General features: G+C 68.9%; 58 protein-coding genes and 1 pseudogene (2 of these 59 cut by a window edge). 43 read left to right on the forward strand and 16 right to left on the reverse strand.

The features are described from left to right. The 6 genes from leuC to AS96_RS02445 all read left to right on the forward strand — a co-directional run. On the forward strand, positions 1 to 667 hold the 3' portion of the coding sequence (leuC, locus tag AS96_RS02420; RefSeq protein ID WP_036285283.1) for a 3-isopropylmalate dehydratase large subunit. It extends 779 nt beyond the left edge of the window; the window shows 667 of its 1,446 coding nt (coding positions 780-1,446); its start codon lies off the left edge, out of view; its stop codon occupies positions 665 to 667. Position 668: 1 nt separating this feature from the next. Then, positions 669 to 1,265, forward strand: a complete 597-nt coding sequence (leuD, locus tag AS96_RS02425; protein ID WP_005050185.1) for a 3-isopropylmalate dehydratase small subunit — start codon at positions 669 to 671, stop codon at positions 1,263 to 1,265. Between the two features lie 78 nt (positions 1,266 to 1,343). Next, positions 1,344 to 2,702: a UDP-N-acetylglucosamine 1-carboxyvinyltransferase gene (murA, locus tag AS96_RS02430; protein WP_036285287.1), complete on the forward strand. Its 1,359-nt coding sequence runs from the start codon at positions 1,344 to 1,346 to the stop codon at positions 2,700 to 2,702. After that, positions 2,699 to 3,484, forward strand: coding sequence for a lysophospholipid acyltransferase family protein (locus AS96_RS02435; RefSeq protein ID WP_036285289.1), 786 nt, complete (start codon positions 2,699 to 2,701; stop codon positions 3,482 to 3,484). The genes murA and AS96_RS02435 overlap by 4 nt, the downstream gene beginning before the upstream one ends. Before the next feature lie 10 nt (positions 3,485 to 3,494). Beyond that, complete coding sequence (locus tag AS96_RS02440; RefSeq protein WP_231477055.1) at positions 3,495 to 4,610, forward strand: NAD(P)H-dependent glycerol-3-phosphate dehydrogenase; 1,116 nt, start codon at positions 3,495 to 3,497, stop codon at positions 4,608 to 4,610. Beyond that, on the forward strand, positions 4,510 to 5,592 hold the full coding sequence (locus AS96_RS02445; protein ID WP_081767953.1) for a D-alanine--D-alanine ligase family protein: 1,083 nt from the start codon (positions 4,510 to 4,512) through the stop codon (positions 5,590 to 5,592). Before AS96_RS02440 ends, AS96_RS02445 begins: the two co-directional genes overlap by 101 nt. An 18-nt stretch (positions 5,593 to 5,610) precedes the next feature. Here the strand turns inward: AS96_RS02445 and AS96_RS02450 are convergent, their stop codons facing one another. Then, the gene (locus tag AS96_RS02450; protein WP_036285294.1) at positions 5,611 to 6,090 is read right to left on the reverse strand and encodes a DUF3515 family protein; all 480 of its coding nucleotides are present in this window, start codon (positions 6,088 to 6,090) and stop codon (positions 5,611 to 5,613) included. 22 nt (positions 6,091 to 6,112) lie between these two features. Here AS96_RS02450 and thiL point away from each other — a divergent pair, with 22 nt between their 5' ends. Then, entirely contained in the window at positions 6,113 to 7,096 is a 984-nt protein-coding gene (thiL, locus tag AS96_RS02455; protein WP_036285296.1) for a thiamine-phosphate kinase, read from the forward strand. A 52-nt stretch (positions 7,097 to 7,148) separates the two neighbouring features. Here thiL and rsmD read toward each other — a convergent pair whose 3' ends face one another. Together rsmD and AS96_RS02465 are read right to left on the reverse strand one after the other, a co-directional pair. After that, positions 7,149 to 7,709, reverse strand: coding sequence for a 16S rRNA (guanine(966)-N(2))-methyltransferase RsmD (gene rsmD / locus AS96_RS02460; RefSeq protein WP_081767955.1), 561 nt, complete (start codon positions 7,707 to 7,709; stop codon positions 7,149 to 7,151). Between the two features lie 9 nt (positions 7,710 to 7,718). Next, positions 7,719 to 8,117: pseudogene (locus tag AS96_RS02465) on the reverse strand (acyl-phosphate glycerol 3-phosphate acyltransferase); the annotation flags it as partial. A gap of 142 nt (positions 8,118 to 8,259) precedes the next feature. Between AS96_RS02465 and AS96_RS02470 the strand changes: the two are divergent. The 6 genes from AS96_RS02470 (at position 8,260) to mutM (ending at position 13,389) form a co-directional block, all read left to right on the forward strand. Continuing rightward, positions 8,260 to 10,437 (forward strand): ATP-dependent DNA helicase RecG, encoded by a 2,178-nt coding sequence (locus AS96_RS02470; RefSeq protein WP_036285299.1) that lies wholly within the window; start codon positions 8,260 to 8,262, stop codon positions 10,435 to 10,437. Positions 10,438 to 10,471: 34 nt separating this feature from the next. Continuing rightward, positions 10,472 to 10,969, forward strand: a complete 498-nt coding sequence (gene coaD, locus AS96_RS02475; RefSeq protein ID WP_036285302.1) for a pantetheine-phosphate adenylyltransferase — start codon at positions 10,472 to 10,474, stop codon at positions 10,967 to 10,969. A gap of 106 nt (positions 10,970 to 11,075) precedes the next feature. Further along, positions 11,076 to 11,570: a YceD family protein gene (locus AS96_RS02480; RefSeq protein WP_231477057.1), complete on the forward strand. Its 495-nt coding sequence runs from the start codon at positions 11,076 to 11,078 to the stop codon at positions 11,568 to 11,570. Positions 11,571 to 11,572: 2 nt separating this feature from the next. Continuing rightward, positions 11,573 to 11,782 carry a 50S ribosomal protein L32 gene (gene rpmF, locus AS96_RS02485; protein WP_005050211.1) on the forward strand — a complete coding sequence of 70 codons (210 nt, stop codon included), beginning with the start codon at positions 11,573 to 11,575 and terminating at the stop codon, positions 11,780 to 11,782. A 16-nt stretch (positions 11,783 to 11,798) separates the two neighbouring features. Next, positions 11,799 to 12,491 (forward strand): ribonuclease III, encoded by a 693-nt coding sequence (gene rnc / locus AS96_RS02490; protein ID WP_036285308.1) that lies wholly within the window; start codon positions 11,799 to 11,801, stop codon positions 12,489 to 12,491. Further along, positions 12,484 to 13,389: a bifunctional DNA-formamidopyrimidine glycosylase/DNA-(apurinic or apyrimidinic site) lyase gene (gene mutM / locus AS96_RS02495; protein WP_036285311.1), complete on the forward strand. Its 906-nt coding sequence runs from the start codon at positions 12,484 to 12,486 to the stop codon at positions 13,387 to 13,389. The genes rnc and mutM overlap by 8 nt, the downstream gene beginning before the upstream one ends. On the opposite strand, the gene AS96_RS02500 is transcribed toward mutM, so the two are convergent. The 3 genes from AS96_RS02500 to AS96_RS15885 form a co-directional block, all read right to left on the reverse strand. After that, positions 13,382 to 14,347: a GNAT family N-acetyltransferase gene (locus AS96_RS02500; RefSeq protein ID WP_231477059.1), complete on the reverse strand. Its 966-nt coding sequence runs from the start codon at positions 14,345 to 14,347 to the stop codon at positions 13,382 to 13,384. The two genes, mutM and AS96_RS02500, sit on opposite strands and share 8 nt — an antisense overlap. A gap of 67 nt (positions 14,348 to 14,414) precedes the next feature. Continuing rightward, positions 14,415 to 15,500 (reverse strand): GNAT family N-acetyltransferase, encoded by a 1,086-nt coding sequence (locus AS96_RS02505; RefSeq protein ID WP_036285314.1) that lies wholly within the window; start codon positions 15,498 to 15,500, stop codon positions 14,415 to 14,417. A 58-nt stretch (positions 15,501 to 15,558) separates the two neighbouring features. Beyond that, entirely contained in the window at positions 15,559 to 15,690 is a 132-nt protein-coding gene (locus tag AS96_RS15885; RefSeq protein ID WP_255266054.1) for a hypothetical protein, read from the reverse strand. A gap of 399 nt (positions 15,691 to 16,089) precedes the next feature. On the opposite strand from AS96_RS15885, the gene smc reads away from it, so the two are divergent. The 3 genes from smc (at position 16,090) to AS96_RS02520 (ending at position 21,083) form a co-directional block, all read left to right on the forward strand. After that, positions 16,090 to 19,596: a chromosome segregation protein SMC gene (smc, locus tag AS96_RS02510; protein ID WP_036285315.1), complete on the forward strand. Its 3,507-nt coding sequence runs from the start codon at positions 16,090 to 16,092 to the stop codon at positions 19,594 to 19,596. A 65-nt stretch (positions 19,597 to 19,661) separates the two neighbouring features. Then, positions 19,662 to 20,534 carry a signal recognition particle-docking protein FtsY gene (gene ftsY, locus AS96_RS02515; protein ID WP_036285318.1) on the forward strand — a complete coding sequence of 291 codons (873 nt, stop codon included), beginning with the start codon at positions 19,662 to 19,664 and terminating at the stop codon, positions 20,532 to 20,534. A 48-nt stretch (positions 20,535 to 20,582) separates the two neighbouring features. Continuing rightward, complete coding sequence (locus AS96_RS02520) at positions 20,583 to 21,083, forward strand: DUF2004 domain-containing protein (protein WP_036285320.1); 501 nt, start codon at positions 20,583 to 20,585, stop codon at positions 21,081 to 21,083. A gap of 24 nt (positions 21,084 to 21,107) precedes the next feature. Here the strand turns inward: AS96_RS02520 and lipA are convergent, their stop codons facing one another. Continuing rightward, positions 21,108 to 22,136 (reverse strand): lipoyl synthase, encoded by a 1,029-nt coding sequence (lipA, locus tag AS96_RS02525; RefSeq protein ID WP_051498726.1) that lies wholly within the window; start codon positions 22,134 to 22,136, stop codon positions 21,108 to 21,110. Next, the gene (gene lipB / locus AS96_RS02530) at positions 22,133 to 22,780 is read right to left on the reverse strand and encodes a lipoyl(octanoyl) transferase LipB (RefSeq protein WP_036285323.1); all 648 of its coding nucleotides are present in this window, start codon (positions 22,778 to 22,780) and stop codon (positions 22,133 to 22,135) included. Before lipB ends, lipA begins: the two co-directional genes overlap by 4 nt. Before the next feature lie 72 nt (positions 22,781 to 22,852). On the opposite strand from lipB, the gene AS96_RS02535 reads away from it, so the two are divergent. Next, positions 22,853 to 23,401: a TetR/AcrR family transcriptional regulator gene (locus tag AS96_RS02535; protein WP_036285326.1), complete on the forward strand. Its 549-nt coding sequence runs from the start codon at positions 22,853 to 22,855 to the stop codon at positions 23,399 to 23,401. Positions 23,402 to 23,468: 67 nt separating this feature from the next. Next, positions 23,469 to 25,022 carry a signal recognition particle protein gene (ffh, locus tag AS96_RS02540; protein WP_036285329.1) on the forward strand — a complete coding sequence of 518 codons (1,554 nt, stop codon included), beginning with the start codon at positions 23,469 to 23,471 and terminating at the stop codon, positions 25,020 to 25,022. A gap of 4 nt (positions 25,023 to 25,026) precedes the next feature. Here the strand turns inward: ffh and AS96_RS02545 are convergent, their stop codons facing one another. Both AS96_RS02545 and AS96_RS02550 read right to left on the reverse strand, forming a co-directional pair. After that, a complete protein-coding gene (locus AS96_RS02545) occupies positions 25,027 to 25,737 on the reverse strand; it encodes an SGNH/GDSL hydrolase family protein (protein ID WP_036285332.1) in 711 nt (236 codons plus the stop codon). Between the two features lie 123 nt (positions 25,738 to 25,860). Beyond that, positions 25,861 to 27,024, reverse strand: coding sequence for a glutamate--cysteine ligase (locus AS96_RS02550; RefSeq protein ID WP_036285335.1), 1,164 nt, complete (start codon positions 27,022 to 27,024; stop codon positions 25,861 to 25,863). 183 nt (positions 27,025 to 27,207) lie between these two features. Here AS96_RS02550 and rpsP point away from each other — a divergent pair, with 183 nt between their 5' ends. Genes rpsP through trmD form a run of 4 tightly spaced genes read left to right on the forward strand, consistent with a single transcriptional unit; the run spans position 27,208 to position 29,200 of the window. Continuing rightward, on the forward strand, positions 27,208 to 27,636 hold the full coding sequence (gene rpsP, locus AS96_RS02555) for a 30S ribosomal protein S16 (protein ID WP_036285337.1): 429 nt from the start codon (positions 27,208 to 27,210) through the stop codon (positions 27,634 to 27,636). 5 nt (positions 27,637 to 27,641) lie between these two features. After that, positions 27,642 to 27,872 carry an RNA-binding protein gene (locus AS96_RS02560; protein WP_036283489.1) on the forward strand — a complete coding sequence of 77 codons (231 nt, stop codon included), beginning with the start codon at positions 27,642 to 27,644 and terminating at the stop codon, positions 27,870 to 27,872. Position 27,873: 1 nt separating this feature from the next. After that, a complete protein-coding gene (rimM, locus tag AS96_RS02565) occupies positions 27,874 to 28,506 on the forward strand; it encodes a ribosome maturation factor RimM (protein ID WP_005050236.1) in 633 nt (210 codons plus the stop codon). A gap of 1 nt (position 28,507) precedes the next feature. Further along, complete coding sequence (trmD, locus tag AS96_RS02570; protein ID WP_005050237.1) at positions 28,508 to 29,200, forward strand: tRNA (guanosine(37)-N1)-methyltransferase TrmD; 693 nt, start codon at positions 28,508 to 28,510, stop codon at positions 29,198 to 29,200. Between the two features lie 38 nt (positions 29,201 to 29,238). On the opposite strand, the gene map is transcribed toward trmD, so the two are convergent. After that, positions 29,239 to 30,021, reverse strand: coding sequence for a type I methionyl aminopeptidase (map, locus tag AS96_RS02575; protein WP_005050238.1), 783 nt, complete (start codon positions 30,019 to 30,021; stop codon positions 29,239 to 29,241). Positions 30,022 to 30,073: 52 nt separating this feature from the next. Between map and AS96_RS02580 the strand changes: the two genes are divergently transcribed. The 9 genes from AS96_RS02580 (at position 30,074) to AS96_RS02620 (ending at position 37,223) form a co-directional block, all read left to right on the forward strand. After that, positions 30,074 to 30,568 carry a hypothetical protein gene (locus tag AS96_RS02580; RefSeq protein ID WP_036285339.1) on the forward strand — a complete coding sequence of 165 codons (495 nt, stop codon included), beginning with the start codon at positions 30,074 to 30,076 and terminating at the stop codon, positions 30,566 to 30,568. 168 nt (positions 30,569 to 30,736) lie between these two features. Continuing rightward, positions 30,737 to 31,084, forward strand: coding sequence for a 50S ribosomal protein L19 (rplS, locus tag AS96_RS02585; RefSeq protein WP_005050240.1), 348 nt, complete (start codon positions 30,737 to 30,739; stop codon positions 31,082 to 31,084). A gap of 157 nt (positions 31,085 to 31,241) precedes the next feature. Then, entirely contained in the window at positions 31,242 to 31,994 is a 753-nt protein-coding gene (lepB, locus tag AS96_RS02590; RefSeq protein ID WP_016465037.1) for a signal peptidase I, read from the forward strand. Then, positions 31,991 to 32,650 (forward strand): ribonuclease HII, encoded by a 660-nt coding sequence (locus tag AS96_RS02595; RefSeq protein WP_036285341.1) that lies wholly within the window; start codon positions 31,991 to 31,993, stop codon positions 32,648 to 32,650. Before lepB ends, AS96_RS02595 begins: the two co-directional genes overlap by 4 nt. A 53-nt stretch (positions 32,651 to 32,703) precedes the next feature. Beyond that, a complete protein-coding gene (locus AS96_RS02600; protein ID WP_005050243.1) occupies positions 32,704 to 33,027 on the forward strand; it encodes a DUF2469 family protein in 324 nt (107 codons plus the stop codon). 112 nt (positions 33,028 to 33,139) lie between these two features. Further along, entirely contained in the window at positions 33,140 to 33,502 is a 363-nt protein-coding gene (locus tag AS96_RS02605) for a YraN family protein (protein ID WP_036285343.1), read from the forward strand. After that, positions 33,499 to 35,031, forward strand: a complete 1,533-nt coding sequence (locus tag AS96_RS02610) for a YifB family Mg chelatase-like AAA ATPase (RefSeq protein WP_005050245.1) — start codon at positions 33,499 to 33,501, stop codon at positions 35,029 to 35,031. The genes AS96_RS02605 and AS96_RS02610 overlap by 4 nt, the downstream gene beginning before the upstream one ends. Further along, the gene (gene dprA, locus AS96_RS02615) at positions 35,028 to 36,239 is read left to right on the forward strand and encodes a DNA-processing protein DprA (RefSeq protein ID WP_036285345.1); all 1,212 of its coding nucleotides are present in this window, start codon (positions 35,028 to 35,030) and stop codon (positions 36,237 to 36,239) included. Before AS96_RS02610 ends, dprA begins: the two co-directional genes overlap by 4 nt. Positions 36,240 to 36,326: 87 nt before the next feature. After that, a complete protein-coding gene (locus AS96_RS02620; RefSeq protein ID WP_036285347.1) occupies positions 36,327 to 37,223 on the forward strand; it encodes a tyrosine recombinase XerC in 897 nt (298 codons plus the stop codon). A gap of 116 nt (positions 37,224 to 37,339) precedes the next feature. Here AS96_RS02620 and AS96_RS02625 read toward each other — a convergent pair whose 3' ends face one another. After that, positions 37,340 to 37,924 (reverse strand): peptidoglycan DD-metalloendopeptidase family protein, encoded by a 585-nt coding sequence (locus AS96_RS02625; protein WP_231477062.1) that lies wholly within the window; start codon positions 37,922 to 37,924, stop codon positions 37,340 to 37,342. A gap of 287 nt (positions 37,925 to 38,211) precedes the next feature. On the opposite strand from AS96_RS02625, the gene rpsB reads away from it, so the two are divergent. The 9 genes from rpsB to AS96_RS02670 all read left to right on the forward strand — a co-directional run bounded on the left by rpsB (position 38,212) and on the right by AS96_RS02670 (position 44,797). After that, positions 38,212 to 39,081, forward strand: coding sequence for a 30S ribosomal protein S2 (gene rpsB, locus AS96_RS02630; RefSeq protein ID WP_005050249.1), 870 nt, complete (start codon positions 38,212 to 38,214; stop codon positions 39,079 to 39,081). An 89-nt stretch (positions 39,082 to 39,170) separates the two neighbouring features. After that, positions 39,171 to 39,998 (forward strand): translation elongation factor Ts, encoded by an 828-nt coding sequence (gene tsf, locus AS96_RS02635; protein WP_005050250.1) that lies wholly within the window; start codon positions 39,171 to 39,173, stop codon positions 39,996 to 39,998. 90 nt (positions 39,999 to 40,088) lie between these two features. Further along, a complete protein-coding gene (pyrH, locus tag AS96_RS02640; RefSeq protein WP_005050252.1) occupies positions 40,089 to 40,808 on the forward strand; it encodes a UMP kinase in 720 nt (239 codons plus the stop codon). A 57-nt stretch (positions 40,809 to 40,865) separates the two neighbouring features. Then, a complete protein-coding gene (gene frr / locus AS96_RS02645; RefSeq protein ID WP_005050254.1) occupies positions 40,866 to 41,420 on the forward strand; it encodes a ribosome recycling factor in 555 nt (184 codons plus the stop codon). A 4-nt stretch (positions 41,421 to 41,424) separates the two neighbouring features. Next, a complete protein-coding gene (locus tag AS96_RS02650) occupies positions 41,425 to 42,447 on the forward strand; it encodes a phosphatidate cytidylyltransferase (RefSeq protein ID WP_036285350.1) in 1,023 nt (340 codons plus the stop codon). After that, positions 42,444 to 43,010: a DivIVA domain-containing protein gene (locus tag AS96_RS02655; RefSeq protein WP_005050256.1), complete on the forward strand. Its 567-nt coding sequence runs from the start codon at positions 42,444 to 42,446 to the stop codon at positions 43,008 to 43,010. The genes AS96_RS02650 and AS96_RS02655 overlap by 4 nt, the downstream gene beginning before the upstream one ends. 183 nt (positions 43,011 to 43,193) lie before the next feature. Further along, positions 43,194 to 43,796: a hypothetical protein gene (locus AS96_RS02660; RefSeq protein WP_005050257.1), complete on the forward strand. Its 603-nt coding sequence runs from the start codon at positions 43,194 to 43,196 to the stop codon at positions 43,794 to 43,796. A gap of 4 nt (positions 43,797 to 43,800) precedes the next feature. Further along, positions 43,801 to 44,082, forward strand: coding sequence for a hypothetical protein (locus tag AS96_RS15595; protein ID WP_005050258.1), 282 nt, complete (start codon positions 43,801 to 43,803; stop codon positions 44,080 to 44,082). A 1-nt stretch (position 44,083) separates the two neighbouring features. Continuing rightward, the gene (locus tag AS96_RS02670; protein ID WP_005050260.1) at positions 44,084 to 44,797 is read left to right on the forward strand and encodes an alpha/beta hydrolase; all 714 of its coding nucleotides are present in this window, start codon (positions 44,084 to 44,086) and stop codon (positions 44,795 to 44,797) included. 3 nt (positions 44,798 to 44,800) lie between these two features. Here the strand turns inward: AS96_RS02670 and AS96_RS02675 are convergent, their stop codons facing one another. Beyond that, a complete protein-coding gene (locus AS96_RS02675; protein WP_036283736.1) occupies positions 44,801 to 45,880 on the reverse strand; it encodes an AI-2E family transporter in 1,080 nt (359 codons plus the stop codon). 167 nt (positions 45,881 to 46,047) lie between these two features. Between AS96_RS02675 and AS96_RS02680 the strand changes: the two genes are divergently transcribed. Next, positions 46,048 to 47,805: a hypothetical protein gene (locus tag AS96_RS02680; RefSeq protein ID WP_016465047.1), complete on the forward strand. Its 1,758-nt coding sequence runs from the start codon at positions 46,048 to 46,050 to the stop codon at positions 47,803 to 47,805. Further along, positions 47,806 to 48,735 carry a tetratricopeptide repeat protein gene (locus tag AS96_RS02685; protein WP_016465048.1) on the forward strand — a complete coding sequence of 310 codons (930 nt, stop codon included), beginning with the start codon at positions 47,806 to 47,808 and terminating at the stop codon, positions 48,733 to 48,735. Positions 48,736 to 48,766: 31 nt separating this feature from the next. Here AS96_RS02685 and glgB read toward each other — a convergent pair whose 3' ends face one another. The 3 genes from glgB to glgX all read right to left on the reverse strand — a co-directional run bounded on the left by glgB (position 48,767) and on the right by glgX (position 55,157). After that, positions 48,767 to 50,905, reverse strand: coding sequence for a 1,4-alpha-glucan branching protein GlgB (gene glgB, locus AS96_RS02690; protein ID WP_036285354.1), 2,139 nt, complete (start codon positions 50,903 to 50,905; stop codon positions 48,767 to 48,769). Next, positions 50,902 to 52,869 (reverse strand): alpha-1,4-glucan--maltose-1-phosphate maltosyltransferase, encoded by a 1,968-nt coding sequence (locus AS96_RS02695; RefSeq protein ID WP_036285357.1) that lies wholly within the window; start codon positions 52,867 to 52,869, stop codon positions 50,902 to 50,904. Before AS96_RS02695 ends, glgB begins: the two co-directional genes overlap by 4 nt. 188 nt (positions 52,870 to 53,057) lie before the next feature. Next, positions 53,058 to 55,157, reverse strand: a complete 2,100-nt coding sequence (gene glgX, locus AS96_RS02700) for a glycogen debranching protein GlgX (RefSeq protein WP_036285359.1) — start codon at positions 55,155 to 55,157, stop codon at positions 53,058 to 53,060. 54 nt (positions 55,158 to 55,211) lie between these two features. Here glgX and AS96_RS02705 point away from each other — a divergent pair, with 54 nt between their 5' ends. Continuing rightward, positions 55,212 to 55,737: the start of a cysteine desulfurase family protein gene (locus AS96_RS02705; protein WP_036285362.1), read on the forward strand. The gene runs 683 nt beyond the window's last position; the window shows 526 of its 1,209 coding nt (coding positions 1-526); the start codon lies at positions 55,212 to 55,214; its stop codon lies beyond the right edge, outside the window.

Consider the following 55,737-nt stretch of genomic DNA (forward strand, 5'->3'; position numbering starts at 1 on the left):
TCAGGACTGGGACGACGCCGTCGCCTACTGGCGGACTCTCCCGAGCGACGAGGGCGCGGTCTACGACGCCGAGGTCTTCCTCGACGCGAACGAGCTCGAGCCCTTCGTCACGTGGGGCACCAACCCCGGCCAGGGCGTCTCACTGAGTGACGTCGTGCCCGACCCGGCATCCTTCGCGGACGCCAATGAGCGCGCGGCCGCCGAGCGCGCCCTCGCGTACATGGACCTTGCCGCCGGGACACCGCTGAAGGACGTGACGGTGGATGCCGTCTTCATGGGTTCCTGCACGAACAGCCGCATCGAAGATCTGCGCGCCTTCGCCTCGGTCATCGAGGGCCGCCACAAGGCCGACGGCGTCCGCGTCATGGTCGTCCCCGGCTCGGCGCGGGTACGTCTGGAAGCGGAGGCGGAGGGGCTCGACAAGGTCTTCACCGCGTTCGGTGCGGAGTGGCGTTTCGCGGGTTGTTCGATGTGTCTCGGGATGAACCCCGACCAGTTGGCCCCCGGGGAGCGGTGCGCATCCACGAGCAACCGCAACTTCGAAGGACGTCAGGGCAAGGGCGGCCGCACTCACCTCGTCTCGCCGCTGGTGGCCGCCGCGACGGCGGTGCTGGGGCGGCTCGCCAGCCCGTCCGATCTGCCCGCCGTCGAGAAGGTCGAGGCCTGACATGGAGAAGTTCACGACGCACACCGGTATCGCCGCCGCGCTGACGCGGTCCGCGGTCGACACCGACCAGATCATCCCCGCCGTCTATCTCAAGCGCGTCACCAAGACGGGCTTCGAAGACGCACTGTTCGCCAACTGGCGTCAGGACCCTGATTTCGTCCTCAACCAGCCGGCGTTCGCGCGCGCCTCGATCCTCGTGGCGGGGCCGGACTTCGGTACCGGCTCGAGCCGCGAACACGCCGTCTGGGCCCTGCGCGACTACGGCTTCCAGGTCGTGCTGAGCCCGAAGTTCGCCGACATCTTCCGGGGCAATGCGGGCAAGCAAGGCCTGGTCACCGGCGTGATCTCCGAGGCCGACGTGGAGGCCATCTGGGCCCAGATCGAGGCGCAGCCGGGGATCGAGATGACGGTCGACCTTCTCGAGCGCACGGCGGTGATCGGCGAGCTCCGGGTCTCGTTCGAGATCGACGATTACACTAGGTGGAGGCTCCTCGAAGGTCTGGACGACATCGGGCTGACTCTGCGCAATGAGGACAAGATCGCGCAGTTCGAGGCGCGCCGCGAGGCGTGGCGCCCGCGGACGCTCCCCGTTCGCTAGGACGGATCGCGCCTTCACCGGCGCCGATCATCTGTCTTTCGCTTCCCCGTCCTCGACACACACTGTGAGGTCCGATCCATGAACACCCTTCTGAGCGCTTCGGCGTCGACACCCGCCGGAGGCGAGGTTTCGGTCCTCGAGATCCGCGGAGGACGGCCGCTGAAGGGGCGCGTCGAGGTGAAGGGCGCGAAGAACCTCGCGACCAAGGCGATGGTGGCGGCGCTGCTCGGGGAGTCCGAGAGCGTGCTGCGCGATGTCCCCGACATCAGCGATGTGAAGGTCGTGCGCTCTCTGCTGGAGGTGCACGGGGTCACCGTCACCGATGAGGGCGAAGGGGTCCTGCGTCTCGACCCGCGCGGTGCGGTCTCCGCGCACATGGAAGAGATCGACGCACACGCCGGCGCGTCCCGCATCCCGATCCTCTTCTGCGGCCCGCTGCTGCATCTGCTCGGGCAGGCGTTCATTCCGGATCTCGGCGGATGTCGCATCGGCGACCGTCCGATCGACTTCCACCTCGACGCTCTGCGCGCGTTCGGTGCCACCATCGACAAGCTGCCCAGCGGCATCCGGCTTTCCGCGCCGAACGGACTCAAAGGCGCGAACATCGCCCTGCCGTACCCCAGCGTGGGCGCCACCGAGCAGGTCCTGCTGACCGCGGTGCGCGCGAAGGGCACGACCGAGCTGCGAAACGCCGCGATCGAGCCCGAGATCATGGATCTGATCGCCGTGCTGCAGAAGATGGGCGCGATCATCTCCTACGAGCCCAACCGCGTCATCTTCATCGAAGGCGTCGACACCCTTCGCGGCTACGACCACCGGAGCATCTTCGACCGCAACGAAGCCGCATCGTGGGCGTGCGCGGCCCTAGCCACCGACGGCGACATCTTCGTCGGTGGAGCCAAGCAGCAGGAGATGCTCACCTTCCTCAACGTCTTCCGCAAGGTGGGAGGCGACTTCGACATCCACGAGGACGGCATCCGCTTCCGCCGCGGGGGAGCCCTGAAGCCCGTCGTCGTCGAGACGGACGTCCACCCGGGATTCATGACCGACTGGCAGCAGCCGCTCATCGTGGCCCTGACGCAGGCCGAGGGCGTCTCGACGGTGCACGAGACCGTCTATGAGAACCGGCTCGGCTTCACGCAGGCTCTGAACAAGATGGGTGCCGACATCGTCGTGCACCCCGAGGGCATCGCCAGCCCCGACCGGCGCGTGGCGCGCCGCGCGCTGGAGCAGGCCGCGGTGATCACCGGTCCGACGCCGCTGCACGGCGCCGACGTGGTCGTCCCGGACCTCCGCGGAGGCTACAGCTATGTGATCGCGGCGCTGGCTGCGCAGGGGCGCTCGCGCGTGGCGGGCGTCGACATCATTCGTCGCGGATACGAGAAGTTCCTCGAGAAGCTCACGATCCTCGGCGCCGACTTCGACGTCGTCGGATGACGGGCGCCGTCCGCCCGGCACGCCGCCGGGCTTCCGCTGAGAAGACGCGTCCTTCCGTCTTCTGGCCGCTCGCGGCGATCATCGTGCCTGCCGTCGGATGGTTCGCGAAGATCGAGATCACCGGCGCGGAGCACCTCCCGGCGGAGGGCCCCTACGTGCTCGCTCCGAACCACTACAGCGAGTTCGACCCGCTGATCATCGCCGTCGGCACGTGGCGAATGGGGCGCGCGCCGCGGTTCATGGCGAAGGAGAGCCTCTTCCGCGTGCCCGTGCTCGGAGCCGCCTTGCGCGCAACCGGTATGGTCCCGGTGGCACGCGCGTCGTCGTCGGCCGCAGCGAAGCAGACCCTTCAGCAGTCACAAGACCTCGTGACCCATGGCCGCGGCGTCATCGTCTACCCGGAGGGCTCGCTCACGCGCGATCCCGACATGTGGCCGATGCGCGGCAAGACCGGTGCGGTGCGTCTCGCCCTCGCTGCCGGCGAGCCGATCCCCGTGATTCCGGCGGCGACCTGGGGTGTCCAGCAGATCCTCCCGCGCTACGGCAAGCTCCGCCTCTGGCCGCCGCGCCGCCGCGTTCGTCTCGCCCTCGGACCGGCGACAGACCTGTCGGCGTTCACCGGACCGGGTGCGACGGGATCGGCTAACCTCATCGCCGCCACCGATGCCGTGATGGCCGACATCTCGGCCCTGTTGGGCACGTTGCGCGACGAACAGCCGCCGACCGAACGGTGGAACCCCTCCGCCCACGGGCAGAACGAAACGGGTCGCCTTGACGCGTAGGGGCGAGTCGGTGTTGCCGCGGGTCGCGGTGATCGGCTCGGGCAGCTGGGGAACCACGTTCGGCAAGGTGCTCGCCGACGGCGGCGCCCACGTGGTGATGTGGGCTCGCCGCGCCGAGCTCGCGCAGGAGATTCAGGAAGGGCACCGCAACAGCGAGTATCTGCCCGGGATCAACCTGCCGCGCACGATGTCGGCGACGACGCACCTCTCGGAGGCGCTCGAGGGTGCCTCGCAGATCTATCTCGCGATCTCGAGCCAGGCGCTGCGACAGAACCTGAAGGCGGTGCGTCCTCTCGTGCGCGACAGTGACGCGCCGATCGTGTCGCTGATGAAGGGCGTCGAGAAGCGCAGCGGGCGGCGGATGAGCGAAGTGATCGCCGAGGAGCTGCACTGCGACCCGGCCCGCATCGCCGTCGCGTCCGGCCCGAACCTTGCGCTCGAGATCGCCCGGGAGCAGCCCACGGCAGCCGTCATCTCCTCCACCAGCCGTGACACGGCCGAGGCGGTCGCACGGCGCGCTCGCAACGACTACTTCCGGACTTTCGTGAACACGGATGTGATCGGCACCGAGTTCGGTGGTGTGCTGAAGAACCTCATCGCCGTCGCGATCGGCATCGTCGACGGCGTCGGTTACGGCGAGAACACGAAGGCCTCCATCATCACGCGCGGTCTCGTGGAGATGACCGATTTCGCCGTGGCCCAGGGCGCGCAGCCGGAGACGCTGCAGGGGCTGGCCGGTCTCGGCGACCTCATCGCGACGTGTCAGTCTCCGCTGAGCCGCAACAACACCGCCGGGCGACTCCTCGGTCAGGGCTACAGCTTCCAGGACGTCGTGAAGCAGATGAACCAGACCGCCGAGGGACTCGCGTCCGTGGCACCGGTGCTGCAGCTGGCCCGCGCCTGCGGCGTCCAGATGCCCATCGTGGAACAGGTCAAGATGGTTCTGGACGGCACGATGAATCCTCGCGACATCGCGCCGCATCTGACCACCGACGACGACAAGCCCACGGGCGAGAGGACCCAGCATGGACAAAGCGGTAGTGGCGGTGCTCTTCGGAGGGCGTTCCAGCGAGCACGCGATCAGCTCCGCGACGGCGGGCGGCGTGCTTCGGGCGATCGACCGTGATCGCTTCGACGTCATCCCGGTAGGGATCACGCGCGACGGCGCCTTCGTGCTCGAAGACGACGACCCCGACAAGTTCGCGCTCGACCCGGAACGTCTGCCGGAAGTGGTCGACAACGGCACGCGCATCCTGTGGCCCGACTCCGTCCGCTCCCGTGAGCTGCGCGTTCAGGATGCCGACGGCATCCGCTCGCTCGGCGACATCGACGTCGTCTTCCCGATCCTGCACGGCCGCTTCGGCGAGGACGGCACGATCCAGGGCTTCCTCGAGCTGCTCGATCTGCCTTACGTCGGTGCCGGACTGTTGATGTCGGCGATCGGCATGGACAAGCACACCACCAAGAGCGTGCTGAAGGCTGCCGGCGTCCCGGTCGTGCCGTGGGTCACTGTCACCGAGGCGGGCCTGGCCCGTGAGAGCGACCTGTGGCACCGGCGCATCCGCGCGCTCGGGCTGCCGGCGTTCGTCAAGCCGGCGCGGGCCGGGTCGAGTGTGGGCGTGTCGAAGGTGTCCGACTGGTCCGAGTTGGATGCCGCTCTGGCGACCGCCTTCGCCGAAGACGGCACGGTGCTGGTCGAGCAAGCGATCGTGGGCCGCGAGGTCGAGTGCGGCGTCCTCGCCGGTCGGGACGGCGCCGCGCCGCGCGTCAGCGTCGCCGGGGAGATCGTGATCACAGGGCGGGACTTCTACGACTTCGAAGCCAAGTACCTCGATGCCGCCGGTATCGACCTCGTCTGCCCCGCGCAGCTGCACAGCGGCGAACTCGCCGAGATGCAGCGCGTCGCGGCCCGCGCGTTCGAGGCTCTGGGCGGCGAGGGACTGGCACGGGTGGACTTCTTCTTCACCGGAACCGAGTTCTTCGTCAACGAGGTGAACACGATGCCGGGGTTCACGCCCATCTCGATGTTTCCGAAGTGCTGGATCGCGACGGGAATGAGCTACCGCGACCTCATCAGCGAGCTGATCGATCTCGCGCGCGTGCGCTGACGACCGGCACGGGTCGTCTCAGGAGGACGGGCGGGCGATGCAGGTGCGGCCATCCGTGGGCAGCTGCTGTACAGCGGAGGACAGCGCGCTGAGCACGTCGCGTCCGCTGACGACGTCGTAGTCGAGGTACACCTGCACCGCGGGGGTACGACCGAACGTGGTGAACCGGTACTTCGGCGCCTCGGAATCATCCATCAGCCAGTCGACGCCGTCGACGGTCTGGCAGACGAGCGTCGACGGTCCAGGCGCGTCGAGCCCGCACGTCAGCAGGACGCTGGCGGGGCTGCCCCACGCACCCGTGGCCTGGGCGTCGGTCCATCGGCGCGGCTGGCCGTCGACGGTGGCCGGCAGACGAGAGGTCACCGCCGCACATGCCGGGTCGTTGGCTCCCTTCGCCGGTGTCATCGAGACGGTGGAGCTGCAGCCGGCGGTACCGAGGGCGATGCCGAGCGCCACTGCCACGCTCAGAGGGGCGACGATCAGGCGCGAGCGGGACATCACTCCAGGCTACCGTGGAGCGGTGAGCACACCGATCGCCCCGACCGTCCGCGACCTGGGGGAGCGGCAGCTCTTGTCGCGCATCTTCACCGTCCTCGACGGCTCGTCGCGCGCGCTCGTCGGGCCCGGCGACGATGCCGCGGTGCTGGCGGCTCCGGACGGCCGCGTCGTGGTCTCGACCGACACGCTCGTGCACGGCCCCGATTTCCGGCTCGCGTGGTCGAGCGGGGAGGACCTGGGCTGGAAGGCCGCCGCGGTCAACCTCTCCGACATCGCCGCGATGGGCGCTCGCCCGACCGCGCTGGTGGTGGCTCTCACGCTTCCCGATGACACGCCGGTCGCGTTCGTCGAGGCTCTCGCGCGCGGACTGCGGGCGGCGTGCGACGCACTCGCGCCGGGATGCGCGGTGGAGGGTGGGGATCTCGCGGCATCCGACACGCTGACGATCGCGGTCACGGTGCTCGGAGCGCTGGATGGCGTCGAGCCCGTGCGGCGGTGCGGGGCGCGGCCCGGTGACGTCGTCGCCGTGACGGGGCACCTGGGGGCGGCCGGGCGCGGTCTGGCCCTGCTGTTCGATCGCTTTCGCGATGCCGAGGGCCGCCCCCTCGCCGTCGATCCGTCGGTCCTCACCGACCGTGAGCGCGCCGATCTCGCTGCCCAGCTGCGTCCGCGCCCGCCGCTCGCGCTCGGCCCTCTGGCCGCGCGGTCGGGCGCGACCGCGATGATGGACGTGTCCGACGGACTTCTGCTGGATGCGACGCGTATGGCGGAAGCGTCCGGCGTGCGGATCGATCTGAGCCCGGAGCTGGACGACATGGCGCTTCGAGGCGGGGAGGATCACGAGCTGCTCGCTACGTTCCCATCCGGAGCCGCCCTGCCGGAGGGTTTCCGGCGTGTCGGCACCGTGATCGCCGACGCGACGCCACACGTCACCGTCGGAGGTGCGTCGTCAGCCGGCGTCGGCGGGTGGGATCCGCACCGGGACTGGGACGCGGCCCGCGGCTGATGCGGCCGAGGCGCCGCGCACCGCGGCGACGGCGCGGGCGATCGCCGTCGTCTCAGGACTGCGGGCGTACCCACCACAGCGTCGTGTCGCCGTAGCTCTTGTCGCGCTCGTACTGCAGCGGGTCGGGCAGCGTGGGGGCGCCGGAGCGGGTCGCGCGCTCGACGACCACGAGCGCGTCGGGCGCCAGTCGCGGCGCGAGCATTTCCAGCACGCGAGCGAGTTCGGTGTCGGCGAGGTCGTACGGCGGATCGATGAAGACGAGATCAAACGTGCGGGCGGTGGCCCGCAGGTACGCCTCGACGGAGCTGCGGTGCACTCGGATCGGCGTGCCCGGGAGCACGTTCGCGACGGTGCGAGCGTTGCGGTCGGCGACGGCCGCGGCGCGCGGCGCCTTCTCGACGAGATCGACGGATGCCGCGCCCCGGCTGGCTGCCTCGAGCCCGAGGGCGCCCGAACCGGCGAAAAGATCCAGCACGGCGGCTCCGTCGACGATGTCGGCCGCGTCGAGAGCGCCGAAGAGCGATTCACGCACGCGGTCGCTGGTCGGGCGCGTCCCGGCATCCGGGACACCGAGCGTGAGCGAACCGGCGGCTCCGGAGATGATGCGCGTCACGTGTTCACCCTAACCCTGGTCTGACGGACCCGCCGCGCCCGTCTCGTCGCGGAGCCGGGGCTCGGTGCGGCGCTCTGGTCGAAAGCCCGCCTTGTCGGCGTAGAAGGCACGGATCGCGTCCATGTCGCGGGCCACGTCCCCCGTGAGAGCGAGGGTCGGCCCGAGCCCGGCCGTCATCGTCGTACGGTCGACGTAGCCGAGCGTCAGCGGCATGCCGGTCTCGCGGGCGATGCGGTAGAAGCCGTTCTTCCAGAACGCGTTGCCCCCGCGGGTGCCGTCGGGAGTGACCACGAGGCCGAAGATCTCCCCGGCGCGAATGCGGGCGACGATGTCCTCGACCATGCGGCCTGCGTCGGCACGGTCGACGGGGATGCCGCCGAGAGCGTTCATGACGGGTCGTCGCCAGCCGCCACCGGCTGCACGACCAGAATACGCGGGCAACGGTGCGGCGGATCACGAGCCGACTCTACGGGTGTCTCCTGGATGATCCGTGCCTGTCCGATCGTCCGGGGACGGCTACGGCGTCGGTGGGCCTCAATAGACTCGGAGCATGCCCGCGATCACGCTCGACACCGCTCTTGTCGATGCGCTGGGAGCTGCGACCGCGAAGCTGTTCGATCGGGCATTCGGCATGAGCACGGTGGCCGATCTCCTGACGCACTACCCGCGGCGATACGCCCGACGCGGCGAGCTCACGCCGATCGACTCGCTGCCGCTGGGCGAGCAGGTCACGATCGTCGCGGAAGTGCGCTCGGTGTCGTCGCGACAGATGCGTCAACGGCGCGGTTCTCTTCTCGAGGTCGTGATCAGCGACGGCGCGGGAGCATTGACACTGACCTTCTTCAACCAGGCCTGGCGCGCCAATGATCTCCAGGTCGGTCGGCAGGGCATGTTCTCGGGCAAGGTCGGCCAGTTCCAGGGTCACCAGCAGCTGGCCCACCCCGATTACACCCTCTTCGACGACGTCGACGCGGCGCGGTTGAACGCCGAGGCGCAGCAGCACACGCCGATTCCGATCTACCCGGCGACGAGCACCGTGGCGACGTGGCAGGTGCAGAAGGCCGTCGCGACCGTGCTGGCCGCGCTGGCGCCGGTCTCCGACCCGCTGCCCGACTCCCTGCGCGCCGATGAGGGTCTGCTCGATGCGACCACGGCTCTGCGGCGGATCCACGCGCCTGAGAGCTTCGAGCAGATCGACGACGCGCGACGAACGCTCCGCATGCACGAGGCGTTCATCCTGCAGACCGCGCTCCTCCAGCAGCGCGAGACGGTGCGGGCCATGGCGGCGACCGCGCGCCCGGCGGGCGAGCTGCTCCACGTCTTCGATGCCCGCCTGCCGTTCACGCGCACCGCCGACCAGGACGCGGTCGGCACGCAGATCGCCGCTGATCTGGAGGGCCCCTGGCCGATGAACCGTCTGGTTCAGGGCGAGGTCGGTTCGGGCAAGACGCTGGTGGCGCTGCGCGCCATGCTGCAGGTCGCGCAATCCGGTGGTCAGTCGGCGCTGATCGCCCCCACCGAGGTCCTCGCGGCGCAGCACGTCCGTTCGATCGCCCGGATGCTGGGACCACAGCTCGCGCCGGAGCTGATGCCCACGCTGCTGACCGGGCAGTTGCCCGCCGCCGAGCGGCGGAAGGCGGCACTGCGGGTCGCGTCGGGACAGGCGCGGATCGTGGTGGGCACACACGCCCTGCTGAGCGCGTCGACGACGTTCGCCGACCTCGGTCTCGTCGTCGTCGATGAGCAGCACCGCTTCGGAGTCGAGCAGCGCGAGACGTTGCGCGCGAAGGGAACCGCGCCGCACGTCCTGGTGCTCACGGCGACGCCCATTCCGCGCACGGTCGCGATGACCGTCTTCGGAGACCTGGATGTTTCCACCATTCGGACCATGCCGACCGGGAGGGCAGGGATCACGACGCACGTGGCGCCGCTCGCAGAGAAGCCCGGGTGGTTCGCACGCGTGTGGGAGCGCGCCGCAGAAGAGGTCGCCGCTGGGCACCAGGTCTTCGTCGTCTGCGCCGCCATCGATGCCGAAGCGCTCGGCACCCCGGCAAAGGATGCCGCGGACGACCTGCCGGTCGATGTGGGCGCCGTCGAGGGCGAACAGCCTCGAACCCGATGGGGAGTCGTCCAGGTCGCTCAGATGCTCGCCGGCATCCCCTCGTTCGACGGCCTGCGGGTCGAGATCCTGCACGGCAAGATGCCCGGGGAGCAGAAAGACGCGGTCATGCAGGCCTTCGCGGCCGGGCAGATCGACGTGCTCGTGGCCACCACGGTGGTGGAGGTCGGCGTCGACGTTCCCAACGCCTCCACGATGATCATCATGGAGGCCGATCGGTTCGGCGTCTCGCAGCTGCACCAGCTTCGCGGGCGGGTGGGTCGCGGTGCGGTCGCCGGCTTGTGTCTTCTCGTCACGGAGGCGCCGGAAGGGACGCCGGCCCGGTCTCGCGTGGAGGCGGTCGCGTCCACGACGGACGGCTTCCTGCTCGCCGAGATCGACCTCGAACTGCGCGGAGAGGGCGACGTGCTCGGAGATGCCCAGTCGGGGGCGCGCACCTCTCTGCGGCTTCTTCGGGTCGTCCAGGATGCCGATCTGATCGCGCGAGCCCGTGCGGCGGCGGCAGACGTGCTCTCCCGCGACCCGATGCTCGAAGACCACCCCGGCCTCGTCGCAGCGATCGAGCGGCGCATCGGGCAACAGGAACGGGCGGCCCTGTCCAAGAGCTGATGGGGCTCGAAAGTGACGCCGCTAGGCTGGCGGCATGAACAACCGCATCGCGGTGGTCCCCGGTTCGTTCGATCCGCCGACCCTTGGACATCTCGACGTCATCCGCCGCGCCGCGGCCCTGTACGACGAGCTGCACGTGCTCGTCGTACACAACCCGGGCAAAGAGGCCATGCTGCCGATCGCACAGCGGCTGAGTCTGCTCGAGCAGTCGATCGGGGAGGAAGGCGTCGAAGGCAATGTCGTCGTCGCCTCCTGGAGCGTCGGGCTTCTGGTCGACTATGCCCAGGACGTCGACGCCGGCGTGCTCGTCAAGGGCATCCGGTCCCAGATCGACGTCGCCTACGAGACGCCGATGGCGATCGTCAACCGGCACCTGGCCGAGATCGAGACGGTGTTCCTGCTGCCCGACCCTGCGCACGCGCTGGTGTCGAGTTCTCTCGTGCGACAAGTGGCCGCTTTGGGCGGCGATGTCTCGCCGTTCGTGCCGGGGCCGGTCGCCCGCTTCCTCGATACAGGGGGACGGGCGGGCTGACCGCCGTCGATGCCCGCGGGGCGGCTAGCATTGCGTGGTGGTCAGAAAGCATGTGAGCGGTCCGTTCGTGTTCCCGGTGCGCGATATCTCGCATCGTGCGGGGGAGATGCGCGAGTTCGACATCGAGGTCCCCGCGCCGGCGAAATGGGGCGAGGGACTCGTCTCCGTTGCCGAGGGTGAGCCCATCGAACTTGCGGTCCGTCTCGAGTCTGTTCACGAGGGCATCCTGGTGACGGCCGAGATCGACACCGAGTACACAGGCGTGTGCGGCCGATGCCTCACCGACATCGCCCGGCCTGTCGAAGTCGAGTTTCAGGAGCTCTTCGGGTATCCTGGGACGGAAGCGATCGACTTCGAGGTTCAAGACGACCACGTGGATCTTGAAACTCCGGTCAGGGATGCGATCGTCCTCTCGCTTCCGTTCCAGCCGGTGTGCCAGCCGGACTGCCCGGGGCTCGACCCCATCACGGGTGAGAGGCTGGCCGCAGGAACCGTGCCGGAGATTCCGATCGACGAGCGCTGGGCCGCGCTGAAGGCCCTCACCCCAGACCCTGACGACGAGGCCTCGAGCCGCGTCGCCACCGATACAGAGAAGAGCTAGCCATGGCAGGTAACCCCCCGAAGCGGAAGGTCTCCCGCTCCAACACTCGTTCGCGTCGCGCGCAGTGGAAGGCCGAGGCGCCCACGCTCGTCAAGACCGTCGAGAACGGCAAGGTCGTCTACAGCCGTCCCCACCAGGCGAAGGTCGTGACCGACTCGCAGGGCACCGAGCTGTTCCTCGAGTACAAGGGCCGCAAGGTCGCTGATATCTGATCGCGGCGGCCATCTGATGGCGGATGCCGTGATCGAGCACCGTGTGCTCTCCGACAAGCTCGGGGTCGACATCGACCCCGAGCTTCTGTCGGTTGCGCTGACGCACCGCTCGTTCGCCTACGAGAACGGCGGGATCCCGCACAACGAGAGATTGGAGTTCCTCGGGGATTCGATCCTCGGTCAAGCGGTGACGGTGCACCTGTTCGTGACGCACCCTGAACTGGAGGAGGGTGCCCTGGCCAAGCGCCGGGCGAGCGTGGTCTCCACCGTCGCTCTCGCCGAGGTCGCCCGCGGTATCGACCTGGGCGCGCACCTGCGTCTCGGACGCGGTGAGGATCAGACCGGTGGGCGCGACAAGGACTCGATCCTCGCCGACACGATGGAAGCCGTCATCGGCGCCACATTCCTCTCCTCCGGGCCGGAAGCGGCCACGGCACTCGTGCTGCGCCTCGTCGAGCCGCTGATGGCGGACCCCGACCGCTACGGCGCCGCGATGGATCCGAAGACGAGCCTCCAGGAGCTCGCAGCGCGGCTCACCCTCGCGCCGCCGTCGTACGTGGTCACCGCCGAAGGCCCCGATCACAATCGCGTGTTCACCGCGACGGTGAGCGTCGGCGAGGCGTCTGCGGCGGGCGTCGGGTCCAGCAAGAAGCAGGCGGAGATGGCTGCGGCGCTGACGCTCTGGCGCCTTCTCAGCGATCGTGCCTGAGCTTCCCGAAGTCGAAGTCGTCCGCGCTGGACTCGCCCCGGCGCTTGCCGGCGCCCGCATCATCGGGGTCGATGCGCGGGACCCGCGAGCGCTGACTCGCCACGACGGCGACGCCGTCTCGTTCGAACGCGAGCTGGTGGGTCGACGGGTGACGAGTGTGGCGCGGCGCGGGAAGTTCCTGTGGATGCCGTTGGCTCCGGCATCCGCTACGGCCCGTCGTGCGATCATCGCCCACCTCGGGATGAGCGGTCAGATGCTGCTGCGTGCTCCGGGCGCGCCTGCGGAGCGTCACGAACGCGTGCGTATCGATATCGATCACCCTGAGCACGGAGAGCTCGCCGTGGTTTTCTCGGACCAGCGGACCTTCGGATCCCTCGCGATCGACGAACTGGTGCCCACCGCCGACGGCCATGCCGGCGGGTGGGGGAGCGCCGAGGCGCTCGTTCCCTCGCAGGTCGCCCACATCGGGCGAGACCCGCTCGATGACGCCTTCGATGACGCCGCCGTCCGGGATCGCGTGCGGACGAAGCGTTCCGCGATCAAACGCGTGCTTCTCGATCAGACCGTGCTCAGCGGCGTGGGGAACATCTACGCGGATGAGGCGCTGTGGGCTGCGCGGATCCACCCCGAGTCGCCCGCCGCTGCCCTCAACGAGCGCGACGTGACCCGCCTGTTCGCCGAGGTGCGCGCCGTGCTGCTGAAGGCCCTGGCCGAAGGCGGAACCAGCTTCGACGCGCAGTATGTGAATGTCAACGGTCAGGCCGGCTACTTCGCTCATTCGCTCAACGTCTACGGCAGGGACGGCTTGCCCTGCCCGCGATGCGGACGTCCCATCGTGCGCGCATCGTTCATGAACCGGTCCAGCCACTACTGTCCACGCTGCCAGCGGCTTAGCTGAGACGCTTCTGCCACTCGCCGGCACAGGACACCGGCGTGAAGCCGATGGCTTCGTTGATCACGAGCATCGGTCGATTCTCCTCGGCGTTGTAGGTCTCGACGTGCGTCACCTGCGGAAAGAGCTCGCGCAGGCGCGCGAGGGTCGCGCACTCGACCCACGTGCCCAGCCGGCGACCGCGATGTTCCGCGCGTACGAGCGTGTCGTTCTGGTGCGCGATCGTCGGATCGGCCGGTGAGACGTTCAGCTCGTTCAGCGCGACGAGCACGCCTGACGGCTCATGCCGCACCGCGCCGATCAGGCGCCGCACACCACCGACGGCATCGTGTGCCTCGATGCGTGCGATGCGCTCGGCATCCCACTCTCCGTCTTCGACGTCGACGTTGCCCGAGGGGGCGTCGGTGGCCATTCGCGACTTCAGGTCGGCCAGCGCGGGCGCAAGAGCTGCGGGCGTGGGCGAGAGCCAGAACAGGTAGCGATAGTCGTCGCCGGCGCGGGTGCGCGCACGCGCGCAGAGCGCATCCGTGTGAAAGGCAGTGCACCTGAGGTCGAGGGTGCTCTGACGATAGACCTGCTCCAACCGGAACCCCCGTCTCCGTGCGAACATCGCCGTCGCATCGCGGGGCACGGATCCGAATCCGGTCGATGCCCGCACGCCCGCACCGCCGGAATGCCTGTGTTCGGTCCAGGACTGCAGCACCGCGCGGCCCAGCGCGGCTGCGATGGCCTCGGCCTCGCGCAGCAGACGCGTCCCGGTGCCCTGACGGCGGTGTTCTGCGTGCACACGTACCATCACGCCCGCGGTCCGAGACCCCGCATCGGGGAGATGATCGACGCTCGCCGTACCGAGGATGAGGCCGTTGCGCTCCGCGAGACGTCCGATTACCGGACGATCCGACTGATCCTGCCACGCGGCCAGAACCTGAGGGAGCGTCAGGTCATAGGCGCTCGAGCCATGCACGTGAGCGGCGTGCGCATTGCGCAAGTGCTGCACCGCGGTACCCGGATGGAGCGGACGGTGACATCGATCACGTCAGCACCTTCTTCCATGCCCCGTTGTAGGCGACGGGCACGAAGCCGATTCTCTCGTTGATGTCGAGCATCGGCCGGTTCTCCTCCGCGTTGTAGGTGATGACCTTCGGCGACTGCGGGGCGACGTCGCGGCGCCACGTCTGCAGGCCCGCGCACTTGACGAGCTGTCCGAGCCGATGGCCTCGGTGCTCGCGAAGCACCAGGGTGTCCTCCTGGTGACTCGGACCGGTCGCATCGGTGCCGAGGACGAGCTCGTTGAACGCCACCAGGTGACCGCTGTCGACATGCTGGGCCGCGGTGACGAGTTTGGTGCGGCCGGACTCGACGTACTTGGCGTCGTGGCGAGCGACCCGCTCGGCATCCCAGTTCTCCTCGTCGAAGTCGAGATCGGCGCTTGGTGCGTCCGTCGACATGCGGGACTTCATCCAGGCGTAAGGCTCGACGTGCGCCGCCGGCGTCACGCCCTGCCATTGGACGACGCGGTATCCGCCCGATGCCGTCACGGCCTCGGTGAGCAGGCGCTCGATCTTCGTGTCGGCGCCCGCGAGGATCAGCTCGCTCTGACGCTCGATCTGTTCCAGGGTGTAGCCGTGGCGCAGGTAGAAGCGCGCCGCATGGTCGCGCGGAATCGTTCCGTAGCCGGTGGGTGCACTCAACCGCTCGCCGTCGGCATCCGGATGCTGCGCCCACGACTGCAGGATCGTGCGATCGTGTTCGCGTGCGGTCTGCTCGATCAGGGCGTAGCCGGCCGATCCGATGCCGCGCCCGTGGTGCGAGCGGAGCAGTTCGACAAGCCAGAAGGCGGTGCGAGATCCGTCTTCCAGCGGCAGATCGACGCCGACGCGACCGACGAACTCGCCGTCGACGATCACCGCCCACGCACGACGGATCTCGTTCGGATCCGGCTGGTAATGCGGCAGCAGTTCTTCCGGCGTCATCGCGTCGTCGTCGTTGCCGGCGATCTCGCGATAGACGAGGTTGCGTACACGGGTGAACTCGCGGAAGTCGGCGGCGTCGCCGGCATCCATGGAGGCAGGGATCGTGAGGGGGCGGAACTGGGGTCCGGCAATCGTGGTGGTCATGAGATGTCCTTGAGATGGGGCCGGGGCGTCGCGGTCCGACGCCCCGGCCCGGGGCGGATCAGAGGTACGGAAGGATCTGTCGGCGACGCTGCCATTCGAGCTCGCGCTGCTCGCGCTCGCGCTCGGCGAGACGGATGCGGCGGCGTTCGGGGTCGTTGGCGTGCAGGACCGACGCGATGAAGGTATGCATCGTGGTGCTTTCGGTGGGTGCGCGCGGATGCGCGGCGGGCAGAGTGAGAGGCCGGGCTGCGGCGGGGGCACACGCAACGAGAAGCCGTGGGTGCCGGAAGGCTGTGTGCGAGAGCGAACTCGCACCTCGACGAGGCGAGGGCGGAGTTCTCCTCTGATCGCGTCAGCAGGCGCCGCGGAAGGCGTCGAAGGAGACGGCCCCCGCGGGCTCACGGAACCAGAAGGAACGCATCGCGAATGCGATGCGGCCGGTGGCGTTCATACGAATCATGTCGGGGACCTCCTTTCTCGACTTCAGACGCGATCTGTGACGATAGCGGGTGTTCTCGACGCGCGTCAAGCGAGGATCCGCGTGTCGTTCCGCTAGCGTGGGTGGACGATCACCCAGGAGGACCCGCGGATGCACCTGAAGAGCCTGACGCTCAAAGGCTTCAAGTCGTTCGCGCAACCGACCACTTTCGCGCTCGAGCCCGGCGTCACCTGCATCGTCGGTCCGAACGGTTCCGGCAAGTCGAACGTGGTCGATGCCCTCGCGTGGGTCATGGGGGAGCAGGGCGTGAAGACCCTTCGCGGCGGCAAGATGGAGGACGTCATCTTTGCCGGCACCTCCACGCGTGGCCCGCTCGGCCGTGCCGAGGTGCAGCTGACGATCGACAACAGCGACGGGGCGCTGCCGATCGAGTACAGCGAGGTCACGATCAGCCGCACGCTGTTCCGCAACGGAACCAGTGAGTACGCGATCAACGGTGCAAGCTGCCGCCTGCTCGATGTGCAGGAGCTGTTGAGCGACTCCGGGCTCGGGCGCGAGATGCACGTGATCGTGGGCCAGGGCCGTCTGGACAGCGTGCTGCAAGCGAGCCCCGAGGACCGTCGCGGCTTCGTAGAGGAGGCCGCCGGCATTCTGAAGCATCGTCGACGCAAGGAGAAGACTCTTCGCAAGCTCGAAGCGATGGAGGCGAATCTCACGCGACTCAGCGACCTTGCCGGAGAGCTGCGTCGACAGCTGAAGCCGCTCGGCAAGCAGGCGGAGATCGCTCGCGAGGCGGCGACGATCGCGGCAGTGGTGCGTGATGCCAAGGCCCGCCTGTTCGCTGATGAACTGGTCGGTCTGCGTGCGCAGCTCGCCGACCACGCCCGCACCGAGCAGGAGCGCAGCGCCGAGCGCCTCGTGCTGCAGGATCAGTCGGAGCAGCTGAAGCTGCGCATCGAGGCGCTGGAGGCACAGCAGCGCTCGGAAGCCGTGGATGCGGCGCGGGCGGTCGCCTTCGGTTTGGAACGCGTGCAGGAGCGACTGCGCGGTCTCTTCTCGCTCGCGGGCCAGCGTCTCGCTCTGCTCGAAGACGACGGCACGCTCGGGATCGAGGTCGCCACGGTCAGCCAGGCCGCGATCGACGAGGCACGGGCCGATATCGATGAGATCTCGGCCGGACTCGGAGGCGCCCAGGATGCCGCGGAGGCGGCCGCGCGCGACGTGATGCGGGCACGTGCCGAACTCGACGCGCTCGACTCCGACATCGCCGCCCAGAGCGCGCTCGTGTCCGCGCACGACATGCGCATCACGAAACTCCGCGGAGCCGCAGATGCCGCAGCATCCCGCCTGGAGGCCGTGCGCGCGGGCGTCGAACGCCAGCAGCGTGCGCTCGACGCGGCCCTGGCGCGGCGCGCAGAAGCGGAAGAGGCACTCGCAGGGGTCGATCCCGAACTGGTGACCGAGGGATCCTCTGCCGAGCACGCTGCCGCTTACGAGCGTGCGCAGCACGACGCCACCGCCGCCGAGAACGAGGTCGGGGCGATCCGTGAGCGGCTTCACGCCGCCGAACGCGAACGCGAATCGCTCACGGCGCAGACCGCGGCGCTCGGACGGGCGCTGGATGTCCGCAACGCCGCGGCCGAGATGATCGCGGTCGGAGGCGCCGGCATCCGCGGCCTGGTCGGCGACGCGCTCAAGGTGCGCTCGGGATACGAAGCGGCGATCGCCGCCGCGCTGGGTGCGCTCGCGGAGGGCCTGCTCGTCGACGACATCGACGCGGGTATCGCCGCCGCTCGCGCTGCGCGCGACGCCGATCTCGGACGGCTCGACATCACGATCGCCGACGTGGAAGCGGGCGCGCCGGCGGCGGCGATCCCCGAGGGAGCGATCGCCGCTGCGGAGGTGGTGACTGCACCGGCCGGCATCCTCGGCATCCTCGCCCGTGTCCTGATCGTCGACGACCTCGATTCCGCGCACGCCGTTCGCCGCAGGATCATCGACGTTCCGGATGCCGCGACGACGATCGTCACGCGTGCGGGCGAGCGGGTGACGTCCTACACGATCCACGCCGGCTCCGGGGCCGGACGCTCGCGGCTGGAGTTGGCGGCGGAGCGAGATGCCGCCGCCGAACGCCTCGCGGAGATCACGGTCGTCGCAGACTCGCTCCGCGAGGCTCTCTCGGACGCCCAGACGACCTGGAACGACGCACGGGCGCGGACGAAGGATGCGCTTCAGAGCCTGCGCGAACACGATGCCGCCCTGGCGGCGCACACCGAGCAGGTCAACCGCGCCACCGTGCGTCATGAGGCAGCCGTCGCGGAGTGCGAGCGGTTGGAGGCCGGGCTTGCTCAGGCGTCGTCCGCGGTCGCGGATGCCGAGAGAGCAGCACGCGTCGCCAACGACGCCTTCGAGGGTGCCCAGCAGGCTCCCCGTCCCATCCTGGACGCCTCCGCGCGTGACGGTCTGCTCGACGCTCTGGAGAGTGCGCGCGACCGCGAGATGCGCGCACGTCTGGATGTCGAGACGCTGCGCGAGCGCGTGCGCGCCGGAGAGGGACGTGTCGATCAGCTCGTGCGCCAGCGGGAACGTGAGCGCGCGGCGGCGGCGGAGGCCGCCCGTCGCGCCGTGATCCGTCGTGCACAGCGGGCGCTCGCGGCCGAGGTCGCAGATGCGCTGCCGCCGGTACTGGACTCGGTCGATCGTTCGGTCACCCAGGCACGCGTGGAGCTTCAGCTCGCCGAGCAGGCACGCACCGCGCTGACCGCCGAACTGACCTCACTGCGCGCCGAGGAGGCGACCGCGCGCGAGCGGCTCGGGCGACTCACCGAAAGCGTCCACGGACTCGAGTTGCAGATGCACGAGAAACGCCTGCACGTCACGAGTGTGCTGGACCGCGTCCGATCCGAGTTGAGCCTCGACGAACATATTCTGGTTGCGGAATACGGCCCCGACGTTCCTCTGCCCCCGGACGAAGGCGAAGAGGGCGTGGTGTACGACCGGGCGGCGCAGCGCAAGAGACTGCAGGATGCCGAGCGCAAGCTCGGCCAGCTCGGGCGCGTCAATCCGCTCGCGCTCGAGGAGTATGCCGCGCTCGAGCAGCGGCACGCGTTCCTCACCGAGCAGCTCGCCGATCTCGTGCAGACGCGCTCCGACCTGCAGACGATCATCGCGGATCTCGACGAACGCATGCAGACCATCTTCCTCGGGGCCTTCGAAGACACGCGCGTCGCTTTCGGCGAGGTGTTCCCGATTCTGTTCCCGGGCGGCTCCGGCAGCATCTCCCTGACCGACCCGGACAATCCTCTGACGACGGGGATCGAGGTCTCGGTGCGTCCGGTCGGCAAGAAGATCGAGCGTCTGTCGCTGCTGTCCGGCGGAGAGCGCTCTCTCGCCGCCGTCGCGCTGCTGACCGCGATCTTCATGGCGCGACCGAGCCCGTTCTACATCCTCGACGAGGTCGAAGCCGCCCTCGACGACGCCAATCTCGGCAGACTGCTCGGCGTGTTCGAGAAGCTCCGCGCGTCCAGCCAGCTGATTGTGATCACCCATCAGAAGCGCACGATGGAGATCGCGGACGCGCTCTACGGGGTCTCGATGCGGCAGGACGGCGTTTCCGCGGTGGTCGGTCAGCGCGTCCGCGAACGCGCCGACGCGTGATCCCCAGAACGCCGGCGTACGTCGCGGCGAGAGGGGTGGAGCGCGCCGACCCGTAGGCTGAAGTCATGGCGGAGAACTCCTGGTCGCTCGGCCGCGCTCTGCGCGGCATGTTTGTGAAGCCGACGATCGACGACAACACGTGGGACGATCTGGAAACGGCACTGCTTACCGCCGACTTCGGTCCTGACATCACCGAGCGGATCATCGACGAGCTCCGAGAGAAGGTCGAGCGGTTCCGCACGACGGATCCGCGTGACCTCCAGCGGATGCTCAAAGAGACTCTCGAAGAGCATTTCGCGAAGTTCGACACGACGCTCCGGCTCACCGAGCGCCCTGCGGTGGTCCTCGTCGTGGGAGTCAACGGCGTCGGCAAGACGACCACGATCGGCAAGTTCGCGAAGTTCCTCCAGCGCTATGGTCGTTCCGTCGTCGTCGGCGCCGCCGACACCTTTCGCGCTGCGGCCGTCGATCAGCTGGCCACGTGGGCAGAGCGGGGGGGAGCTGCGATCGTCCGCCCCCAGCACGAGGGCCAGGACCCGGCATCGGTCGCCTTCCAGACCATCGACTACGCCAAGCAGAACGGTGTCGAGATCGTCCTCGTCGACACCGCCGGACGCCTCCACACGAAGGGTGGGCTCATGGACGAGCTCACGAAGATCCGCCGCGTCATCGAGAAGCAGGCGCCCATCAGCGAGGTGCTGCTCGTTCTCGATGCGACCACGGGGCAGAACGGCGTCATGCAGGCCGAGGCCTTCCTCCAGCACGCCGGCGTCACCGGTCTCGTGATCACGAAGCTCGACGGTTCGGCCAAGGGCGGCTTCGTTCTCGCCGTTCAAGAACGCACCGGCATCCCCGTCAAGCTCCTCGGCCAGGGTGAAGGCATCGGTGACCTCACCGGCTTCACCCCGCACGTGTTCGCGTCCGCGCTCGTCGACTGATGGCGCGGCGGGGTCGCGCACGGACGCCGAGGATGGTTGCATAGGGTCATGGCGATCGAGCACGACTACTTCGGGCTGTTGGAGTCCGGGCCGGACGGATCCATCTTCTGGTCCGAGGTCGTCGACTTCGCCGACCAGCGGGTCACCGTCGATCTGACCGCACCCGATCAGGACGACGTCTCCGCTGCCGCACTCGATGTCGCGGCCGCCTTGATCCATGCGCTGGAGCAGATCGACCTGCAGGCCCGCAACGCGATGGTGGCCGAGCTCGACGACCGTACCAGCGAGGTCACCGAGTACCTCCTTCAGCAGCAGGAGGCGCTGGGAGAGGATCTGGAAGACGTCCTCGTTGACATCTCCGGCGACACGCACATCGACATCATCCGGTCGCTGCAGCTCGTGAGCATGACGATCCTCGCCGACGAGCACGGTGGAACGGATCCCTTCGCCGTCCTCGAGTACGCCCTCGACCCCGACGCCACCGATGAAGTGCTGCTGGTGAACCTGACCAGCGACGGCGACGTGCAGTCGGTCACCAGCGCCGACTGACCGTCGTCCGCGGTGCCGCGCGCCTTACACCGCTTGCGCGAAGCCGAGCTCGGTGTCGGCGAGGTGCGACAGGTGTGCCGGGATCTCCCGCCCCTTGGCGACCATCGACTGGGCCCACAGTCGCCCCGCCCGGTAGGACGATCGAACCAGGGGACCGGCCAGAACACCGAGGAAGCCGATCCGCTCTGCCTCCTGCTTGAACGCCACGAACTCGTCCGGCTTCACCCACCTCGCAACCGGAAGGTGCCGAGGCGAGGGCCGCAGGTACTGAGTGATCGTGATGATGTCGGTGCCGGCCTCGTGCAGGTCCTGGAGGGCCTGGATGACCTCCTCCGGCTCCTCGCCCATGCCGAGGATGAGGTTCGACTTCGTGATCAGCCCTGCGGCTCGCGCCTGCGTGAGCACGTCGAGCGAGCGCTCGTACCGGAAGGCGGGCCGAATGCGCTTGAAGATGCGGGGAACGGTCTCGACGTTGTGCGCGAAGACCTCGGGACGAGCCGCGAACACCTCATCGAGGAGACGAGGCTCCCCGTTGAAGTCCGTGGCGAGCAGTTCGACGCCGGTTCCCGGATTGACGGCATGGATCTGCCGGATGGTCTCGGCATTGAGCCAGGCGCCGCCATCCGGGAGGTCGTCGCGCGCGACGCACGTGACGGTGGCGTAGCGCAGCTGCATCCGACGCACGCTGTCGGCGACGCGTCGCGGCTCGTCCGTGTCGTAGTCGGCCGGCTTGCCGGTATCGATCTGGCAGAAGTCGCAGCGCCGCGTGCACTGCGACCCACCGATCAGGAAGGTGGCCTCCCGATCCTCCCAGCACTCGTAGATGTTGGGACATCCCGCTTCCTGGCAGACCGTGTGCAGCCCCTCTCCCTTCACGAGCGACTGCAAGGCCTGGTACTCGGGTCCCATCTTCGCCTTCGTGCGAATCCACTCGGGCTTGCGCTCGATCGGTGTCTGCGCATTGCGCACCTCAAGCCGCAGGAGCTTGCGCCCTTCCGGCGCGTTCGCGGGACCGGCATCAGCCCCGCCCGGCGTGACCCCGCAGGCGCTCATGCGGCGACCTCCCCGGACGCGGCGAACGATGCGCGGAAGGCATCGGCGACCGTGTCGAGCACAGCGGCGGGAGAGACGTCGCGACCCAGCACCTCGCTGATGGTCGTCACCCCGGCATCCGAGATGCCGCACGGCACGATCTGGGAGAAAGGACGAAGCGAGTTGTCGCAGTTGAGGGCGAAGCCATGCATCGTGACGCCGCGCTGGACGCGGACGCCGATCGCTGCGATCTTGTCCTCGGAGAGCGGGCGGCGCACCCAGACGCCGGAGCGTCCCTCGACGCGGTAGCCGTCGACGCCCAGCGTGTCCAGCACGTCGATGAGGATCTGCTCGAGCCGGCGCACGTGGGCGACGACGTCCACGGGTTCGGTGAGTCGAACGATCGGGTAGCCGACGAGCTGGCCGGGTCCGTGCCACGTGATCTTGCCGCCGCGGTCCACATCGACGACCGGCGTACTGTCGGTGGGCCGTTCGTTTCGCGCCGTGCGCGCACCCGCGGTGAAGACGGCCTCATGCTCCAGGAGCAGCAGCGTGTCGGGGCGCTGCCCGGCGACGACGTCGGCGTGGATCTCGCGCTGTAGCGCCCATCCATCGGTGTAAGGGACGACGTCGGGCGCGAGGCCGACGGTCTGCACGTCGAGCATGGTGGGCTCCTTCGCGGGGGAGTTCGAGGTTTGTGTACCGCGTCCAACAATACGCCACGCTACAGTGGGCAGATGTCCTCCGGCCGCCCGCGCGCCACGTCGCGCTCCACGATCGCGGAGGCGGCGACAGAGCTCTTCCTCGAACGCGGGTTCGCCGAGACGACGATCGCCGACATCACGCAGCGCGCCGGCGTGAGCCGCTCGAGCTTCTTCAACTACTTCTCGTCGAAGTCCGCGGTTCTGTGGGCCGCGCTCGATGACGCCATCCACAGCGCGGTCGAGGCGCTGCGCGCCGGCGCAGCGCCGAGCGCTGCCCTGCGCGCGGCGGCCGTCCACATCCAAGCCGACAGCCTCGCGCTGGCCATCATCCACGGCTCCGTGATGGGTCTGTCGGACGAGCTCGCCGACGAGCGTGCGATCCGCACCGGGATCCTCAGCCGTGCCGTGTCCGACAGCCTGGTGTCCACAGGCATGGCGCGCCTCGAGGCCGACGTGCACGCCGCTGCGCTGTCCGCCGCCGTCTTCGCCGCCATCTGGGCCTGGGCGGCGTCCGACGCGCCCCGCCCCGCCCTCAGCGGACTGGTCGACCGCGCGCTCGGGGCCGCCGGCGCGTCACGATGATGCACGACGGCGACCAGAGGCCGCGGCGCAGAGCCGGCTGAGGGGATTCCCGTAGAATCGGGGCATCATGGCGACTTTCGGCACCCTCAGCGACCGGCTGACAGAGACTTTCCGCAACCTTCGCACGAAGGGCAAGCTCACCCCCGCCGATGTCGACGGGACCGTCCGTGAGATCCGGCGCGCCCTGCTGGATGCCGACGTGGCGTTGGTCGTCGTCAAGGACTTCACGGCGAAGGTGCGCGAGCGCGCCCTCGGCGACGAGGTCAACCGGGCCCTCAACCCTGCCCAGCAGGTCGTGCAGATCGTGAACGAGGAGCTGGTGGCCATCCTCGGCGGGCAGCAGCGCCGACTGCAGTTCGCCAAGAACCCGCCCACGGTCATCATGTTGGCCGGCCTCCAGGGCTCGGGAAAGACGACCTTCGCCGGCAAGCTCGCCCGGCAGCTGGAGAAGGACGGGCACACCCCGCTCCTCGTCGCCGCCGACCTCCAGCGTCCGAACGCCGTCAACCAGTTGCAGGTCGTCGCCCAGCGTGCCGGCGCCGCGATCTACGCACCCGAACCGGGCAACGGCGTGGGTGACCCGGTGCGCGTCGCGCGCGAGGGCGTGGAGACCGCCCGCCGCCAGCAGCACGACGTGGTGATCATCGACACCGCCGGCCGGCTCGGTGTGGATGCCGAGCTTATGAAGCAGGCGGCGGACATCCGCACGGCGACCAACCCCGACGAGGTACTCTTCGTCATCGACGCGATGATCGGACAGGATGCCGTCAACACGGCCAAGGCCTTCCAGGATGGCGTCGACTTCACCGGCGTGGTGCTGAGCAAGCTCGACGGCGACGCGCGTGGTGGCGCGGCACTCTCGGTGGCGTCCGTGACGGGTCGCCCGATCATCTACGCATCGACCGGCGAGAACCTCGAGGACCTTGAAGCGTTCCATCCCGATCGCATGGCCAGCCGCATCCTCGACCTCGGCGACATCCTGACGCTCATCGAGCAGGCGCAGCAGGCGTTCGACGAGGAGGAGGCACGCAAGGTCGCCGAAAAGCTCGCGACCGAGCAGTTCACCCTGGAGGACTTCCTCGAGCAGCTTCAGCAGATGAAGAAGATGGGCTCGATGAAGAAGATGCTCGGCATGCTCCCTGGCATGGGCCAGATGAAGCAGCAGCTCGAGAACTTCGACGACCGTGAGATCGATCGCACCGAAGCGATCATCCGCTCCATGACCCCCGGCGAGCGTCGCAACCCGAAGGTTCTCAACGGCTCGCGGCGACTTCGCATCGCGCGTGGATCGGGAATGACCGTCACCGACGTCAATCAGCTCGTGCAGCGCTTCGAGCAGGCCGCGAAAATGATGAAGACCGTCGCTCGCGGCGGTGTGCCCAACATCCCCGGGATGGGTCCGATGGGCGGCAAGCCCGGCGCGTCCAGCAAGCGCGGCAAGCAGAAGTCGCAGGCGGGCTCACGATCGGGAAACCCCGCCAAGCGTGCCGCCGAGAACGCGGGACTCGCCGCCGCCCACACGGGCGCCCCGACGGGCTCGGGCTTCGGACTCGGTGCCGCCGCGACGCCGCCGAGCGAAGCCGATCTCGCCGAGATTCAGAAGCTGTTCGGCAAGAACTGAGCGTTCACAGGACGATTCCCGCATCGTCCAGCGCTGCCTCCACGGCGTCACTGAGGACGATCTGCCCGTCGCTGTTCGGGTGTTCGCCGTCCCACTGGAGCAGTTCCGGTCGGCCTCGCAGAGGTTGACCGAGAGAGAGGAACACGCCGTCGTCGTCGGCGACGGCGCGTTGCAGCGCATCGGTGGACCACCCGATCGCGTCGGGCTCATCCCCATCCAAATGCCACAGCGTCGCGATCCCGATCAGCTGCGCGTCCGGCAGTGCGGCGCGCAACTCGTCGACCGTCGCGCGCGTCGACGCGTCGATGTCATCCTGCGAGGCGCCGCTGTCGTTGTCCGAGGACTGGATGAGCACGACCGCGGGGTGCAGGGCGATCGCCTGCTGAACGAGACCGGCATAGTCATCGCCGCAGTCGCCGGTGATCGTGAACCCCGCACCACTGCATCCGAGGTTCACGATGTCCGCGCCCGTGTCATGGGCGACCAGAGCCGGCCACGATTCGTCGGCGTCGAGACCGAGACCAGCCATGATCGAATCGCCGATCGTGACCACGACGCCGCCGCTGGCGCGCGGGGGCGGCGTCGCGGCGTCGACCGCGGCCACCGACAGTGAATCTGCCGGGGACGCGGGAACGCTCCGACCCGGCGCCGAGGCGCTGCATCCCGCCATGGTCACCACCGCGATGCCGGCGACGGCAACGCGAATCGCGATCATCGGGGGGAACCTGCGGGCGGACACCACGTCACTCTACGTCGGGCGGGATATGAAAGCCCCTTGTCCGAGACCTGCTCTTGTCGGGAGCCGATCACGGCGCCGGCGCGAGCCCGACGGCCGCCCTCAGAGAAGGCGGGAGGCGAGATGTTCGTGCAGCGTCGGGCCCGCCCGGAATTCTCTGATCAGGTGGTGGACCACGGCGCGAAGATCTCCGTCGGCGGCATCGGCGACCAACAGCTGACGCGCCGAGCTGCCGCCCTCGTCGAGGATGGTCCCGACGCCGGCGAACTCGCGAGCGCAGTGCAGGTCGCCGGCGACGTCGGCCAGGGCATCGATCGTCTCGCGCAGGTGCTCCGACACGGGGCGCTGCGTGCCGTCCCTGTCGACGATGACGCGCGCCTGGGTGCCGTAGCGCGCCGCGCGCCATTTGTTCTCCCGGACGAACCACGGCTGCAGCGTGGGCAGCTCGCGTCCGGCATCCAGCTCGCGCGAGAAGTGCTCGACGAGGACCTGGACCAGCGCGGCCACCGCTGCCAGCTCCGGCAGCGTGGACATGCCGTCGCATGCGCGCACCTCGATCGTGCCCCACTTCGGAGCCGGACGGATGTCCCATCGCACCTCGGTGGCGTCCTCCATCACACCCGTGCGCACCATGTCATCGAGGTACGCCTCGTACTGCGACCACTCCGTCAGCGGCCACGGCAGCCCGGCGGTGGGAAGCTGCTGGAACACGAGCGCGCGATTGGACGCGTACCCGGTGCGCTCACCAGCCCAGAACGGACTCGACGCCGACAGTGCCTGGAGGTGGGGGAGGTACGCGGTGAGCGCTCCGATGATCGGGAAGACCTTGTTGACGTCCTCGACACCCACGTGGACGTGGATACCCCAGATCATCATGTTTCGCCCCCACCACTGCGTGCGTTCGATGAGCTTGTGGTATCGGGTCTTGTCGGTGACACTCTGCTCGTACCACTGCGCGAACGGGTGGCTGCCCGCGCAGAGCAGGGCAATGCCGCGCGGGTCGGTCGCGGTACGGATCTCGGCGATCGCGTCGGCGATGTCGTCGATGACCGCCGCCACGGTGTCGCCGACACCACTGGTGACCTCGATCGTGTTGGTCAGCAGCTCGCCCGTGATCGTGTGACGCTCGAGGGCGGCTCCGCCGCCGACGGCTGCAAGGATCTCCGGAGCGCGCGGGACGAGATCACCCGTGCGCTCGTCGGCGAGCATCAGCTCCCATTCGACGCCGACAGAGGAACGGCGGGATGTCGCGAAGGGCACCGTCATGGGCACAGTCTGACACGCCAACAGCGATGGTTCGCGGCATCCGTCACGATCTGGCAAAATAGGACGCTGGACCGTCCGCTCGACCCTCTATCCGGCGAACACGTCCACCCTAGAGCCTCCGCCGGGTGTGCACCCCACAGCCCGAGCGTCGTTCATCACCTCACAACAGCATTCAGGAGAATTGTGGCTGTCAAGATTCGTCTCAAGCGCCTCGGCAAGATCCGCGCCCCCTACTACCGCATCGTCGTCGCCGACTCGCGCACCAAGCGCGACGGTCGCGTGATCGAGGAGATCGGCAAGTACCACCCGACCGAGGAGCCCTCGTTCATCGAGGTCGACTCCGAGCGTGCGCAGTACTGGCTTTCGGTCGGCGCTCAGCCCACCGAGCAGGTCGCCGCGCTGCTCAAGCTCACCGGTGACTGGGGCCGCTTCAAGGGCGACGCCGACGCCGTGTCCATCGTGAAGACGGCGGCGACCAAGGAAGAGTTCCAGGTCGACGCCGCCAAGAAGTCGGTCATCAAGCCCAAGGCGGAGAAGAAGGCTGAAGAGCCCGCCGCCGAGGCTGCCGAGGTCGAGGCTCCGGCCGAGGCCGAGTCGACCGACGCAGAGTAAGTCCGTTGCTCTCCGCCGCGCTCGAACACCTCGTCAAGGGGATCGTCGATCACCCTGACGATGTCACTATCCGTTCCTCTTCGTCGCCGCGAGGCGACGTCCTCGAGGTGCGCGTGCACCCCGATGATCGAGGTCGGGTGATCGGGCGCGGCGGACGCACGGCCAAGGCCCTGCGGACGCTCGTGTCGGCCCTGGCCGACGGCGCACGCGTGCGTGTCGATGTCGCGGACGACTGAGATGGCTGCTGCAGGACCAGCGCGCACCCAACTGCGCGTCGGGCGTCTCGTGAAGGCCCATGGCCTGAAGGGCGCCTTCAAGCTCGAGCTCTACACCGACGATCCCGACGGCCGTTTCGTGCCCGGAGCTGTCTTCACGCTTCAGGTGCCGGAATCGTCGCCGTGGCACGGCAAGACCGTCACCGTGCGCGAGTTCCGATGGATGAACTCCCACCCGGTCGTCTTCTTCGACGACGTCGACGACCGCACCGCAGCGGAGAGCATGGTGCGTGCCATCCTCTGGGTCGATCAGGACGAGAGCTCCTCCGCGGAGGAGGACGCCTGGTACGACCACCAGCTGGTGGGTCTCACCGTCCTGCGCGATGGCCGCGATGTCGGCCGAGTCGTTCGCGTCGATCATCTTCCTGCGCAGGATCTCCTCGTCGTTCGCACGCACGAAGCGGATGCCGAGATCCTCGTCCCCTTCGTCTCGGCCATCGTGCCCGACGTCGATGTCGCCGCGGGAACCGTGACCGTCACCCCGCCCGCCGGACTCTTCGAGGAGCTGCCCGGCGATGGCGACGATCGTGAGCCGTCGACGTCGGACGAGGATGACGACGACGCGGATGCCGCAGCCGTCGACTCCGAGGTCTGACGTGCGGATCGACGTCGTCACGATCTTTCCCGCATTCTTCGACGTCCTGGAGGTCTCCCTTCTGGGGCGCGCCCGCGATGCGGGCATCCTTGACGTGCGTGTCCACGACCTGCGCGACTTCACGCATGACCGCCATCGCACGGTCGACGACACGCCGTACGGTGGGGGCGCGGGCATGGTGATGAAACCCGAGCCCTGGGGGCAGGCGCTGGACGCCATCGCCGCGGACGCCACCGAGCCGCTTCGGTTCGTCTTTCCCTCGCCCGCCGGTGCGGTCTTCACGCAGGCGGCGGCGCGCTCCTGGGCGGCCAGCGGAGAGCATCTCGTCTTCGGATGCGGCCGCTACGAAGGCATCGACGAGCGAGTGTTCTCCTACGCGGCAACTCTGGGCGAGGTCAGTCTGACCAGCATCGGAGACTACGTCCTCAACGGCGGCGAGGTGGCGGCGATGGCGATGATCGAGGCTGTCGGCCGCCTGATTCCCGGCGTCGTCGGCAATCCCGAGAGCCTCATCGAGGAGTCCCACGAAGACGGTCTGCTGGAGTACCCCTCCTTCACGAAGCCCGCGGCGTGGCGCGGCTACGACGTTCCGGACGTGTTGCTCTCGGGCCATCACGGCCGTGTCGCCGACTGGCGCCGAGAGCAGCAGATCGAGCGCACCCGCGCGAGACGGCCGGATCTTCTCCCGGACTGACCGTGTCCCCACCGGCGGCCGCGCCGCCACCGGCGGCCTCAGTCGACGCCGAGGAACGAGCGATCGGTGAGGATGATCGGACCGTCGGCGGTGATCGCGACGGTGTGCTCGGCGTGCGCGCCGCGTGAGCCGTCGGCACTGCGCAGCGTCCAGCCGTCAGGGTCGGTGACGAGCTCGTCGGTGGTCTGCAGGAACCAGGGTTCGAGGGCCAGCACGAGACCCGGACGCAGGGGGTAGCCGCGACCCGGCTTGCCGTCGTTGGGGACGTGCGGGTCGCCGTGCATCGTGCGTCCGACGCCGTGGCCGCCGAAGTCGGTGTTGATCTGGTACCCGTCGGCGTGCGCGACCTCGGCGATGGCGTGCGAGATGTCCCCGATCCGCCCCTCCGTCGTGGCGGCGCCGATCGCGGCATCCAGGGCGCGCTGTGTCGTGTCGATGAGGGCGAGGTCCTCGTCGCGAGGCGTCCCCACGATGAACGAGACGGCCGAGTCGGCGACCCAGCCGTCGACGGCGACGGCGAAGTCCAACGTCACCAGGTCGCCGTCGCGCAGCGCGTAGTCGTGCGGCAGTCCGTGCAGGACCGCATCGTTGACCGACGTGCAGATCACCTTTCCGAAGGGGCTCGCGCCGAACGACGGGTGGTAGTCGAGGTAGCAGGACTCGGCGCCGGCCCGGCGGATCAGATCGTGCGCACGACGATCGATGGCCAGCAGATTGGTGCCGACCTTCGTCTCATCCCGTAGCGTCGCCAGAGTTTCTGCGACGAAACGCCCCGCGGGACGCATCGCCTCGATCTCGGCGGGAGTGCGCAGCTCGATCATCGTGATCCTTTCGTCAGGATCCATTCTGTCTGACCGGCGTAGCATCGCAGGTATGTGGTTGCGTCAGACGTTCTTCCGGTGGCTGATTCCGGCGGCGTTCGTGCTGCCGTTGTGGCTTGTCGTCGGGTGGATCGTCTTCGGGGCCAGTCCCTGGACGCTGCTGTGGGTTCTCCTGTCGGCACCGGTCGTCTTCGTCTGGCAGTTGATCCTCGCCCTGCTCGTGCGCGCCCGCGGCACCGTCCGCGCCGAGCGCGCGGTCTCCTGGACGGATGCCGGGATCATCGGCGCCTGGCATCTGCTGCTGGTCGCGCTCGGCGTCTTCGATAGCCGGTGGTGGTGGCCCGCGTTGGCCGTGGCCGTCATCCTCGGTGTCGTGGCCCTGTCCTCGTCGCTGCGCCAGCTGTGGCGTGAGACCGGTCCGCGTGTGTCGATCCTGCGCACGGCGAGTGGCGTCGGTTATGTCGCACCTCCTCGCCCACAGCCGACCGGCGGCTCGAGCCCCGACGAGATCATCGTCATCCGAGAGAACACGCCACCGGGCTCGTGACCTGTCGGTTTTGACGCGCTCGGCATCCATGGCAGAATGGATGTTTGTGCCCTGAACAGGCTCTGCCTCAGGGGAGCACGGCGCCGGCAACGGATGCCTCGGGCACACGCCACCTTTTTCCATCCCCATCTCGCGATCGACCTGTGGCGGTCGCAGGAAGTGACGATCATGCAGATTCTCGACGCCGTCGACGCGGCTTCGCTGCGCAGCGACATCCCCGTCTTCGCCCCCGGCGACACCGTCAAGGTGCACGTCAACATCACCGAGGGCAACCGTTCCCGTATCCAGGTCTTCCAGGGCGTCGTCATCGGCCGCTCGGGAGACGGTGTGCGCGAGACCTTCACGGTCCGCAAGATCAGCTTCCAGGTGGGCGTGGAGCGTACGTTCCCGGTGCACAGCCCGGTGATCGACCACATCGAGGTCGTCACCCGTGGCGACGTGCGCCGCGCGAAGCTGTACTACCTGCGCAACCTTCGCGGCAAGAAGGCCAAGATCAAGGAGAAGCGCGACCGCTGACGCGCTGTCACCTCGGATGCCCCGGACCCCGCGGTCCGGGGCATCCGTCGTCTGCACGCCGCGCGGCATCCGGTGAGGCGCGCACGCTGCACACAGCCCGCATGTGCGACCCTTGAGAGGCGGCACAGACGGGTGCCGGGAGCGAAGAAAGACAGGCATGAGCTCGGACAACACCACGGCCCCGGATACGGTGCTTCCCTCCCGTCAGCGTCGACGCCGCGGCGTCTGGCTGCTTCTGCGCGACGTGTTCGTCATCGTGTTGATCGCGGTCGTCGTGTCGTTCGTGATCAAGACCTTCCTGGTGCGTTCTTTCTACATCCCGTCGGGCTCGATGGAACAGACGCTGCTCATCAAGGACCGCATCCTCGTCGATGAGCTCACGCCGCGTTTCGGCGGCTACCAGCGCGGCGATGTCGTCGTGTTCCGTGATCCCGGCGGATGGCTGCCGCCGGCGCCGGCTACCCCCGCGCAGCCGCCCCTGGCTCAGGCCGCCGACTGGCTGCTTTCGCTCGTCGGCATCACCGCCTCGGACAGCGACGAGCACCTCATCAAACGCATCATCGGCGTGGGCGGGGATCACGTCGTGTGCTGCAACGCGATCGGTCAGGTCACGGTCAACGGAACACCGATCGATGAGACCCCCTACCTGAATCTGTCTCCCGGCCAGAGCGCGCCGCAGCCCGTCCCGTTCGATGTCGTCGTGCCGCAGAACTCGCTCTGGGTGATGGGGGACAACCGCGACCACTCCCGCGACTCGCGGTACAACATGGACCAGCCCAACAAGGGATTCGTTCCTGTGGACAACGTCGTCGGGCGCGCCTTCCTCATCACCTGGCCGTTCGACCGCTTCGGCACGATCGACGGGCACCATGCCGTCTTCGCGGGGGTGCCGGCCCCCGGCGCCGGATGAGTGTCGTCACGCCGCGGCTGACCGTCGAGCGGCGCCTGCTGCGCGAGCATGAGATCGTCATCGCGTGCGACGAGGTCGGCCGGGGTGCGCTCGCGGGGCCCGTCGCCGTCGGTGCCGCGGCGCTCGGACCGGCGGCGGCCCGAAAGCGGATCCCGGAGGGGCTGCGCGACTCGAAGCTCGTGGCCGCGCATCGTCGGCACGATGTCGCCGCACGAGCCGCCGCCTGGGTCGACGCGTCCGCGGTCGGCTGGGCGAGTTCCGCCGAGATCGACGAGGTCGGGATCATGCGGGCGCTGGGCCTGGCGGCCCTGCGCGCACTCGCCGAGCTGCGTGCGCAGGGCTTCGTCCCCGACGACGCGATCATCATTCTGGACGGCAATCACGACTACATCACCGCCGCAGGCGGTTCGGGTCTGCGCGTGCAGCCGATCATCAAAGCCGACCGCGACTGCGCATCAGCCGCCGCCGCCTCGGTCGTGGCGAAGGTCGCCCGCGACGACCTGATGATGCGCCTGCACGACGAGCACCCGGTCTATCTCTGGGAGCGCAACAAGGGCTACGCCAGCCTCGAGCACCGCAGCGCGATCCGTTCGCACGGTCTGAGCCCCCATCACCGGGCATCGTGGGCCATCGCCGACGCTCCCACACTGTTCTGAGCGGATGCCGCGGCATCCGCTCGGCTCCTCCGGCCGCATAGGATGGGACCACCATGGACGACGAGGGCTTTGACGACTACGACCGCGAACTCGAGCTGGCGCTGTACAAGGAGTATCGCGATGTCGTGTCGCAGTTCGCTTACGTGATCGAGACGGAGCGACGCTTCTACCTCGCGAACGACGTGAACGTCGTGCGTCGTGACACCGAGCACGACTTCTACTTCGAGATCTCGATGACCGACGTCTGGGTGTGGGACATCTACCGCGCGGACCGCTTCGTGAAGTCGGTGCGCGTGCTCACGTTCAAGGACGTGAACGTCGAGGAGATGCAGCGCAGGGACTTCCAGCTTCCTGACGAGCTCGCGCTCGACTCCTGACCTCTCCACCTGCACGTCGACTCTTCCTCCCCACCGAGCCGTTGAGCGGGCCTGTCCACCGACGGGCTGACATGCCGCGACGCGCGGTCGAAGCGGGGGCACGCTCTCTTCCATGGCAGCCAAGGACGAGCGTGGACGGTCGGGGGAGCAGAGAGCGGCGCAGTATCTGAGCGAGGCAGGGTACACGATCCTCGCCCGCAACTGGCGTTGCGCGTTCGGAGAGATCGACATCGTCGCCCTGCGCGGCGAGGAGGTCGTCATCGTCGAGGTGAAGTCCCGACGTTCCGACGCGTACGGCCACCCGTTCGAGGCCGTCGATGCGCAAAAGCGCGCCCGTCTGTGGCGTCTGTCCACGACGTGGGCAGCGGCGCACCCGGCCGCCGCCCGTGGTCGCCGCCTCCGCGTCGACATCATCGGTGTCACGGGCCGCGACACCGCCACGGCGCGCATCGAGCACCTCGAGGATGTGCGATGACGGTCGGCAGGACGTGGGCGGTGGTGCTCACGGGGCTGCACGGCGATCTCATCGAGGTCGAGGCGGACCTGTCGAGTCAGACGCCGGCCTTCGTCATCATCGGGCTCGCCGACAAGGCGATCGGCGAGGCACATCAACGGGTGCACAACGCTTGCGCCAACAGCGAGCTGCCGCTGCCGCGGCGCAAACTCACCGTGAACCTCTCACCCGCGAATCTTCCCAAACAGGGCTCCGCCCTCGACGTCGCGATCGCGATCGCCGCGCTCGCGACCGAGCACGCCCTCGATCGCGACTCGCTCGCGCAGACGGCGCACATCGGTGAACTCGGACTCGATGGCCGACTGCGGCCTGTCCCCGGCGTGCTGCCGGCGGTGGCGGCCGCGGCCCGGATGGGAATCCGCAAGGCGGTCGTGCCGTTCGCGAACCGGGAAGAGGCCGCCCTCGTCGAAGGAGTCGAGGTCCTGGGGGCCGTCAGCCTCCGCGACGTGGCACGCTGGCACGGCCTCGACGTGGACGAGGTGCCACTCGAACCCGTTCCGCACCCGGCCGCGGGCGGTGGTCGTGTCCACGCCGACGTTCCCGATCTCGTCGACGTCATCGGGCAGGCTGACGCCGTCGACGCGCTCACGGTGGCCGCCGCGGGTGCACACCACCTCTTGATGAGCGGCCCGCCCGGAGCCGGCAAGACGATGCTGGCGCGGCGACTGCCCGGCATCCTTCCCGGCCTCGACGACGAGGATGCCGTGCAGGCCGCGTCGCTGCGGTCGCTGGCCGGCGAACCCGTCGACACACTGTGTCGGACGCCGCCCTTCGAGGCACCCCATCACAGCGCGAGCGCGACGGCGTTGATCGGAGGCGGAAGTCGCGCCGTGCGTCCCGGCGCCATCGCCCGCGCGAGCGGGGGAGTCCTCTTTCTCGACGAGGCCGGCGAGTTCGCTCCGCACGCGCTGGACGCGCTGCGCCAGCCACTGGAGTCCGGCATGATCGAGATCCACCGGGCCGGCTTTCGTGCGGTGTTTCCGGCGCGGTTCCAGCTGGTTCTCGCAACGAACCCCTGCCCATGCGGCAACTACGGCGTGCCGGCCGCTGAGTGCACGTGTCCGTCGCTGGCGATTCGGCGCTACCTCGGCAAGCTCTCAGGGCCGCTCCGCGACCGCATCGACATCGAACTCGGACTGCGGCGCGTGTCGAGCGCGCAGCCGGGGACGGCGGCCGGGGCCACGACGTCGGCGCAGGTCCGGGAACAGGTCGGTGCCGCACGCGAGCGCGCCCGCCATCGCCTCCGTTCCACTCCGTGGGCCACGAACGCCCAGGCGTCCGGTCCCTGGCTGCGCAACGGTCCTCTCGCCCCGGATGCCGACATCCGCCGTCCGCTGGACGCCGCTCTGCAACGCGGATCGCTCACGCTGCGCGGCTACGACCGCGTACTGCGAGTGGCCTGGTCGGTCGCGGATCTCGCCGGTCACGATCGGTTGCGCGCGGCCGACATCGGACGGGCGCTGTATCTCAAGAAGGGGGTGGGCTCATGAGCCTCGTGCCTGACGCCGGTGCCTCCCGCACGGCCCTTCGCGGACTGGTCGGTGACGGGCTCTCCGACGACGAGGCACGCACCGCGTACGCCGCAGCGATCTGGTCGACGCTCGTCGAGCCGGGCGACGGGACGGCCGGTGCGCTGATTGCGCACTACGGTGCCGCCGAGGCGCTGGAGCGTGCCGTGGGCGAAGCCACATCGGGCCTCGGCGGTGGCGCCGGCGTGACCGAGGAGGATGTTCGTGCTGCGCGCGCCCGATGGTTGCCCCGCCGTGGCGAGGTCGACCGTGTGCTGGCAGCCGCTCGCCGAGCGGGAGCTCGGCTCCTCGTGCCGGGCGAGGAGGTCTGGCCGCGCGCGCTCGATGACCTGGGTGTGCACGCACCCGTCTGTCTGTGGGCTCGGGGCGACGTCCGCGCGCTGTCGAGTTCTGCCACGCTGGCGCTCGTCGGCGCGCGGGCCGCGACGGCGTACGGCACGCACGTCGTGACGGAGCTCGCCGCGGACTCTGCGGCGAGGGGGGTCGTCGTGGTCTCCGGGGCGGCCTACGGCATCGACGGAGCGGCACACCGCGGCGCGTTGCGCGCCGACGGCACAACGGTCGCCGTGCTGGCCGGCGGAGTGGACCGGCCCTACCCGGCCGGTCACGATGACCTGATCGCGGCGATCGCGACGTCGGGGCTGGTGCTCGCCGAAGTGCCCTGCGGCACAGCGCCGACCAAGTGGCGCTTCCTCGCGCGCAACAGGGTGATCGCAGCGTTGGCGGGTGCGACGATCGTCGTCGAGGCTGCCCACCGGAGTGGGGCATTGAACACCGCTCACCATGCCGCCGCGCTCGGACGCGCCCTCGGCGCCGTTCCCGGGCCTGTGACCAGCGCCGCATCCGCGGGCTGCCACCGGCTCCTGCGCGAGGCGGGCGCGGTCTGTGTGACCTCCGCCGCCGATGCGTGGGAGCTCTTGGGGATCTCTGGCGACACAGCCGACGAGCCTGATCCCGGCGACGGCGGGCGTACCGATGAGCGCACGCGAGTACTGGACGCGCTGAGCGGTCGTCGGGCGCGTGCGACCACGGAGGTCGCGCGCCTGTCGGGCCTCTCCGTCGCTGAGGCGAGCGGGATCCTTGCGCTACTCGAACTGGATGGACGTGTCGAGCGCAGCGGCGACGGATGGCGACGCCGGTCGGAGCCGCGACCCGCGCGACTGTGGTGACGAGCGGTGCCATGCGAACCGCGGTGCGAGCCACGCACTGCGGTGTGCCGCCCGCCGCGCACCCTCGAGACGAGGGATGCTGGTCTGGTGAGACTCTCCGAAGCAGCCGACGCCTACACGCGCGAGCTCTCGGACGTACGGCGGCTGTCCGCGGCGACGGTGCGCGCGTACGCGGGGGATCTGCGCGATCTCGTCGCGGTGATCGGAGACCGCGATCTGGCGGATGTCGATCTGGAGCATCTGCGGGAATGGCTGTGGACCGCGACACGACGCGGCGACGCACGGGCGACACTCGCGCGGCGCACAGCAGCCGTGCGCGGCTTCTTCGCGTGGGCTCGGCAGACGGCGCGCCTCGAGGTCGACCCTGCGCTGCGACTGGTGGCCCCGCGCCGGGGGCGCTCCTTGCCGAAGGTGGCGACCGCGCCCGCCATGACCGCCGTGCTGACGGATGCCGAGACGCGCGCGCACGGCGGCGATGCCATCGCGTTGAGGGACGCCGCGCTCGTCGAACTTCTCTACGCCTCCGCTCTTCGCGTGTCCGAACTCTGCGGGACGGATGTCGACGACATCGATCGCGAGCGCCGCACGGTCCGTGTCGTGGGTAAGGGCAGCAAGGAGCGTGTCGTGCCGTACGGCGCTCCTGCCGCTCACGCTCTCGACGCCTATCTGGCGCGCGGTCGTTGCGTGCTCGTGGGACGCGGCTCCGGAACGGCGGCGCTGTTCGTCGGAGCCCGCGGCGCACGGCTGGGCGCGCGTTCCGCCTACGACGTCGTCTCGCGCGTCGTCTCCCCGACGGTCGGGCAGAGCGTCGGTCCTCACACGCTGCGCCACTCAGCGGCCACTCATCTGCTCGACGGCGGCGCCGACCTGCGCACCGTGCAGGAGATGCTCGGTCATGCCAGCCTCGGAACCACCCAGATCTACACACATGTCTCGGCGGAGCGACTGGCGGCCGCCTACCGGCAGGCGCATCCTCGCGCGTGAGTGCGCCGCGGGCCTGCTCTCGTGAAGACCCGCGCGCCCGCTGTCGATGCCGCCGTCATCGCGGCGTCTGTGCTCACCGGCTGTCCAGATGAGGCCGCCAGCGTCGCCGGCCACACCTATCCCGGCTGTTGAGCGGGCTCGCAGCACGGAAGCAGTACGGCCCGCGGCACCTCGCCCAACAGCCGCAGCGGATTGAGATAGACGTCGTCTCTCCGCGCTCCCAGGTGGATCTCGCCGGGCGTCGTGTGACCGCCCGTCGCCACGGTGCCCACCTGTTCACCCCGTTGCACACTCGTCCCCACCGGCACGGTCGCGCGGACGGGCTCCATCGTCGAGACCAGCCCACCGCCGTGGTCGATCGTGATGAGCGGTCGATCGACGACGACGCCGGCGAAGGCGACGACGCCGTCGTCGGGAGCCCGTACGTCCGCATCGACCGCGCTGGCCAGATCGATGCCCCGGTGTCCGGGGCCGTACGCATGGGCGGGCGCTCGGTAGGCGACCGTGATGCGCGGCGGCGAGACCGGCCACGACCACCGCGCAGACCCCGCGTCGGCGGACGCCCTCGCCGGCCGCAGCTCATGCCCGTCCACCCCGGCGGCACCGGATGCACTGAAGGCGACGGCGACGGTCAGCGCCAGCACCGCGCCTGCTGTCCGGATGACGCGTTTCACCATGCGACGGCGTCGATTTGCATTCATCGCTCCACCCTCGCGGCCGGCTCCCACCGACGGCGGCCGCGACGGGCATCTGTGGGCGGCCGACGTCAGCGAGCGTCGGGGGAGGAGGCGCTGCGGCTGATACACTGGCTGAGCACCCCGCTGGTCGGGGTGACTCCGCGTGCCCACAGCGGCCCCGTCCCCGGACGGATTCCGCGGCATCCACACCTCGAGGTCTCACCGCGACAGCGGTGAGCGGGTGTGCGCCGGGCACCAGGCGCTCGGGCCGATCGGCCCACGCGATCAACCCAAAGAGAAGGAGAACGGCCATGGCCGTCGTCACCATTCGCCAGCTGCTCGACAGCGGCGTCCACTTCGGACACCAGACCCGCCGGTGGAACCCGAAGGTCAAGCGTTTCATCCTGACGGAGCGCTCCGGCATCCACATCATCGACCTGCAGCAGTCGCTGGGGTACATCGACAAGGCGTACGAGTACGTCCGGGAGACGGTCGCGCACGGCGGCACCATCCTGTTCGTCGGCACCAAGAAGCAGGCGCAGGAAGTCATCGCCGAGCAGGCGACGCGCGTCGGCCAGCCGTACGTCAACCAGCGCTGGCTCGGTGGCCTCCTGACCAACTTCTCGACGGTCAGCAAGCGCCTCGCCCGCATGAAGGAGCTCGAGGAGCTCAACTTCGAGAACCCCGCCGACAGCGGCTTCACGAAGAAGGAGCTCCTGCTGAAGAAGCGCGAGCTCGACAAGCTGCACAAGTCGCTCGGCGGTATCCGCAACCTCACCAAGACGCCCTCGGCGATCTGGATCGTCGACGCCAAGCGCGAGCACCTCGCCGTCAGCGAGGCACAGAAGCTCGGCATCCCCGTGATCGGCATCCTCGACACGAACGCCGACCCCGACGAGTTCCAGTTCCCGATCCCGGGCAACGACGACGCGATCCGCTCGGTGGGCCTGCTCACGCGCATCATCGCCGACGCCGCCGCGGAGGGCCTCATCCAGCGTCACCAGCCGACCGACGAGTCCGCCGACGCCGAGCCCCTCGCCGACTGGGAGCGCGAGCTGCTCGAGACGCCCGTCGTCACCGACGTCGCCGAGGTCGAGACCATCGCCACCGAGTCGACCGCCGATGTCGCGGGCGCCGAAGCCAAGGCCGAGGGCGACGCCGCAGCGACCGCTTCCGAGTAAGACCACTTCGCCGGTGCGGAGCCGCGCCTGACGGGCGGCTTCGCACCGGCATCCCACGAGAACTCACGACACGCAAGGAGCCACCACCCATGGCAAACTTCACCATCGCCGACATCAAGGCCCTGCGCGAGCAGCTCGGCACGGGCATGGTCGACACCAAGAAGGCGCTCGAGGAGGCCGACGGCGACCTCGAGAAGGCCGTCGAGATCCTCCGCCTCAAGGGCGCGAAGGGCAACGCGAAGCGTGCCGACCGCTCCACCAGCGAGGGCCTCGTCGCCGCCGCCCTCAACGACGGCAAGGTCACCATCCTCGAGCTGAACACCGAGACCGACTTCGTCGCCAAGAACGAGCGCTTCATCGCTCTCGCCGACCAGGTGCTCGCGGCGGCCGCCGCCGTCAGCGCCGACTCCGTCGAGGCCGCGCTGGCCGCGGATGCCGAGGGCAAGACGGTCGCCGAGCTCATCTCAGACGAGGCCGCGATCATCGGTGAGAAGGTCGAGCTGCGTCGCGTGCGCACGATCGCGGGTGACAAGTTCGAGATCTACCTGCACAAGACGAGCAAGGACCTTCCGCCGCAGGTGGGCGTCGTGCTCGCCTACACCGGTGACGACGCCGAGACCGCGCGCTCGATCGCGCAGCACATCTCGTTCGCCAACCCGACCTACCTCTCGCGCGAGGACGTCCCGGCCGAAGAGGTCGAGAAGGAGCGCGAGATCGTCACGGAGATCTCCCGCAACGAGGGCAAGCCGGAGGCGGCGCTGCCGAAGATCGTCGAAGGCCGCGTGAACGCGTTCTTCAAGCAGGTCGCTCTGCTGGATCAGGACTACGCGAAGGACAACAAGCTGTCCGTCGCCAAGGTCGCCGGCGACGCTGGCATCACGATCACCGACTTCGCCCGCTTCAAGGTCGGCGCGTAAGTCGCGTCAAGGGGTCCGCATTCACCGAATGCGGACCCCTTTTCCATGCCCCGCCTTCGATAGTCTGCATCTCGACGAGAGGAACCCCCCGTGACCGATGAGAACACCGGACGCCGTCGCGTCCTCCTGAAGCTGTCCGGGGAGGCCTTCGGAGGAGGCCAGCTCGGTGTCAACCCCGACGTCGTCGGTCAGATCGCACGCGAGATCGCCGCCGCGGTCGACCGGGTGGAGATCGCCATCGTGGTGGGCGGTGGCAACTTCTTCCGCGGAGCGGAACTGAGCCAGCGCGGCATGGACCGCGGGCGCGCCGACTACATGGGCATGCTCGGCACCGTGATGAACGCGCTCGCGCTGCAGGACTTCCTCGAGCAGGCCGGCGCCGCCACACGTGTGCAGTCGGCCATCTCGATGACCCAGGTCGCCGAGCCCTACATCCCGCGTCGCGCTGAGCGGCACATGGAGAAGGGCCGCGTCGTCATCTTCGGCGCCGGCGCCGGTTTGCCCTACTTCTCGACCGACACGGTCGCCGCGCAGCGCGCTCTCGAGATCGGCGCGGACGAGGTACTGGTCGCCAAGAACGGCGTCGACGGCGTCTACACGGCTGACCCCAAGACGAACCCGGATGCCGTGCGGATCGACACCATCACGTATCGCGACGCCCTCCAGCGGGGCCTGAAGGTCGTGGACTCCACGGCGTTCAGCCTGTGCATGGACAACGGCATCGACATGCGTGTCTTCGGCATGGAACCCGCGGGCAACGTCACGCGCGCGCTGCTCGGCGAATCCATCGGCACGCTCGTCACCGCCTGAGCCGCTGAGCGCTGCGCACTAGACTTTTCCCTGACGTACCGAACGAATGGAGTGACCGTGATCGCCGAGATCCTGGCCGACACGTCCGCCCGCATGGACCGCGCCGTGGAGGCTGCGAAGGATGACTTCGCGACCGTGCGCACGGGTCGTGCAAACCCCCAGCTCTTCCAGAAGATCCTGGTCGACTACTACGGTTCCCCAACCCCGCTCGCCCAGCTGGCATCCCTGAACACGCCGGAAGCGCGCACGCTGGTCGTCACGCCCTATGACAAGTCCGCTCTCAAAGCGATCGAGCAGGCGATCCGCGACATGCCGAACCTGGGCGCGAACCCGTCCAACGACGGCAACATCGTGCGTGTCTCGATGCCGGAACTGACGGCCGAGCGTCGCAAGGAGTACGTCAAGCTCGTTCGCACCAAGGGGGAAGACGCCAAGGTGCACCTCCGCGGCATCCGCCGCAAGGCCAAGGACGAGCTGGACGCGCTGAAGAGCGAGGTCGGCGAAGACGATCTCGTGCGGGCCGAGAAGGAGCTCGACGCCGTCACGCGCAGCCACGTCGACGAGATCGACGAGGCGCTCAAGCGCAAAGAAGCCGAGCTTCTCGAGGTCTGAGGACGTGCCGACCACCGACTCGCCGGGAGATGCCGGGCTCGGAGGCGTTCCGGACCCGGAGGGGGATCGCGCGCGCTCCGCAAGCTCGGCGAGCTTCCAGGCTCACGTGCGCGCCGCGCGCACCGAGATCGAGCACCAGATGGACCGAGCTCGCGCCGACTTCGAGGAAGTCACCGACCGCATCAATGCGCGCACCGGTCGCAATCTTCTGATGGCGATCCTCATCGGGCTGGCGGTCGGAGCCGTGGTGCTGGGCTCGTTGCTGTTCATCAAGTGGCTCTTCCTCGTGTTCGCGGTGCCGGTGTGTCTGCTCGGCGTGTTCGAGTTCAGCCGGGCGCTGCAGACCGCCGGCCGGCGCGTCGATGTGTGGCCGCAGATCGTCGCCGGCGCGGTCATCATGCTGTCCGCTTTCTTCGCGGGTCACCTGACGCATTGGGCGCTGACCTTCGGGGCGGTGACCGCGGTGATCGTGTGGCGGCTGCTCGCGCAGATGGTCGCTCGCGACGGGCGTCGATACGGCGAGGTCCTCGGCGATGTGCTGATCGCCGGCTTCCTCCCGCTGTACGTCCCGTTCCTGGCGAGTCTCGCGCTGGTCCTGCTGCGCCAGGACCAGGGCGAGTACTGGGTACTCGGCATGCTGATCGCCGTGGTCGCGACGGACACCGGAGCCTACGCGTCCGGGCTCGCCTTCGGCTCCCACCCGATGGCGCCGCGGATCAGCCCGAAGAAGACATGGGAGGGGTTCGCCGGGGGAGCCCTGGCGACTCTCATCGCCTCCGTGCTGTGGGCACTGTTCGTCCTCGGGATCCCCTGGTGGGCCGGCGTGATCTTCGGGTTGCTCATCTTGGGGTGTGCGACCGTCGGCGACCTCGGCGAGTCGATGATCAAGCGCGATCTGGGCATCAAGGACATGAGTTCATGGCTGCCGGGCCACGGGGGCGTGCTTGATCGGCTGGACTCGATCCTGCCCTCGGCTGCGGCCGCTCTCGCTCTCTATTTCCTCTTCTCTCCCCTGGTGGTCTCATGAACGACGCCCCCGCGACGAGCGCGCCGCCGTTCCCGCTGACGTCCGGCCGCACCCGCGGCTATCGTCCCGATGCCGTCGACGATTTCCTGGCCCGCGCCCGCGCGGCCTTCGAGTCGGGGCAGTCGACAGAGATCGATGCGGCCGCCGTCCGCACGGCCGCGTTTCCGCTCGTGCGGCGCGGATATCAGGTGGTCGCGGTCGATGCGGCTCTCAGCCGCATCGAAGACGCGTTCGCCGCCCGCGAACGCGAGCAGGCACTGTCTCGTCGCGGCGCACGAGCATGGGTGGGACAGTCGCGCAAGCTGGCCCAGGAGGTGCTGGATCGCCTCACCCGCCCCAAGGGCCGTCGCTTCCGCCGCGTCGGAATGCTGCGCTTCGGCTACCGGGTCGACGAGGTCGATCTGGTCGCCGACAAGATCGCACGCTTCCTCGAGAGCGGCGAACCGGTGACCGTCGACCAGGTGCGTTCGGTCGCTTTCCGGATGCAGCGACGGGGCTACAGCGAGGCGCAGGTGGACGCTGTCCTGGACGCCACCGTAGAGGTCATGCTCGCCGTCGTCTGATCAGGACAGCCTGGCGGGCTCGGAGCAGCGCGCTAGAATCGGAGGACTGTGACTGCCGACGCCGAACTGACGCCCTCCCGCGTCGATGTTCCCGAGACGCGCGCCGCACGGAGAAATCAGGTTTCCCCGCGACGCGTGCGTCCGTCTGCCCCCACGGCGAAGTGGTCGCGACGGCGCGGAGTCATGAGCGGATTCGCCGTGCTCGCCGTTCTCGGATTCGGTGCCGCGTATATCGGACCCATGACGGCGACGAGCCCGCGTGCCCAGGCCGCCGAGGTCGCCCCCATCTCTCTCTACGCGTCGACGATCGCCAACGCACAGGCGTACCTCGCGGCATCCGACCAGACAGCCGGTCTCGGCCGCGACTCAGTCGTGTACAGCGTGTACGTCACGCCCAAGCCCACGCCGACGCCCACGCCGTCGGCAGCGAAGGGATCGTCGACGTCGAGCTCGTCGTGGTCGCCCCCGTTCGTCGCACCCGACCCGGGCACGGCACAGTCCATCGCGTACGCGATGGTTCAGCAGCGCGGCTGGGGCGACGACGAGTTCGCCTGCCTGGTCGCCCTGTGGAACAAGGAGTCCGGATGGCGAGTGGGCGCCTACAACGCGGGAAGCGGCGCCTACGGCATCCCGCAGGCGCTTCCGGGAAGCAAGATGGCGTCGGCGGGCGCAGACTGGGAGACCAATCCTGCAACGCAGATCGCCTGGGGCCTCGGCTACATCGGGGGACGTTACAGCAGCCCGTGCGGGGCGTGGTCGCACTCACAGTCCACGGGGTGGTATTGAGCACATGCCGCGCGCGAACCGACGGCAGCCCTCACCAGCCGACGATTCGTTCGATCGGCTGTTGAGCGGCTGGAAGCGTACCGAGTCCCGGCGCGGCGCCGAGTGGACCGTGCAACCGGTCAGTGCCGTCCAGGCGCAGAAGACCTACGTCTGCCCGGGGTGCGGCCGATCTATAGCGCCGCGCACGGCTCACGTCGTGGTGTGGCGCGCGGACGGCGTCCTGGGCGACGCCGCGGATCTGGCCGCGCGGCGGCACTGGCACACGGCCTGTTGGAAGGTGGCATGAGATGGAGATTCGCGGACCGGTACTTCTGCCCGCGCGGCGCGAGGAGATCGAGCTCGAAACGCTCGACGGGCTGACTCTCGTCGGAGAGCTGGCGCTGCCCGCGCACCGCGACCCGGTCGCCACGCTCGTGACACTGCATCCGCTGCCCACAGCCGGCGGGTTCATGGATTCGCACATCCTGAGGAAAGCCGCCGGACGCCTGCCGGCCCTCGCCGACCTCGCCGTCCTGCGATTCAACACGCGGGGCACGACGTCGCCCCGCGGCACGAGCGAGGGTGCCTTCGACGGCGGACGCGCCGAGGAGTTCGACGTTGCCGCGGCGCTCGCTTTCGTCGAGGCGCGGGCTCTGCCGCATCCCTGGCTCGTGGGATGGTCTTTCGGTACCGAACTGGCTCTGAAGTACGGGCGGGATCACGCGATCGACGGCGTCATCCTGCTCTCCCCGCCGTTGCATCGCGCCACCGCGGCGGACGTCGCCGCGTGGCGGGGAGAGACCAGGCAGGTGGTGGCTCTCATCCCCGAGTTCGACGACTACCTCCGCCCCGCCGAAGCTCACGACCGTTTCGCCCCCATCGACCATGCGCGGGTCATCGCCGTCGACGGCGGCAAGCATCTGTGGGTGGGGGAGACGCAGACGCGCCGCGTTCTCACGGAGATCGTCGCGGCCGTCAACCCCGACGCGCTGCCCCTCGCCACCGAATGGGACGAGCAGTAGGACTCATCGCTCGTTCTGACGAGGAATGATCACCTGACGGTAGATGATCAGGATGCTCGCGGCAACGGGAATCGCGATGAGCGCGCCCAGGAGTCCGAGCAGGGCGCCTCCGGCCAGCGCTGCGATCACCACGACGGCGCCGGGCACCGACACCGCGCGGTTCATGATGCGCGGCGAGAGGAGGTAGGCCTCCACCTGCATGTACACCACGTACCAGACGAGCGCCACGATCGCCGTCAGCGGCGAGCTGAGTCCGGGGATGAGGCAGGTGAGCACGATGATCGCCGAACCCGTGAGTGTGCCCACGAGGGGGATCAGCGAGAAGAAGAACGCGATCACCGCCAACACGGCCGGGAACGGGGCCCCGATGATCGAGAGGAAGGCGGCGCTGAGGACACCGTTGATGGCACCGAGCGTGACCTGCCCCATGACGTAGTGACCCACGGATGCGGTGATCTGCTCCGAGAGGTCGACGAAACGTGCCCGCTTCGAGGCGGGCACGAGCTGTGCGACCGACGCCTTCAGCGACGGCGTCGACGCGGTGAAGTAGATCGTGAGGATCAGGATGATGATCGCCCCGGTGATGAGCGAGATGATCGAGGCGCCGATGCCGAGGATCACGTTGCCGGCCGATGTTCCGATCTGCGCGAAGTCCAGGCTGTTGAACCAGTCGGACACGTACTTGAACGCCATGTCGACATCCAGCGCGGGGAAGGTGGCGTGCAGCCACTTCGACAGATCGTCGACGGGGTTCCACGAGCCGTTGACCGCGCTGTCGATGAGTCGCTGCACCTGCGTGATCAGCTGAGCGATCTGCCCCACGAGGACCGGGATGACGATCAGCACGATGCCGGTGAACACCGCCAGCACTGCCGCGAAGGTGATCAGCAGCGCCGCCCACCGCGGCAGGCGACGACGCTCCAGCCAGCTGACGAGAGGATCGAGCCCGAGCGCGAGGAACAGGGCCGTCCCCACGTACAGCAGGATCGTCGACAGCGACTGCACGCTGGTGATGAGCAGGATGCCGACGCCCACGCCGAGCGTGGCGACGAGAGCCGTGCGGAACGGATGCTGCAGCTTCATGGTGATGTCAGAATACGCACCGCGCGGCGCTTTCGCGGGCGACACGGCCGCGGCGGTCGTCGGGGGTATCACGGTCCTCCCGGGCGACGCACAGCAGGATGTCGCTAGGCTGGAACGTCGATTGCGCGCCGCGATCCCGTCTGCGGTGCGCGCGGGAGGTGTCTTACGTGCGTTTCGTCTGGGCTGTGACGGCCTTCGTGCTGGCTGCGGTCATGATCGGCGCCGGTATCGCCCAGCGCACCGTGCTGCAGGGTCCGCGGACCGAGAGCGAGACGATCTCCGTCACCGGCGACGCGCCGTACATCCTGATCGATGGCAGCGTGCTCAACAGCCACGCCGGCTCACAGACCCTCCGTGTCCAGGAGGCGGGCACGATCTTCGCCTCGTACGGGCGCACGGCCGACCTCGAAGCCTGGCTGACGCCGTCCTCGTACACCCACGTGACCGTCGATGGGGGAGCCACCACGACGACGGCCGTCGCGGCGAAGAACCCGCCGGCCGCCGGCAGCGCGCCGATCACCCCCGTCGGCTCGGATCTCTGGCTGGATGAGTTCCAGCAGGATGACGTCCTCATCACCCCCCTGCAGCTTCCGGCGGACATGAGCCTGCTCGTGGCCACCGACGGTGTGAAGCCGGCGCCGAGCAGCCTCACCGTGACCTGGCCGACGGGAGCGACGACCCCGTGGGCGGGTCCTCTCATCGTCCTGGGCAGCATCTTCTTGCTGATCGGCATCATCGTGTACGTCCTCGGCGTGCGGCATGCACGCCGATCGCGCGGCCCGCGCCGCAAGGGTCTGCCGATGCCGGTGACCGAGCCCATCGACGTCGCGGTCGCGGGGGCCGACAAGGGCGTCATCAGCGCCACGCCCTCGCGTCGTCAGTTGACCCGCGGCAAGCGCTCACTCATCGCGGTTCCGGCCGTCGGCGTCGCCGCGTTGCTGTTCACCGGCTGCACTGCCGATGCCTGGCCGCAGTTCGCCGGCACGCCGACGCCCACGGCATCCGAGAGTGTCGTCGTGCCGCAGGATCAGGGACGGCCCGCCGTCACCCAGCAGCAGGCCGAGCGCATCCTCACGCGCGTCTCCGAGCAGGTGGCGAAGGCCGATGCCGCCAAGGATCCCGCGGCGGCTGCGCTGCGGTTGACGGGCTCTGCTCTGGCGGCCCGAGAGACGGACTACAAGCTCCGCGACGTCGCCGGGCACACGGCACTGAGCGCGTTGCCCGACAAGCCTGTCAAGATCATCCTGCCCGAGGCCTACGACGGGTGGCCGCGCACATTCTTCGCGGTCATCGAGACCGGAGACGTCATCCTCAGCGTGACCCAGGAGGACCCCTGGTCGCCTTACAAGGTCACGCGGGAGGCCGAGCTGGTGTCGCAGGCCAGTCTCAATCTCGCGCCCTCGTACGTCGGCGCGATCTCGATCGACCCCGACTCGCCCTTCTTGGCGCTCGCCCCCAACAAGGTGGCCGCGGCCTATGCCGACATCCTCACCAACGGTGACAGCAGCGCGTTCGCGGCGCAGTTCGATTCGACGAACGACCCCTTCCGAAAGCTCGTTGCCGACAACCGCGCCTCCCGGCTGCAGGCGTTCAACCAGACCGGCGCGCAGACGGGGACGCTGACCTACGCGGCATCGGCGGGGCCGGACGAACCCATCTCTCTGGCCACGCTGGATTCGGGCGCGATCGTTGCGGTGACCGTGCACGAGAGCGACACCGTCAAGCCCACCAACACCGACGCGGTGATCAAGCTCGACAACAACGCGATCGTGCAGACCCTCACCGGCGTGAATCAGTCCTCGACGGGCTTCACGACGACCTTCGTCGACCAGCTCTTCTTCTTCGTCCCCTCCCAGAGCTCCAGCAAGCGCATCCAGCTGCTGGGGTACTCGACCTCCATCCTCGACGCGAAAGTAGCCCCCTAAGTGAGCGATCCCACCTCGGGCGCCGTGCTGCGCGGTGCCGTCGACCTGTCGTCCCTGCGCTCTCGCCCGTCGGCACCCGCCGGCTCCGCAACGGCGCCCTCAGCGGGCCCCGGCCCGTCGTTGATCTTCGATGCGACCGACGAGAGCTTCGGTCAGGTGCTCGAGCTGTCGCGGTCCGTGCCGGTCGTGGTGGATCTGTGGGCCGAGTGGTGCGGTCCCTGCACGCAGCTCAGTCCGATCCTCGAGAAGGTCGTCACCGAGCTCGCCGGACGTCTGGTGCTGGCCAAGGTCGACGTGGATGCGAACCCGCAGATCTCCCAGGGCTTCCGCGCCCAGTCGATCCCCATGGTCGTCGCCCTCGTTGCGGGTCAGCCCGTTCCGCTGTTCACCGGCGCGGTGCCGGAGCAGCAGGTACGCGACGTCTTCGCCCAGCTGCTGCAGCTGGCAGCCCAGAACGGCGTCACGGGCACCGTCCCCGTCGACGGCGCCGAGTCGGCTGAACCCGACGAGCCCGCACTGCCCCCGCGACACCAGGAGGCGTTCGATGCGATCGAGGCGGGCGACTACGCGCGCGCCGTTTCGGCGTATGAGGCGGCGCTCGCGGAGAACCCGCGCGACGAGCAGGCTCAGGCCGGTCTCGGCCAGGTGCGCCTCCTGCAGCGCGTGCAGGGGCTGGACCTGCAGCAGGCGAGGGATGCCGCGGCATCCGCGCCCACCGACATCGAGGCCCAGTTCGCCGTCGCCGATCTCGACATCGCCGGCGGTCACATCGACGACGCGTTCGCGCGGCTGCTCGACCTGTTCGCGGCGCTGCCGTCCGATGAGCGCGGCGCCGTCCGCGACCGCCTCATCGAGCTCTTCGGACTCATCGGGAACAGTGACGCGCGCGTCATCCGTGCCCGCGGCCGGCTGACCTCACTGCTGTTCTGACACCGACTCTTCCGGCATCGGACGCCGGCACCTACGCCGGGCGGCCGAGCCAGAGGACGCCGAGCGGGGGCAGAACGAGTGTCGCGCGTCCGTCGTCATCGGCGTGCACCGTGCCGAAGTTCCCCACTCCCGAGCCGCCGTAAGCCTGCGCATCGGAGTTGAGCAGCTCCCGCCACGCTCCGCCCGCCGGCAGGTCCAGGGCGTAGTCGTGAAGGGGAACACCGGAGAAGTTGCAGACCACGACGACGGTGTTGCCGTGGTTGTCGACGCGCGCGAAGGCGATGACGTTCGGGTTCCAGGTGGGAGCACCCAGGCGCCGGAACGCGGAGCCGTCGCTGTCGCGCGCCCACAGCGGTGGGTTCTCACGGTAGACGCGATTGAGCGCGCCGACGAAGTCGAGAAGCTGCCGGTGCGGAGGCTGATCGAGCATCCACCAGTCCAGTCCGCGGCCCTCCGACCATTCGGACAGCTGCCCGAAGTCCTGCCCCATGAACAGCAGCTGCTTACCGGGATGGCCCCACATGTACGCGAGGAAGGCGCGGGTGTTGGCGAGCTTCTGCCAATGGTCTCCCGGCATCCGCGTGAACAGCGTCCCCTTGCCGTGGACGACCTCGTCGTGGCTGATCGGAAGGATGAAGTGCTCGCTGAAGGCGTAGACGAACGAGAACGACAGCTCGCCCTCGTGATGGCCGCGGTACATCGGGTCGCGCTTGATGTACTCGAGCGAGTCGTTCATCCAGCCCATGTTCCACTTGAACCCGAACCCGAGGCCACCGGCGCTGGTGGGCGAGGTGACGCCGGGATAGCTGGTGGACTCCTCCGCAATCATGGCGATGCCGGGGTAGCGCTTGTATGCCGTGGCGTTGACCTCCTGGAGGAACCGGATCGCCTCCAGGTTCTCTCGTCCACCGTAGATGTTCGGCTCCCATTCGCCGGCCTCGCGCGAGTAGTCGAGATAGAGCATCGAGGCCACGGCATCCACCCGCAGACCGTCGACGTGGAACTCCTCCAGCCAGTAGAGGGCGTTGGCCACCAAGAAGTTGCGCACCTCGTTGCGGCCGTAGTCGAAGATGAGCGTGCCCCAGTCCTTGTGCTCGCCGCGGCGGGGATCGGGATGCTCGTACAGGGGGTCGCCGTCGAAACGGGCCAGCGCGAACGCGTCCTTCGGGAAATGGCCCGGAACCCAGTCCATGATGACGCCGAAGCCGGCCTGGTGCAGTCGGTCAATCAGGTGGCGCAGGTCGTCGGGACTGCCGAAACGGCTCGTCGGAGCGTAGTACCCGCTGACCTGATACCCCCACGAGCCACCGAACGGATGCTCGGCCAGGGGCAGGAACTCGACATGGGTGTATCCGGTCTCGGTGAGGTACGCGATCAGCGGCTCCACGACGTCTCGATACCCGAGCCCCGGTCGCCAGGATCCCAGGTGCAACTCGTACGTCGACATCGGCTGCGAAAGCACGTCTCGTCCGGCGCGTGAGGTCATCCACTCCTCATCGCCCCAGCGGTACGCGCTCTCGGTCACGATGGACCCGGTCGCCGGAGGAAGTTCGGCACGCTGTGCCATCGGGTCGGCCTTGAGAATCCACCCGCCGTGGCGTGTGAGGATCTCGTACTTGTAGACCGCGCCGGAAGAGAGCCCGGGCACGAACAACTCCCAGACGCCGCTGGAGCCGAGGCTGCGCAACGCGTGCCCCTGGCCGTCCCACGCGTTGAAGTCGCCGACGACACGCACAGCGCGCGCATTCGGCGCCCAGACAGCGAACGACACGCCGCTGACCGCGTCGTAATGGCGAACGTGGGCACCGAGTGCCTGCCAGAGCTGCTCATGGCGACCCTCGGCGATCAGATGACGATCGACGTCACCCAGGGTCGGAAGATGACGGTACGGATCGTCGACGCGGTAGTCGGCGCCGCCCTCGTAAGTGGCCACCAGTTCGTACGCGCGGGGCTGCGTGGGGCTCTGGCCCTCCCAGATTCCGGCGCGCACGTGCTCGAGCGGGATCTCGGTGCCGTCGTCCGCCACGGCCGTGACCGATGATGCCATCGGCCGGCGTGCGCGGATCACCCACGACCCGTCGGTGCGTCGATGCGGGCCGAGGATGTCGTGCGGGGCGTGGTAGGAGCCGGTCGCGACCGTGTCCAGGACTTGGTCGGAGATGTCGCTCATCGGGTCTCCTTCACGTGCAGGATGTGGACGGGTTCGTCGAACGCGTCCAGACGGACGAAGTTGTCCTGGTTCCAGGTCCACGTCGCGCCCGTCACGAGATCTTCGACGACGTAGTCGGCGCCGCGCGCCACGCCGAACACGGTGGAGTCGATGTGCACCGTGGTCTGGCGAGTCGAATGCGGGTCGACGTTCGCGACGACGATGATCGTGTCGTCGACCCCGTCGACGCTCAGCGCCGCGGGCAGGTGCTTGACGAAGACGAGGATCGCGTCGTCGTCGCTCCAATGGATCGAGATGTCGCGCAGCTGTCGCAGCGCCGGGTGAGCGCGGCGGATCTCGTTGAGGCGCGTCAGGTAGGGAGCGATGGTCAGTCCCTGGGATGCCGCGGCATCCCAGTCGCGCAGCTTGTACTCGTACTTCTCGTTGTCGAGGTTCTCCTCGGACCCGGGCCGGGCCACGTTCTCGATCAGCTCGTAGCCGGCGTACACGCCGTAGGAGGCGCCTGCGGTGGCGGCCAGGGCTGCGCGGATCTTGTAGGCGGGACGGCCGCCGTACTGGAGGTACTCGGTGAGGATGTCGGGCGTGTTGACGAAGAGGTTGGGCCGCATGAAGTCCGCGGTGTCGTGGGAGATCCAGTGGAGGAACTCCTCCAGCTCCGCCTTCGTGTTGCGCCACGTGAAGTACGAGTAACTCTGCTGGAACCCGGCTTGCGCAAGCGCCTGCAGGGGGGCCGGACGGGTGAAGGCTTCGGCCAGGAAGACCACGTCGGGGTGTTCGGCGTTCACCGTGGCGATGAGCCACTCCCAGAACTGCAGCGGCTTGGTGTGCGGGTTGTCCACGCGGAAGATCTTCACGCCCTGCGCGATCCAATGCCGCACGATGCGGAGGACTTCGGCGCGGATACCGGCGGGGTCGTTGTCGAAGTTGATCGGGTAGATGTCCTGATACTTCTTCGGCGGATTCTCCGCGTAGGCGATCGTGCCGTCCGGAAGCGTGGTGAACCACTCCGGATGAGCCGCCACCCACGGATGGTCGGGGGCCGCCTGAAGCGCGAGGTCGAGCGCGACCTCGAGTCCCTCGGCGCGCGCCGCACGCACGAAAGCGCGGAAGTCGGCGAGCGTGCCGAGATCGGGGTGCACGGTGTCGTGGCCGCCGGCGGCCGACCCGATGGCCCAGGGGGAGCCGGGGTCGCTCGGACCCGCGGTCAGCGTGTTGTTGGGTCCCTTGCGGTTGACCTCGCCGATCGGGTGGATCGGCGGCAGGTATAGCACGTCGAAGCCCATCGCGGCGACGGCGGGCAGGCGCTTGATCGCCGTGCGGAAGGTGCCGCTCTTGATCGACCCGTCCTTCAGCCGCTTCGCGCCCTCCGACCGGGGGAAGAACTCGTACCAGGCGCCGACGCCCGCGCGCTCCCGCTCCACCCGCAACTCGAGGTCGGGACCTGTCGTGAGGAGCGACTGAACCGGTCGGGCGCGAAAGGCGGCGCGGATCGCAGGATCGCGCATGACCGCCAACGCCTCGTCGTCGCTCGTACTCTGCTCGCGCAGTGCGCGGGCGGCAGCGTTCAGGGCAGTGCGCTCGGCGGTGGGGCGGTCCTTCTCCCGGGCCGCGTCGGTGAACAGTCTGGCGCCCATCTCGCGCATGAGCGGCGCATCGACGCCGGCCGCGATCTTGAGCTGCGCTGCGTGATCCCACGTCGCGACATCGTCGCCGAAGGCCTCGAAGCGAAACCGCCAGATTCCCTCTTCGAGCGGCGCGATGTCGACGCTCCAGCGATCGAAACCGTCACCGAGCGGAGACAGCCGATGCAGAGACTCCTCTCCCGAGGGGGAGAAGAGCCGCACGTGCACGCCGATCCGGTCGTGCCCCTCGCGGAAGGCGGTGACCACGAACGGAACCGCCTCGCCGGAGAATGCGGACGGTAGAAACAGCGCGTCCGGGACGGACGGGTGCGGCAGCGCCATCGGGATCCGTCCCGCCCGCGTGTCGGTCACGCCGCGCCACGCGGTGACCGGGCGTACCGGAATCGGTGCAGCGCTGCGCAGCGTCGTCGCGCGAGGAGGAACGGAAGAAGCGGAGCGCGTCGTCGAAGCCACGACTCGAACCTACCGCCGAACCCCGAACGGGCACACCATCGGGAGTCCGGGTCGCGTCATTGCATCCGGAACAGATGGAGCGCGGTGCCCGGCAAGGTGAGGACATCGCCCGGGGCGAACACCGGCTCGGTCGTGTCGGGACGATCCGGCACGCTCGACCAGAGCGACACGTAACCGGCCACGCCGTCGATCGTGGGGAGGGTGACGTCCACCGCGCTCTCGGTGCCGTGCACGACCAGCAGGATCCGGTTCGGATCCTCCTCTTCCGGTGTGGATGCCGCGTCGTACTGCAGGGTCCGGTGAACGGGATCGGTCCATCGCTCGACCGACATCGTCTCGCCGTTCTCGTCGTACCAATCAATGACCGATGCGCTGGGCACGACGTGCGCGTCACGCGCGAAACGACGCGGTCGCAGAGCGGGGTTGTCGCGGCGCAACTGGATGAGTCGACGCACGTGAGCCAGCAGGTCGTCCTGCCACGGAGCGTGCTCCCAGTTGAGCCAGGTCAGAGGCGAGTCGTGGCAGTAGGCGTTGTTGTTTCCTCGCTGCGTCCGCCCGAACTCATCGCCCGCGGTCATCATCGGCACACCGGCCGACAACAGCAGCGTTCCCATGAGGTTGCGCATGGCCTTGCGGCGCGTCGCGAGGATCGTGTCGTCGTCGGTGCGCCCTTCGGCACCATGGTTGAAGGAACGGTTCGTGTCGGCGCCGTCGCGGTTCTGCTCGCCGTTGCCGAGGTTGTGTTTGACGTCGTAGGAGACGAGATCACGCAGGGTGAACCCGTCGTGCGCGGTGACGAAGTTGACGCTCGCGAGCGGTCCGCGCTCGGCGCTGAACGTGTTCGACGAGCCGGCGAGCCGGGTGGCGAAACCCCCGATGCCGGCGGGCGACGTCGAGGCGCGGCGGGCGTAGTCGATATCGCTCAGCCAGAAGTTGCGAACGCGGTCGCGGTAGCGGTCGTTCCACTCGGCCCAGCCCGTGCCGAAGTTGCCCGTCTGCCAGCCGCCCATACCGACGTCCCAGGGCTCGGCGATCATCTTCAGGCCCGCGAGCGACGGATCCTCGACGATCGCCCGAAGCAGCGGGTGCTCAGGATCGAACGCGTTGTCGCCACCACGCCCCAGGGTCACCGCCAGGTCGAAGCGGAAACCGTCGATCTGCACGTTGTCGGCCCAGTACCTCAGGGAGTCCAGCACGAGACGCGCGGCGGCGCCCGTCGCCGTGTTGACGGCATTGCCGCACCCGGTGACGTCGATGTAGGCGCCGTCGTCCTGCTGCCGGTAGTAGCCGCGGTTGTCGATACCACGGAAGCTGGATCGCGGTCCGCCCAGACCGAGCTCGGACGTGTGGTTGTACACCACGTCGAGGATGACCTCGATGCCCGCGGCGTGGAGATCGCGAACCATCGTCTTGACCTCGCGCAGCACCGCGTCGGGGCCGGCGGCGACGGCGTCAGCGGTCGCGTAGGGGGCATGCGCGCTGAAGAAGTTGAGGGTGTTGTAGCCCCAGTAGTTCGTCAGCCCCTGATTGAGAAGGCGCGGCTCGGTCTCGAACGCGTGGATCGGCAGGAGTTCGACCGCGGTCACACCCAGCCCGCGCAGGTGCGCGATCATCGCCGGATGCCCGAGTCCCGCGTACGTGCCGTGCAGCGCCGGCGGGATGTCGGGGTGCCGTTTGGTGAGCCCCTTCACGTGGGCTTCGTAGATCACCGTCCGGTCCATCGGCGTCTGCGGACGCGCGATCCCGTTCCAGTCGAACTCGTCGTCGACGACGGTCGCGCGCCACTGGCCGATACGCACCGGCACCAGGCCTCGCGCGTAGGGATCGAGGAGCAGGCTCTCGGGGTTGAAGGTCTGCCCGGGGCCGGCCGGACCCGTGACGCGAAGCGCGTAGCACGCGCCGACGCGCAGGTGCGGCGTCGTCACCTCCCAGACGTCGTCGCCCGCGGGGGTCAGCGGGATGCTCGCGGTGATCCAGTCGAGATCGTCCGCGTCGAAGACGACCAGATCGATCCCAGTCGCGTCCTCCGACCACACACGAAGGGTGCCGCCCTCGGGGCCGAGGGTGACGCCGAGCCGGTCATAGGCAGGCCCGAGGAACGGTGCGGGCGGGGCGGGGTGGGCTTCGACGATACGGGACGGCTTCGGGCTGGCCATGCGCTCTAGAGTAGTGACGCGGTGAGTCCGCGTCGTCACGAGTGCGGGAGCGTCATGTCGATCTATCTCGACCATGCGGCGTCGACGCCCCTGCGCGAGAGCGCCCGCGAGGCATGGCTGGCAGCGGCGACGCTGACGGGCAATGCGTCGTCGGTGCACGGTGCCGGGCAGGCGGCACGACGGCTGCTGGAGCACTCGCGCGAGCGTATCGCCGCGGTGCTGGACTGCGACCCGATCGAGGTCGTGCTCACCTCCGGCGGGACCGAGAGCATCAACCTGGCGCTGAAGGGTCTGTGGTGGGGCAAAGCCGGCGACCGTGAGGCCGTGCTGCTGCCCGACGGAGAGCATCATGCGAGCATCGACACCGTCGACTGGCTGCGCGCGCGGGGCGCGCGCGTGCGCGCCGTCGCGCTCGACCCGGTCGGCCGCATTCCCCTCGACGGATTCCGGACGGCGCTGACCGCCCCCGCTCCCGCGGCGCTGGCGACCGCCCTGGTCGCCAACAACGAGGTCGGAACCGTTCAGGATGCCGCTCAGCTGGCGGCGGCCGCCGCCGCCGCCGACGTTCCGCTTCACCTCG

The sequence above is a fragment of the Microbacterium sp. MRS-1 genome (genome assembly GCF_000585455.1).
GTDB classification, from domain to species: domain Bacteria; phylum Actinomycetota; class Actinomycetes; order Actinomycetales; family Microbacteriaceae; genus Microbacterium; species Microbacterium laevaniformans.

Bases quoted from the DNA above. Each gene is read 5' to 3' on its own strand.
- ftsY (WP_036285318.1), top strand. From the start codon at position 19,662: ATGGCGGAGAACTCCTGGTCGCTCGGCCGCGCTCTGCGCGGCATGTTT.
- lepB (WP_016465037.1), top strand. From the start codon at position 31,242: ATGAGCTCGGACAACACCACGGCCCCGGATACGGTGCTTCCCTCCCGT.
- smc (WP_036285315.1), top strand. From the start codon at position 16,090: ATGCACCTGAAGAGCCTGACGCTCAAAGGCTTCAAGTCGTTCGCGCAA.
- leuD (WP_005050185.1), top strand. From the start codon at position 669: ATGGAGAAGTTCACGACGCACACCGGTATCGCCGCCGCGCTGACGCGG.
- ffh (WP_036285329.1), top strand. From the start codon at position 23,469: ATGGCGACTTTCGGCACCCTCAGCGACCGGCTGACAGAGACTTTCCGC.
- rimM (WP_005050236.1), top strand. From the start codon at position 27,874: ATGGCTGCTGCAGGACCAGCGCGCACCCAACTGCGCGTCGGGCGTCTC.
- map (WP_005050238.1), bottom strand. From the start codon at position 30,021: ATGATCGAGCTGCGCACTCCCGCCGAGATCGAGGCGATGCGTCCCGCG.
- AS96_RS02695 (WP_036285357.1), bottom strand. From the start codon at position 52,869: ATGGCGCTGCCGCACCCGTCCGTCCCGGACGCGCTGTTTCTACCGTCC.
- AS96_RS02535 (WP_036285326.1), top strand. From the start codon at position 22,853: ATGTCCTCCGGCCGCCCGCGCGCCACGTCGCGCTCCACGATCGCGGAG.
- AS96_RS15885 (WP_255266054.1), bottom strand. From the start codon at position 15,690: ATGCATACCTTCATCGCGTCGGTCCTGCACGCCAACGACCCCGAACGC.
- AS96_RS02660 (WP_005050257.1), top strand. From the start codon at position 43,194: ATGAGCGGATTCGCCGTGCTCGCCGTTCTCGGATTCGGTGCCGCGTAT.
- AS96_RS02445 (WP_081767953.1), top strand. From the start codon at position 4,510: ATGGACAAAGCGGTAGTGGCGGTGCTCTTCGGAGGGCGTTCCAGCGAG.
- rpsB (WP_005050249.1), top strand. From the start codon at position 38,212: ATGGCCGTCGTCACCATTCGCCAGCTGCTCGACAGCGGCGTCCACTTC.
- AS96_RS02450 (WP_036285294.1), bottom strand. From the start codon at position 6,090: ATGTCCCGCTCGCGCCTGATCGTCGCCCCTCTGAGCGTGGCAGTGGCG.
- AS96_RS02520 (WP_036285320.1), top strand. From the start codon at position 20,583: ATGGCGATCGAGCACGACTACTTCGGGCTGTTGGAGTCCGGGCCGGAC.
- AS96_RS02580 (WP_036285339.1), top strand. From the start codon at position 30,074: ATGTGGTTGCGTCAGACGTTCTTCCGGTGGCTGATTCCGGCGGCGTTC.
- glgX (WP_036285359.1), bottom strand. From the start codon at position 55,157: ATGGCCAGCCCGAAGCCGTCCCGTATCGTCGAAGCCCACCCCGCCCCG.
- glgB (WP_036285354.1), bottom strand. From the start codon at position 50,905: ATGAGCGACATCTCCGACCAAGTCCTGGACACGGTCGCGACCGGCTCC.
- AS96_RS02675 (WP_036283736.1), bottom strand. From the start codon at position 45,880: ATGAAGCTGCAGCATCCGTTCCGCACGGCTCTCGTCGCCACGCTCGGC.
- AS96_RS02435 (WP_036285289.1), top strand. From the start codon at position 2,699: ATGACGGGCGCCGTCCGCCCGGCACGCCGCCGGGCTTCCGCTGAGAAG.
- rplS (WP_005050240.1), top strand. From the start codon at position 30,737: ATGCAGATTCTCGACGCCGTCGACGCGGCTTCGCTGCGCAGCGACATC.
- AS96_RS02595 (WP_036285341.1), top strand. From the start codon at position 31,991: ATGAGTGTCGTCACGCCGCGGCTGACCGTCGAGCGGCGCCTGCTGCGC.
- AS96_RS02505 (WP_036285314.1), bottom strand. From the start codon at position 15,500: ATGACCACCACGATTGCCGGACCCCAGTTCCGCCCCCTCACGATCCCT.
- AS96_RS02625 (WP_231477062.1), bottom strand. From the start codon at position 37,924: ATGAATGCAAATCGACGCCGTCGCATGGTGAAACGCGTCATCCGGACA.
- lipA (WP_051498726.1), bottom strand. From the start codon at position 22,136: ATGAGCGCCTGCGGGGTCACGCCGGGCGGGGCTGATGCCGGTCCCGCG.
- AS96_RS02470 (WP_036285299.1), top strand. From the start codon at position 8,260: ATGCCCGCGATCACGCTCGACACCGCTCTTGTCGATGCGCTGGGAGCT.
- lipB (WP_036285323.1), bottom strand. From the start codon at position 22,780: ATGCTCGACGTGCAGACCGTCGGCCTCGCGCCCGACGTCGTCCCTTAC.
- rnc (WP_036285308.1), top strand. From the start codon at position 11,799: ATGGCGGATGCCGTGATCGAGCACCGTGTGCTCTCCGACAAGCTCGGG.
- AS96_RS02670 (WP_005050260.1), top strand. From the start codon at position 44,084: ATGGAGATTCGCGGACCGGTACTTCTGCCCGCGCGGCGCGAGGAGATC.
- murA (WP_036285287.1), top strand. From the start codon at position 1,344: ATGAACACCCTTCTGAGCGCTTCGGCGTCGACACCCGCCGGAGGCGAG.
- dprA (WP_036285345.1), top strand. From the start codon at position 35,028: ATGAGCCTCGTGCCTGACGCCGGTGCCTCCCGCACGGCCCTTCGCGGA.
- AS96_RS02610 (WP_005050245.1), top strand. From the start codon at position 33,499: ATGACGGTCGGCAGGACGTGGGCGGTGGTGCTCACGGGGCTGCACGGC.
- tsf (WP_005050250.1), top strand. From the start codon at position 39,171: ATGGCAAACTTCACCATCGCCGACATCAAGGCCCTGCGCGAGCAGCTC.
- AS96_RS02605 (WP_036285343.1), top strand. From the start codon at position 33,140: ATGGCAGCCAAGGACGAGCGTGGACGGTCGGGGGAGCAGAGAGCGGCG.
- AS96_RS02655 (WP_005050256.1), top strand. From the start codon at position 42,444: ATGAACGACGCCCCCGCGACGAGCGCGCCGCCGTTCCCGCTGACGTCC.
- rpmF (WP_005050211.1), top strand. From the start codon at position 11,573: ATGGCAGGTAACCCCCCGAAGCGGAAGGTCTCCCGCTCCAACACTCGT.
- AS96_RS02480 (WP_231477057.1), top strand. From the start codon at position 11,076: ATGCGCGAGTTCGACATCGAGGTCCCCGCGCCGGCGAAATGGGGCGAG.
- coaD (WP_036285302.1), top strand. From the start codon at position 10,472: ATGAACAACCGCATCGCGGTGGTCCCCGGTTCGTTCGATCCGCCGACC.
- AS96_RS02550 (WP_036285335.1), bottom strand. From the start codon at position 27,024: ATGACGGTGCCCTTCGCGACATCCCGCCGTTCCTCTGTCGGCGTCGAA.
- AS96_RS15595 (WP_005050258.1), top strand. From the start codon at position 43,801: ATGCCGCGCGCGAACCGACGGCAGCCCTCACCAGCCGACGATTCGTTC.
- AS96_RS02600 (WP_005050243.1), top strand. From the start codon at position 32,704: ATGGACGACGAGGGCTTTGACGACTACGACCGCGAACTCGAGCTGGCG.
- AS96_RS02545 (WP_036285332.1), bottom strand. From the start codon at position 25,737: ATGATCGCGATTCGCGTTGCCGTCGCCGGCATCGCGGTGGTGACCATG.